This is a genomic window from Escherichia sp. E2586 (genome assembly GCF_005781105.1).
Lineage (GTDB): Bacteria > Pseudomonadota > Gammaproteobacteria > Enterobacterales > Enterobacteriaceae > Escherichia.
In genome coordinates, this window is record NZ_VATN01000016.1 from 1 (window position 1) to 56900 (window position 56900).

The window sequence follows — 56900 nt, forward strand, 5'->3', positions numbered from 1 at the left end:
TCATTTATCGTCTTGCGACGTTAAGAATCCGTATCTTCGAGTGCCCACACAGATTGTCTGATAAATTGTTAAAGAGCAGTTGCGACGCGGCTTTCAGCTCGCTGTCGCGAGGTGGCGTATATTACGCTTTCCTCTTTCAGAGTCAAGCGTTTATTTTCGCTTTTCTCTGCCGGAATTCTCAGGAGAATCCCGCTGACCCGGCGGCTTGTTCGCCGTTGTTCCGTGTCAGTGGTGGCGCATTATAGGGAGTTATTCTGAAGAGACAAGCGGAAAATATAAAAAATTTATCGTTCGTTCAATTCTTAAGCAAAACACCTTAAAAACGACCATTTCCGGTTGGAAATTAGACAAAAAGCGAGCCCCGAAGGACTCGCTTGTCTTATTTACTGGACGGCGACGATCCGGTCTTCATTAACTTCCAGGCGAATAACTTTACCCGGAACCAATTCACCAGACAGTATTTGCTGTGCCAGCGGGTTTTCGATCTGCTGCTGGATAGCTCGTTTCAGAGGACGTGCACCATAGACCGGATCGTAACCGTTCTCGCTCAGCAGTTTCAGCGCCTCGTCAGAAATGTGGATTTCATAACCACGTTCTTCCAGACGTTTGTACAGACGTTTCAACTGAATCTGCGCAATCGACGCAATGTGCTGTTCACCCAGCGGATGGAAGACCACCACTTCATCGATACGGTTAATGAATTCCGGACGGAAGTTATGGCTTACCACACCGAGCACCAGCTCTTTCATGTGCGCATAATCCAGTTCACCGAAGCGTTCCTGAATCAAATCGGAACCGAGGTTAGAGGTCATAATGACAACCGTATTACGGAAGTCGACCGTTCTCCCCTGCCCGTCAGTCAGACGCCCATCATCCAGTACCTGCAACAGAATGTTGAAGACATCCGGATGCGCTTTTTCCACTTCATCCAGCAGGATGACGGAATACGGACGACGACGCACCGCTTCGGTCAGGTAGCCACCTTCTTCATAACCGACATATCCCGGAGGCGCACCAACCAGACGAGACACCGAGTGTTTCTCCATAAACTCGGACATATCGATACGGACCATCGCCTCGTCGCTATCAAACATAAAGTTCGCCAGCGCCTTACAAAGTTCAGTTTTCCCCACACCAGTTGGGCCGAGGAACAGGAATGAACCAATCGGGCGATTTGGATCCGCCAGCCCCGCACGGCTACGACGAATAGCGTTAGATACCGCATCAACCGCTTCGTTCTGACCAATAACGCGCTGGTGCAGTTCTTGCTCCATACGCAGCAGTTTTTCGCGCTCGCTTTCCATCATGCGAGAAACCGGAATCCCCGTCCAACGCGCCAGCACTTCAGCAATTTCGGCGTCGGTCACTTTATTACGCAACAGACGCATAGTTTTGCCTTCGAGCTGCGTTGCGGCTTCCAGTTGCTTTTCCAGTTCCGGGATTTTGCCGTATTGCAGTTCAGACATCCGCGCCAGGTCACCCACACGGCGAGCCTGTTCAATGGCGATTTTCGCCTGCTCCAGTTCCGCTTTAATGGTCTGTGTACCAGAGAGCGACGCTTTCTCTGCTTTCCACTCTTCTTCTAACTCGGAGTACTGACGTTCTTTGTCGCTCAGTTCTTCGTTGAGCATATCCAGGCGTTTTTTACTGGCTTCATCAGACTCTTTCATTAACGCCTGTTGTTCCAGTTTGAGCTGGATGATACGACGATCGAGTCGGTCGAGTTCTTCCGGTTTTGAGTCAATCTGCATACGAATGCTGGATGCTGCTTCATCGATCAGGTCGATGGCTTTATCCGGCAGCTGACGGTCAGCAATGTAGCGATGAGACAATGTCGCCGCTGCAACAATTGCCGGGTCAGTAATTTGCACATGGTGGTGCAGCTCGTAACGTTCTTTCAGGCCACGCAGAATAGCAATGGTGTCTTCAACAGAAGGCTCGGCAACAAACACTTTCTGGAAGCGACGTTCCAACGCAGCATCTTTTTCGATGTACTGGCGATATTCGTCCAGCGTCGTAGCACCCACACAGTGCAGTTCACCACGCGCCAGTGCCGGTTTCAGCATATTCCCGGCGTCCATTGCGCCATCGGCTTTACCTGCGCCAACCATAGTATGTAATTCGTCGATAAACAGGATGACGTTGCCTTCCTGTTTGGAGAGATCGTTAAGCACGCCTTTTAAACGTTCTTCAAACTCACCGCGATATTTCGCCCCAGCCACCAGCGCGCCCATATCCAGCGCCAGTACGCGGCGGCCTTTCAGCCCTTCCGGCACTTCGCCATTGATAATACGCTGCGCCAGACCTTCAACGATGGCAGTTTTACCAACACCAGGTTCACCAATCAGCACCGGGTTATTTTTAGTACGACGTTGCAGTACCTGAATGGTACGGCGAATTTCTTCATCACGACCAATCACCGGATCGAGTTTGCCTTGTTCGGCTCGTTCGGTAAGGTCGATGGTGTATTTTTTCAAAGCCTGACGTTGGTCTTCAGCTCCTTGATCGTTCACGCTTTCACCTCCGCGCATTTGTTCAATCGCTTGAGTAATGTTGGCGGTGGTCGCCCCTGCTGCTTTCAGGATATCGGCCAGCGTGCCGCGAGACTCAAGTGCCGCCAGAACGAACAGTTCTGACGAGATAAAGTTATCACCACGTTTTTGCGCCAGCTTGTCGCAAAGATTAAGAACGCGCACCAGATCCTGTGATGGCTGGACATCGCCACCTGTACCTTCAACCTGTGGTAAACGGTTTAATGCCTGAGTGATATCTGTGCGCAACTGGCCAGCATTGATGCCAGCAGATGTTAATAAAGGACTAACCGAACCCCCTTCCTGATTCAGCAGGGCGCTCATTAAATGAAGTGGTTCGATGAATTGGTTGTCGTGCCCGAGTGCAAGTGATTGGGCATCGGCAAGAGCAAGCTGGAATTTATTAGTAAGACGATCCAGACGCATAACTCCTCCCATAACGGATCAAAGTTGCTACTGGAGATTAAATGAGGTCATCCCTCAATTATTCAAGGTTATTGACCAGATTAATGTGAAAAGAAAATCACGCGTACCGGATCGTCTTGATTCTTTAGGTTATATCAGCCAAATGAAACTTGCCATACGACCGGTGATCTTGTCGCGACGATAAGAGAAGAAAGTCTCATTTTCCGTATATGTACAACGGTCGCCGCCGAAAATTTGCTCAACACCAACGCTCGCCAGACGCTGTCGGGCAAGCTGATAAATATCCGCCAGATACTTATCACCATGCTGAATGAAAGCTGTACTCGCGTTGGCGTCTACTTCCATAAACGCCTCGCGAACCTCCGGCCCCACTTCAAACGCGCGTGGACCGATTGCCGGCCCCAACCAGGCAAGAATGTTTTCGGGCTTATCGGCAAAGCAGGAAACCGTCTCTTCCAGCACGCCTGCGCACAGTCCACGCCAGCCAGCATGGGCAGCCGCGACTTCCGTTCCTGCCCGATTGCAAAACAGCACAGGCAGGCAATCGGCTGTCATTACGGCACAAACCGTGCCGGGTGTGTTGCTATACGAGGCATCCGCCCGTTTTGAGGTATAAGGTTCGCCAGTAAGCTTAAGCACATCTTTACCGTGTACCTGCTCAAGCCAGACCGGTTTTGAAGGCAAATTACCCGCAGCAAAAAGCCGCTTGCGATTTTCCTCGACGTGCTCCGGGTTATCACCACAATGAGCACCGAGGTTGAGCGAGTCGTAGGGCGGCAAGCTCACGCCGCCGACACGGGTAGAGCTACAGGCCGCAACACCTTTTGGCAGCGGCCACTGCGGGACAATCAGCTTACTCATAACCAGTCCACTTCATCCTTATGCTCTTCGAAATCGGCGCGCATCACCTCAATCAGCTCCACCATATCTTGTGGAATAGGTGCATGCCATTCCATTTCAATGCCGGAGATCGGGTGATAAAGACGCAGCATGGTTGCATGAAGCGCCTGACGATCAAACTTACGCAGCGTGGAGATAAACGCTTCCGAAGCACCTTTTGGCGGACGCGGACGGCCACCATAAACCGGATCGCCCACCAGCGGATGGGTTATATGGGCCATATGCACGCGGATCTGGTGCGTACGTCCAGTTTCCAGACGCAGCCGCAGACGCGTGTGCACACGGAAGTGTTCCATAATGCGATAGTGAGTGACCGCCGGTTTGCCCATCGGATGCACCGCCATATGAGTTCGTTTGGTCGGATGGCGACTGATTGGCTCGTCCACCGTGCCACCAGCAGTCATATGACCAATTGCTACCGCTTCATACTCACGAGTAATTTCACGTCGTTGCAGAGATTCCACCAGGCGCGTCTGGGCTGGAACGGTTTTTGCCACAACCATGAGGCCAGTGGTGTCTTTATCCAGACGATGGACAATACCCGCACGCGGTACATCGGCAATGGGCGGATAGTAATGAAGCAACGCATTCAATACCGTGCCATCCGGGTTACCCGCGCCAGGATGTACCACCAGGTCGCGCGGTTTATTAATGACGATAATGTCTTCATCTTCATAGACGATATCCAGCGGGATATCCTGCGGTTCAAAACGCGCTTCTTCTTCAATCTCGGCGTTGATGGCCACCAGCTCGCCACCCAATACTTTTTCTTTCGGCTTATCACAAACTTTGCCGTTAACCAGCACGCGCTGGTCGAGGATCCATTCTTTTATTCGCGAACGTGAATAATCCGGGAACATTTCGGCTAAAGCCTGATCTAAGCGTTGACCGAGTTGGTTTTCGGACACTGTTGCAGTGAGTTCTACTCGTTGTGCCATATATACTGCTTCTTCGTTTATCGTTGGGGTTTTACGGCTTTGCCGTTTAATATAGTGTGCTATTGTAGCTGGTCTTAACCGGGAGCAGGAACAGAGAATCTCCCGTATTACATTTTGAGGAAAGTCAAAACGTCATGACGCGCATGAAATATCTGGTGGCAGCCGCCACACTAAGCCTGTTTTTGGCGGGTTGCTCGGGGTCAAAGGAAGAAGTACCTGATAATCCGCCAAATGAAATTTACGCGACTGCACAACAAAAGCTGCAGGACGGTAACTGGAGACAGGCAATAACGCAACTGGAAGCGTTAGATAATCGCTATCCGTTTGGTCCGTATTCGCAGCAGGTGCAGCTGGATCTCATCTACGCCTACTATAAAAACGCCGATCTGCCGTTAGCACAGGCTGCCATCGATCGTTTTATTCGCCTCAACCCGACCCATCCGAATATCGATTATGTCATGTACATGCGTGGCCTGACCAATATGGCGCTGGATGACAGTGCGCTGCAAGGGTTCTTTGGCGTTGACCGTAGCGATCGCGATCCTCAACATGCTCGAGCTGCATTTAGTGACTTTTCCAAACTGGTGCGCGGCTATCCAAACAGCCAGTACACCACTGATGCAACCAAACGTCTGGTGTTCCTGAAAGATCGTCTGGCGAAATATGAATACTCCGTTGCAGAGTACTACACCGAACGTGGCGCATGGGTTGCCGTCGTCAACCGCGTCGAAGGCATGCTGCGTGACTACCCGGATACCCAGGCTACGCGTGATGCGCTGCCGCTGATGGAAAATGCTTACCGCCAGATGCAGATGAACGCTCAGGCTGAAAAAGTCGCGAAAATTATTGCCGCTAACAGCAGCAACACTTAACTGGTGTGATATACGCAAAACGGCAGCCCTGGAGCTGCCGTTTTTTTATTCGATTTGAACGCTAACTAAAGCGATTCAGTCGCGACTGATCCTATCAAATATGGCTCGCTTTGAGACATTCCTCAAGTAAAAAAACACCTCTTCCTGCGATTTCTCACAAAAAAACTTCGTTGACAAAAAGTGACAAAATTATGAGATTTTCATCACACATTTTGACATCAGGAGCGGTATGCTGAATTCACCAAGACGGGAAGACAAGAGGTAAAATTTATGACAATGAACATTACCAGCAAACAAATGGAAATTACTCCGGCAATCCGCCAACATGTCGAAGACCGTCTCGCCAAACTGGAAAAATGGCAAACGCACCTGATTAATCCGCATATCATTCTGTCCAAGGAACCACAGGGGTTCGTTGCTGACGCCACTATCAATACACCTAACGGCGTTCTGGTTGCCAGTGGTAAACATGAAGATATGTACACCGCTATTAACGAATTGATCAACAAGCTGGAACGGCAGCTCAATAAACTGCAGCACAAAGGCGAAGCACGTCGTGCCGCAACGTCGGTGAAAGACGCCAACTTCGTCGAAGAAGTTGAAGAAGAGTAGTCCTTTATATTGAGTGTATCGCCAACGCGCCTTCGGGCGCGTTTTTTGTTGACAGCATGAAAACAGTACGGGTACTGTACTGAAGTCGCTTAAGGAAACAAACATGAAACAAACGCCGTTTTTCTTCGCATTCTTTTTTACCTTCCCCTGAATGGGAGGCGTTTCGTCGTGTGAAACAGAATGCGAAGACGAACAATAAGGCCTCCCAAATCGGGAGGCCTTTTTTATTGATAACAAAAAAGGCAACACTATGACATCGGAAAACCCGTTACTGGCGCTGCGCGAGAAAATTAGCACGCTGGACGAAAAATTGCTGGCGTTACTGGCTGAGCGGCGCGAGCTAGCCGTTGAGGTGGGAAAAGCCAAACTGCTTTCACATCGCCCGGTGCGTGATATCGATCGTGAGCGCGATTTGCTGGAAAGATTAATTACGCTTGGTAAAACACACCATCTGGATGCCCACTACATTACTCGCCTGTTCCAGCTCATCATTGAAGATTCCGTATTAACTCAGCAGGCTTTACTCCAGCAGCATCTCAATAAAATTAATCCGCACTCAGCCCGCATTGCTTTTCTCGGGCCCAAAGGCTCTTATTCACATCTTGCGGCGCGCCAGTACGCTGCCCGTCACTTTGAGCAATTCATTGAAAGCGGCTGCGCCAAATTTGCCGATATTTTTAATCAGGTGGAAACCGGCCAGGCCGACTATGCTGTCGTACCGATTGAAAATACCAGCTCCGGTGCCATAAACGACGTTTACGATCTGCTGCAACATACCAGCTTGTCGATTGTTGGCGAGATGACGTTAACTATCGACCATTGTTTGCTGGTTTCCGGCACCACCGATTTATCGACTATCAACACGGTCTACAGCCACCCGCAGCCGTTCCAGCAATGCAGCAAATTCCTTAACCGTTACCCGCACTGGAAGATTGAATATACCGAGAGTACGTCTGCGGCAATGGAAAAAGTTGCACAGGCAAAATCACCACATGTCGCTGCGCTGGGGAGCGAAGCTGGCGGTTCCTTGTACGGTTTACAGGTACTGGAGCGCATTGAGGCGAATCAACGACAAAACTTCACCCGATTTGTGGTGCTGGCACGTAAAGCCATTAACGTGTCTGACCAGGTTCCGGCAAAAACCACACTGTTAATGGCTACCGGACAACAAGCTGGTGCTCTGGTTGAAGCGTTGCTGGTATTGCGCAACCACAATCTGATTATGACCCGTCTGGAATCACGTCCGATTCACGGTAATCCGTGGGAAGAGATGTTTTATCTGGATATTCAGGCCAATCTTGAATCCGTGGAAATGCAAAAGGCGTTAAAAGAGTTAGGAGAAATCACCCGTTCAATGAAGGTATTGGGTTGTTACCCAAGTGAAAACGTAGTGCCTGTTGATCCAACCTGATGAAAAAAGCCGGATGATGTGAATCATCCGGCACAGAGTTATTACTGGCGGCTATCGTTCGCCTGACGCAATAATACGCGGCTTTCATTCTGGAAGCGTTGTGCGTAATCGCCGAACCAGTGCTCCACCTTGCGGAAGCTGTCAATAAACGCCTGCTTATCGCCCTGCTCCAGCAACTCAATCGCCTCACCAAAACGCTTATAGTAACGTTTGATCAACGCCAGATTACGTTCTGAAGACATAATAATATCGGCATAAAGCTGCGGATCCTGGGCAAACAGTCGCCCGACCATCGCCAACTCAAGACGATATATGGGCGAAGAGAGTGCCAGAAGCTGCTCAAGCTGAACATTTTCTTCTGCCAGATGCAGGCCATAAGCAAAAGTGGCAAAGTGGCGCAACGCCTGGATAAACGCCATATTCTGATCATGTTCAACGGCGCTAATGCGATGCAGTCGCGCGCCCCAGACCTGAATTTGTTCAAGAAACCATTGGTACGCTTCTGGCTGACGTCCATCACACCAGACCACGACCTGCTTCGCCAGGCTGCCGCTATCCGGACCAAACATCGGGTGAAGCCCCAGCACTGGACCATCATGCGCCGCCAGCATGGCCTGTAATGGTCCATTCTTCACTGATGCCAGATCGACCAGAATACAGTCTTGCGGTAAACGTGGTAATTTGCCAATGACTTGTTCAGTAACATGAATCGGTACACTGACAATCACCATACCGGCATCGGCAACAATCTCAGCCGCGCGATCCCAGTCATGTTGCTCCAGAATCCGCACCTGATAACCCGAGAGTGTCAGCATCTTCTCGAACATGCGCCCCATCTGACCACCGCCACCAACAATGACTACCGGACGTAGTGAAGGACAAAGCGTTTTAAATCCTTTGTCGTTTTCGCTGGAGTAGGACTCACGCATTACCCGACGCAGAACATCTTCAATCAGATCTGGCGGAACGCCGAGAGCTTCCGCCTCTGCGCGCCGCGAGGCCAGCATGGATGCCTCGCGCTCCGGTACATAAATGGGTAACCCAAAGCGGCTTTTCACTTCACCGACTTCAGCAACCAGTTCCAGACGCTTTGCTAATAAATTCAGCAGCTCTTTATCGACTTCATCAATTTGATCGCGTAATGCGGTCAACTCAGCAACCATAATAAACCTCTTAAGCCACGCGTGCCGTCAGCTGCCCATTCAGATCCTGATGAATTTCACGCAGCAAGGCATCGGTCATTTCCCAGCTTATGCAGGCATCTGTTACGGATACACCGTATTTCATTTCACTGCGTGGTTGCTCGGAAGACTGATTGCCTTCGTGGATGTTACTTTCGATCATCAGACCAATAATTGAGCGATTGCCATCTTTGATTTGGGCAACCACGGATTCTGCCACCGCAGGCTGACGGCGATAATCTTTATTGGAATTACCGTGGCTGCAATCTACCATCAGTGAGGGGCGCAGTCCCGCCTGTTCCATCTCTTTTTCACATTGCGCGATATCCGCCGGGCTATAGTTCGGTGCTTTTCCGCCACGCAGAATCACATGTCCGTCCGGATTACCCTGAGTTTGCAGCAGCGCCACCTGCCCTGCCTGATTAATACCAACAAAGCGATGCGGTTGTGCAGCGGCACGCATAGCATTAATTGCTGTCGCCAGACTGCCATCAGTGCCGTTTTTAAAACCAACCGGCATGGAAAGCCCGGATGCCATTTCACGGTGCGTTTGCGATTCCGTGGTACGAGCACCAATTGCCGACCAGCTAAACAGATCACCCAAATATTGCGGGCTGTTTGGATCTAACGCTTCCGTCGCCAACGGTAATCCCATATCTACCAGTTCCAACAGCAACTTACGTGCAATCTTTAATCCTGTTTCAACATCAAAGGAGCCATCCATATGTGGATCGTTAATCAACCCTTTCCAACCAACAGTGGTACGGGGCTTTTCAAAATAGACGCGCATCACCAAGTAGAGACTATCGCTGACCTCTGCGGCAAGGGCTTTAAATCGACGAGCATATTCCAGTGCGGTTTCAGGATCATGAATGGAGCAAGGACCACACACCACCAGCAGCCGGGGATCGCGCCCAGCGATGATATCTGAAATAGTTTTACGCGAATCAGCAATCTGGGCCTCTTGTTGTCGGCTTAATGGAAAAGCTGCCTTCAACTGTTCCGGGGTCATCAGAACCTGTTCGTCGGTAATATGTACGTTGTTCAGCGCGTCTTTTTGCATGATGGCGATCCTGTTTATGCTCGTTTGCGATAGTTGATCCTCAGCGAGGATGACGCAACGATATCACAACAAGTAAAGATTTCAATCCATATTTCGTAAATAATAGTTTACACCAGCAACTCATATACGTTTTAACCACCAATAAATGTACAAATAAATTTACACACACAATAAAAACAATCCGCTATGCTTTGAAAAAGGAGAAAAAACAATGAAACACTTTATCGCCCCTTTGTTAGCTTTGGTTGTTAGCGGCTGTCAGATTGATCCCTATACTCACGCACCAACCTTGACCAGCACTGACTGGTATGATGTTGGTATGGAAGATGCGATATCAGGCGTTGCTATAAAAAATGACGATGCTTTTAACGATTCACAGGCTGATCGGGGGATATATCTTAAAGGATATGCCGAAGGGCAAAAGAAAACCTGCCAGGTCGATTTTACTTATGCCCGAGGGCTTTCCGGTAAAAGTTTCCCTGCCAGCTGCAACAATGTAGAAAATGCCAGCCAATTGCATGAAGTATGGCAAAAAGGAGCTGATGAAAATGCCCGCACGATGAAACTTAATTAATTTAAATCCCACCACAAAATTAATCATAAGATTTAACTTATTCGATTTTTAATTCTCTTCTGGATGACGACTACACAAAAGAATGATATTTTAATGAACATTCTGAAAAATTTTCGATGCGTTTCGAGCGAAGATGGTGAGGATCCCTGAATGCGCTTTTCTCACCTACTGTTCTTACTGCTGCTATTCCTTCTGGCAGGCGCGCCATTACTCGCTCAGGAAACCACTGACGTTACGAAAAATGTGCGTTTAATGGTTTCCGGTATCGTAAGCTACACTCGCTGGCCGACGGTATCTGGTCCACCAAGACTATGTATTTTTTCATCTTCACGATTTAGCACCGCCCTGCAAGAGAAAGGTGCGACGCCTTTGCCTTACCAGCCTGTCATCGTTAACAACAAACAAGAGGCGATGATTTCAGGCTGCAATGGTTTTTATTTTGGCAGCGAGTCACCGACATTCCAGACAGAATTAATCGAACAATATCCGTCTAAGGCGTTATTATTAATTGCCGAACAAAATACCGAGTGCATTATTGGCAGCGCATTTTGTCTGGTCATCAACAATAATAACGTCAGGTTTGCCGTAAACCTGGATGCCTTATCGCGTAGTGGTGTTAAGGTCAACCCGGATGTCTTAATGCTCGCACGGAAGAAAAACGATGGATAACGATAATTCTCTTCATAAGCGCCCCACGTTTAAAAGAGCATTACGCAACATCAGCATGACCAGCATATTTATCACTATGACGCTGATCTGGCTGCTGCTTTCCGTGACGTCAGTGCTAACCCTGAAACAATACGCGCAAAAAAACCTGGCACTAACCGCTGCAACAATGACTTACAGCCTGGAAGCTGCGGTCGTTTTTGCCGATGGTCCTGCAGCAACAGAAACTCTGGCCGCACTAGGTCAGCAAGGCCAATTTTCAACCGCAGAAGTGCGTGATAATCAGCAAAACATTATTGCTTCCTGGCACTACACTGCCAGAGAACCGGGAGATACCTTCAGTAATTTCATTAGTCACTGGCTCTTTCCGGCTCCCGTCATTCAGCCGATTCGCCACAATGGCGAAACCATTGGCGAAGTGCAGTTAACCGCACGCGACAGCTCAATTAGCCATTTTATCTGGTTTTCACTCGCTGTCCTGACTGCATGTATTCTGCTGGCATCAGGCATCGCGATTACCCTCACCCGCCATTTGCACAATGGTCTGGTTGAAGCGTTAAAAAACATCACCGATGTCGTACATGATGTGCGTTCCAACCGCAATTTTTCCCGACGAGTTTCGGAAGAACGTATCGCAGAGTTTCACCGCTTCGCTCTCGACTTCAACAGTCTGCTAGATGAAATGGAAGAGTGGCAGCTTCGTTTACAGGCCAAAAATGCGCAGCTTCTACGTACCGCGCTACATGACCCATTAACCGGGCTGGCTAACCGCGCAGCGTTTCGTAGCGGCATCAACACGTTGATGAACAGTACTGATGCCCGAAAAACGTCGGCATTACTGTTTCTTGATGGCGATAATTTCAAATATATCAATGATACCTGGGGTCATGCGACGGGAGATCAGGTCTTAATTGAAGTGGCAAAACGATTAGCTGAATTTGGTGGGCTGCGACATCAGGCATACCGCATTGGCGGCGATGAATTCGCTATGGTCCTCTATGGCGTGCAATCAGAATCTGAAGTGCAGCGGATTTGCACGGCACTGACACAAATTTTTAATCGACCATTCGATCTTAATAATGGCCATCAAACCACTATGACATTAAGCATTGGTTACGCGATGACCATTGAGCACGTCTCCGCCGAAAAATTACAAGAGCTGGCCGACCATAATATGTATCAGGCCAAACACCAGCGCGCTAAAAAGCTGGTGAAATAACAAGGAAATATCTACATGATAAAGCAACTGGTAGTTCCCCTGGTGTTCTCTTCACTGATACTGACTGGCTGCCAGTCACCACAAGGGAAGTTTACTCCAGAACAAGTCGCCGCTATGCAGTCTTATGGTTTTACTGAATCCGCTGGCGACTGGTCGCTGGGCTTATCTGATACCATTCTGTTTGCTAAAAATGACTACAAACTGCTCCCGGAAAGTCAGCAACAGATCCAGACCATGGCCGCAAAACTGACCTCCACGGGCTTAACCCATGCCCGTATGGATGGACATACCGACAATTACGGCGAAGACAGTTACAACGAAGCTTTATCGCTGAAGCGGGCAAATGTCGTCGCCGATGCGTGGGCAGAAGGTGGACAAATTCCTCGCAGCAATCTCACCACTCAGGGCTTAGGGAAAAAATACCCCATCGCCAGTAACAAGACCGCACAGGGTCGCGCCGAGAACCGCCGCGTCGCTGTGGTGATTAGTGCACCGTAAACGCAATTTCAATAAATAAAAAAAGGGCCAGCCAATTGGCCAGCCCTTCTTAACAGGATGTCGCTTAAGCGAAATCTTAGTTAAGACGCTCTTTGATACGAGCAGCCTTACCAGTACGCTCACGCAGGTAGTACAGTTTAGCTTTACGAACAGCACCACGACGTTTGACAGAAATGCTGTCAACTACCGGAGAGTGAGTCTGGAAGACACGCTCAACGCCTTCGCCGTTGGAAATTTTACGAACAGTGAATGCAGAGTGCAGACCGCGGTTACGAATAGCGATAACCACGCCCTCGAATGCCTGCAGACGTTTTTTGGAACCTTCAACAACCCATACTTTCACTTCCACGGTATCACCCGGACGGAAGGAAGGTACGTCCTGCTTCATCTGCTCTTGTTCAAGTTGCTTAATAATGTTGCTCATAATTTAATCTCTTATCCTGGGTAAACTGATATCTCGGGGGCTTACGCCATCCCATCATGTTTATGTTGCTGTTGTGCGTGTTCCGTTTTGAACTCCGCCAGCAACCTTGCTTGCTCTTCAGTCAGAGCCAGGTTTTCCAGAAGTTCAGGTCTTCTAAGCCAGGTACGGCCCAGCGACTGTTTCAAACGCCAGCGACGTATCTCGGCATGGTTGCCCGACAGTAACACTGACGGAACTTCCATCCCTTCTAACACCTCAGGCCGCGTATAGTGCGGGCAATCCAGCAATCCTTCAGCAAAGGAATCTTCCGTTGCTGAGGCTTCATGTCCCAGTACTCCCGGAATAAACCGGGAAACAGAGTCAATCAGCGTCATTGCTGGTAACTCACCACCACTGAGAACGTAATCGCCGATTGACCATTCTTCGTCAATTTCGGTTTGGATCACGCGCTCATCTATACCTTCGTAGCGACCGCACACCAGAATCAATTTTTGATTCGTTGCCAGTTCGCTGACGCCCGCTTGATCAAGCTTGCGTCCCTGTGGTGACAGATAAATCACCTTTGCGCCTTCACCCGCCGCGGCTTTTGCTGCATGAATGGCGTCCCGCAAAGGTTGCACCATCATTAACATCCCCGGTCCGCCACCGTAAGGACGATCGTCCACGGTACGGTGCCGGTCATGCGTGAAGTCGCGAGGACTCCAGCTCTGGATGCTCAGCAGGCCATTTTTAACTGCCCGGCCAGTTACCCCGTAATCGGTAATTGCGCGGAACATTTCAGGAAACAGGCTAATTATGCCAATCCACATAGCGCCGTCTTTTACCGTTTATCCGGTGGTTTAAAAACCAGGATCCCAATCTACTTCGATTGAACGAGTAGTGAGATCGACTTTCTTGATAACCTGCCCATCGAGGAACGGTACGAGACGTTCCTTGATACCAAACGCATCTTTCAGGTTTGCCTTAATGACGAGAACGTCATTGGATCCGGTTTCCATCATGTCAATGACTTTACCGAGATCGTAGCCTTCAGTGGTTACTACCTGGCAGCCCATCAGGTCTTTCCAGTAGTAGTCGCCCTCTTCAAGCTGAGGCAGTTGCGATGAATCCACGACAATTTCACAATTCGTCAGAAGGTTCGCCGCATCACGATCGTCAACGCCTTTCAGCTTGATGATCATGTCCTGATTGTGGTGCTTCCAGCTTTCCAGCTGGACTTGCTGCCACTGACCCGCCTTCTGGATAAACCAGGGCTGATAGTCAAAAATGCTTTCGGCGTCTTCGGTGGAAGAAAACACTCTGAGCCACCCACGAATACCGTAAGACGAACCCATTTTTCCCAAAACGATGGGATCAACAGGTGCTTGCGCGGTGAGTTGTTTGCTCATCATGACCACCGTGACAGATTAAGCTGCTTTGTTTACTTCTTTGATCAGCGCAGCAACGCGATCAGAAATAGTTGCGCCCTGGCCAACCCAGTGAGCGATGCGATCCAGATCCAGGCGAGTGCCTTCTTCTTTTTCGCTAGCGATTGGGTTGAAGAAACCAACGCGCTCGATGAAGCGACCGTTGCGTGCATTACGGCTGTCAGCGACAACAACCTGGTAGAACGGACGCTTTTTAGCGCCGTGACGTGCTAAACGAATAGTTACCATAACATCCTCTTGTGTGAATAAAACAACCGGACCCCATCGAGGAACGGAGTCCGGTGTCATATTAAAAGCCCGAAAATTTTACTGATTTCTGGAGAAAATGCAATCAGCAGTTAATAACTCTGTCGCATAAGGTCATTTAGCGACCAGGAAATCCCGGTGGCATCATCCCTTTCATGCTTCTCATCATCTTCGCCATTCCGCCCTTCTTCATTTTCTTCATCATGCGCTGCATGTCGTCGAACTGTTTCAGAAGACGGTTAACGTCCTGCACCTGCATACCGCAACCGGCAGCAATACGGCGTTTACGCGAACCTTTGATGATTTCTGGCTTAGCGCGCTCTTTCATCGTCATCGAGTTGATGATGGCTTCCATACGCACCAGCACTTTATCGTCCATCTGCGACTTGACGTTATCCGGGATCTGCCCCATGCCCGGCAGCTTGCCCATTAGGCTGGCCATGCCGCCCATATTTTTCATCTGGCGCAGCTGCTCAAGGAAGTCGTTGAGATCGAAGCCGTCGCCTTTTTTCAGCTTGCTGGCTAATTTCTCTGCCTGCGCACGGTCAACTTTGCTTTCGATATCTTCGATCAGCGACAGAACATCGCCCATGCCGAGAATACGGGAAGCGATACGGTCCGGGTGGAACGGCTCCAGCGCCTCGGTTTTCTCGCCAACACCGAGGAACTTGATCGGTTTGCCAGTGATGTGACGAATAGAGAGCGCCGCACCGCCGCGGGCATCGCCGTCCACTTTGGTCAACACTACACCGGTAAGCGGTAACGCTTCATTGAATGCTTTTGCCGTATTGGCCGCATCCTGACCGGTCATGGCATCGACCACAAACAGGGTTTCAACCGGATTAATCGACGCATGGACTTGTTTGATCTCGTCCATCATCGCTTCGTCAACGTGCAGACGACCGGCGGTATCCACCAGCAGAACGTCGTAGAATTTCAGTTTGGCTTCTTTCAGCGCCGCGTTAACGATATCTACCGGTTTCTGACCAACATCAGAAGGGAAGAAATCAACGCCCACCTGCTCTGCCAACGTCTCAAGCTGTTTGATTGCCGCCGGACGATAAACGTCGGCAGAAACAACCAGCACTTTCTTCTTGTGCTTCTCGCGCAGGAACTTACCGAGTTTGCCCACGCTGGTTGTTTTACCGGCACCTTGCAGGCCCGCCATCAGCACGACCGCAGGCGGTTGCGCAGCCAGATTCAGGGTCTGGTTCTCTTCGCCCATCGCCGCAACCAGCTCGTTACGGACGATTTTGACGAACTCCTGCCCCGGCGTCAGGCTCTTATTAACTTCATGACCAACCGCTTTCTCTTTTACGCGATTGATAAACTCACGCACTACCGGCAGAGCGACGTCCGCCTCCAGCAGCGCCATGCGCACTTCGCGCAGCGTATCTTTTACGTTGTCTTCAGTGAGGCGTCCACGGCCACTGATATTGCGCAGCGTGCGCGACAAACGATCGGTTAAATTATCAAACATTGTCTCTCGCCTGGGGTGGAAACGGTTGGCCGCAATCGCGACACATCATCAGTATTTTGCCGCAGTATAACATGAAGGCGTCTTTGTTGTTATGCAACGGTTGGAGCAGCGTTCACCTGACGCTATACTGCTTCTCTTTCTTATTGCTCAAACTGTCGACATTACTATGCCCGTTTTTGCTCTGCTCGCGCTTGTCGCCTACTCCGTCAGTCTTGCGCTGATTGTTCCCGGTCTGCTGCAAAAAAACGGCGGCTGGCGGCGCATGGCTATTATTTCTGCGGTCATCGCGCTGGTCTGCCACGCAATCGCTCTGGAAGCCCGCATCCTGCCCGACGGTGATAGCGGACAAAACCTCAGCCTGCTGAATGTTGGTTCATTGGTCAGTTTGATGATCTGTACGGTAATGACCATTGTGGCTTCTCGCAATCGTGGCTGGTTGCTGCTACCCATTGTCTATGCCTTTGCACTTATCAACCTGGCGCTGGCGACCTTCATGCCCAATGAATACATCACCCATCTGGAAGCCACGCCCGGGATGCTGGTGCACATTGGCTTATCGCTCTTTTCCTACGCCACGCTGATAATTGCCGCCCTGTACGCGTTGCAACTGGCATGGATTGATTACCAACTGAAGAACAAAAAGTTGGCATTCAGTCAGGAAATGCCGCCATTGATGAGTATCGAGCGTAAAATGTTCCACATTACGCAGATTGGCGTGGTGCTGTTAACGCTTACTCTTTGCACTGGCCTGTTCTACATGCACAACTTATTTAGCATGGAAAATATCGACAAGGCTGTGCTCTCTATCGTGGCGTGGTTTGTCTATATTGTGCTGCTGTGGGGACATTATCATGAAGGATGGCGTGGACGCCGCGTCGTCTGGTTTAACGTCGCGGGTGCAGTCATTCTGACACTGGCCTACTTCGGCAGCCGAATTGTTCAGCAGTTAATCAGCTAAACCCAGAAAAGGAGTTTCCCCTGGAACACATTTCTACTACTACGTTGATCATTATTCTGATCATCATGGTGGTCATTTCAGCCTATTTTTCCGGGTCCGAAACCGGAATGATGACACTCAACCGCTATCGTCTGCGGCATATGGCAAAACAGGGCAATCGCTCGGCCAAACGCGTCGAAAAATTGCTGCGTAAGCCAGACCGCCTGATTAGCCTGGTGTTAATCGGCAATAACCTGGTCAATATTCTTGCCTCAGCGCTCGGCACTATTGTTGGGATGCGTTTGTACGGCGATGCGGGCGTGGCAATTGCGACTGGAGTGCTGACTTTTGTCGTACTGGTTTTTGCTGAAGTATTGCCGAAAACCATTGCCGCGCTGTACCCGGAAAAAGTCGCCTATCCGAGTAGTTTTCTGCTGGCTCCGCTGCAAATTTTGATGATGCCGCTGGTCTGGTTGCTGAATGCTATTACCCGCATGTTAATGCGCATGATGGGCATCAAAACCGATATCGTGGTTAGCGGCTCTTTGAGCAAAGAAGAGTTGCGCACCATCGTGCACGAATCGCGCTCACAAATTTCCCGTCGCAATCAGGATATGCTGCTTTCGGTACTCGATCTGGAAAAAATGACTGTCGATGACATCATGGTGCCACGCAGTGAAATTATCGGTATTGATATCAACGATGACTGGAAATCGATTCTGCGCCAACTCTCCCACTCACCTCACGGGCGCATCGTGCTCTACCGTGATTCGCTGGACGACGCCATCAGTATGCTGCGTGTGCGTGAAGCCTGGCGGTTGATGTCGGAGAAAAAAGAGTTCACCAAAGAAACCATGCTACGCGCCGCGGACGAGATCTATTTTGTCCCGGAAGGCACGCCACTCAGCACGCAGCTGGTCAAGTTTCAGCGCAACAAAAAGAAAGTCGGCCTGGTCGTCAACGAGTATGGAGACATTCAGGGGCTGGTGACGGTTGAAGATATTCTGGAAGAGATTGTCGGCGATTTCACTACGTCGATGTCGCCAACACTTGCCGAAGAGGTCACGCCGCAAAACGACGGTTCGGTGATTATCGATGGCACCGCCAACGTGCGAGAAATTAACAAAGCCTTTAACTGGCATCTACCGGAAGATGATGCTCGAACTGTTAATGGCGTCATTCTTGAAGCGCTGGAAGAGATCCCTGTCGCTGGCACCCGCGTACGTATTGGCGAGTACGATATCGATATTCTCGACGTTCAGGACAATATGATTAAGCAGGTAAAAGTTTTTCCTGTAAAACCGCTGCGCGAGAGTGTGGCGGAGTAACGAAAACGGCCCGGCATTCGCATGCTGGGCCGTGATTTATTACGAAAACAAAAATTAAGCTTTTGCTTTCGCTACAGTAACCATCGCCGCACGAATCGTACGACCGTTCAGCGTATAACCCTTCTGCATAATGCCCAGTACGTTACCTGGCGCAACGTCATCAGATTCCACCATTGCGATGGCCTGATGCACATTCGGGTCCAGCGGCACGTTAGTTTCGGCGATCACTTCAACGCCAAACTTACGCACAACATCCAGCATCGACTTCAACGTCAGCTCAATGCCTTCAACCATCGCGGACATATCCGGGTTAGCTTTATCAGCCACTTCCAGCGCACGATCCAGGCTATCAATCACCGGCAGTAATTCGTTGATGAATTTCTCCAGCGCAAATTTGTGGGCTTTTTCGATATCCAGTTCAGTACGACGACGCAGGTTTTCCATTTCGGCTTTTACGCGCAAAATACCGTCACGTTCACGGGTCTGAGCTTCAGCCAGCTGAGCTTCGAGATTCGCAATTTTTTCATCGCGCGGATCCACCTGCTCAGCAGAAGCTTCTGGCTCAACTGCCTCAATCTCTTCGTGCTGATCCATGATAATTTCTTCCGGGGCTTGCCCCTCAGGCGTTTTCTGTTCTTTACTACTCATGAATTTCTCCGCGTTTTTTTCGCATTCATCTCGCTAACTTCGCTTATTATGGGGATCAGTTTCAGGGTTTCAAGGGAAGCACTCACATTGTCATCAATCTTCGCAACAAGGACCTCGGAAAAATGAATAATCATTTCAAGTGTATTGGCATTGTGGGACACCCACGGCACCCTACTGCACTGACAACACATGAAATGCTCTACCGCTGGCTGTGCACAAAAGGTTACGAGGTCATCGTTGAGCAACAAATCGCTCACGAACTGCAACTGAAGAATGTGAAAACTGGCACGCTCGCGGAGATTGGGCAACTGGCTGATCTCGCGGTAGTTGTTGGAGGCGACGGTAATATGCTGGGCGCGGCGCGCACGCTCGCCCGTTACGATATTAAAGTTATTGGAATCAACCGTGGCAACCTGGGTTTCCTGACTGACCTTGACCCCGATAACGCCCAGCAACAATTAGCCGATGTGCTGGAAGGCCACTACATCAGCGAGAAACGTTTTTTGCTGGAAGCACAAGTCTGCCAGCAAGATTGCCAGAAACGCATCAGCACAGCGATTAACGAAGTGGTACTTCACCCGGGCAAAGTTGCGCATATGATTGAGTTCGAAGTATATATCGACGAGATCTTTGCGTTTTCTCAGCGATCCGATGGTTTGATTATTTCGACACCTACAGGCTCTACTGCCTATTCCCTCTCGGCAGGGGGACCAATACTGACGCCTTCTCTGGATGCAATAACCCTGGTGCCAATGTTCCCGCATACGTTGTCAGCGCGGCCGCTGGTGATAAACAGCAGCAGCACTATCCGTCTGCGTTTTTCGCATCGCCGTAACGACCTGGAAATCAGCTGCGACAGCCAGATAGCGCTGCCGATTCAGGAAGGTGAAGATGTCCTGATTCGTCGCTGTGATTATCATCTGAATCTGATTCATCCGAAAGATTACAGCTATTTCAATACATTAAGCACCAAGCTCGGCTGGTCAAAAAAATTATTCTAATTTTACGCCAGCCTCTTTACTGTATATAAAACCAGTTTATACTGTACACAATAACAGTAATGGTTTTTCATACAGGAAAACGACTATGTTGGCACAACTGACCATCAGCAACTTTGCTATCGTTCGTGAGCTTGAGATTGATTTTCACAGCGGCATGACCGTAATAACCGGTGAAACCGGCGCGGGTAAATCTATTGCGATAGATGCCCTCGGCCTTTGTCTCGGTGGTCGCGCTGAAGCCGACATGGTGCGTACCGGCGCTGCTCGCGCTGATCTGTGCGCCCGTTTTTCACTGAAAGATACACCAGCGGCTCTGCGTTGGCTGGAAGAAAATCAACTGGAAGATGGCCGTGAATGCCTGCTTCGTCGCGTAATCAGTAGCGATGGTCGCTCCCGTGGTTTCATCAACGGTACAGCTGTTCCTCTGTCACAACTGCGCGAACTGGGTCAGTTGCTGATTCAGATCCATGGTCAGCACGCTCATCAATTACTCACCAAATCCGAGCACCAAAAATTCCTGCTTGATGGCTATGCCAATGAAACCTCTCTGCTCCAGGAAATGACCGTACGTTATCAGTTGTGGCATCAAAGCTGCCGCGACCTCGCGCACCATCAACAACTAAGTCAGGAACGCGCCGCCCGTGCGGAACTGCTGCAATACCAATTAAAAGAACTTAACGAATTTAATCCGCAGCCCGGAGAGTTTGAGCAAATTGACGAAGAGTACAAACGTCTGGCGAACAGCGGTCAATTACTGACTACCAGCCAAAATGCATTGGCATTAATGGCCGACGGTGAAGACGCAAACCTGCAAAGTCAGCTTTACACGGCTAAACAGCTGGTGAGCGAATTGATTGGCATGGACAGCAAACTGTCCGGCGTACTTGATATGCTGGAAGAAGCTTCCATCCAGATTGCTGAAGCCAGCGACGAACTGCGCCACTACTGCGATCGTCTGGATCTCGACCCCAACCGACTGTTTGAACTTGAACAGCGCATCTCAAAACAGATTTCACTGGCACGTAAACATCACGTCAGCCCTGAGGCATTGCCACAGTATTACCAGTCGCTACTGGAAGAACAGCAGCAACTGGACGATCAGGCCGACTCACAAGAAACGCTCGCGCTGGCGGTAACGAAACATCATCAGCAAGCACTGGAAACGGCACGCGCGTTACACCAGCAACGCCAGCATTATGCAAATGAGTTGGCACAGCTGATCACCGATAGTATGCATGCACTCTCTATGCCGCATGGGCAGTTTACGATTGATGTTAAATTTGATGAGCATCACCTAGGCATTGACGGTGCCGATCGTATTGAGTTTCGGGTAACCACCAACCCAGGTCAGCCAATGCAGCCTATTGCAAAAGTCGCATCCGGTGGTGAATTGTCCCGCATCGCATTGGCAATCCAGGTCATTACCGCGCGTAAAATGGAAACCCCGGCACTGATTTTTGATGAAGTGGATGTAGGGATTAGCGGCCCGACAGCGGCAGTCGTCGGCAAACTGCTACGTCAGCTTGGCGAATCAACCCAAGTGATGTGCGTTACCCATTTGCCGCAAGTCGCAGGATGCGGTCATCAACACTATTTTGTCAGCAAAGAAACCGATGGCGCGATGACCGAAACTCATATGGAGTCGCTGGACAAAAAAGCGCGGTTACAGGAGCTGGCGCGCCTGCTTGGTGGCAGTGAGGTCACACGTAACACACTGGCGAATGCGAAAGAACTGCTTGCGGCGTAAACTTTTTTCCTGCTTCACGGTCAGAGTAAACAGCAAAACGCCGTAAGACCGGAAAGCAAAAGGTTTTAAAGTGATGAAAGGTCTATTATCATCGGCATATTACAGATGAGCCACGTACTGCTCGGGCCCGAAAAGGAATCAAATCACTATGCGCTGTAAAACGCTGACTGCTGCAGCAGCAGTACTATTGATGTTGACCGCAGGCTGTTCCACTCTGGAGCGAGTGGTTTACCGTCCTGACATCAACCAAGGGAACTATCTGACCGCTAACGACGTATCCAAAATACGTGTTGGCATGACGCAACAACAAGTTGCGTACGCATTGGGTACACCGCTGATGTCCGATCCATTTGGTACGAATACCTGGTTCTATGTGTTCCGTCAGCAACCAGGTCATGAAGGTGTAACGCAGCAAACGCTGACGCTGACCTTTAACAGCAGCGGTGTGTTGACCAATATTGATAACAAACCTGCGCTGACTGGCAACGAATAAAATTTGCCGTTTATAGCGATTAAAAAAGGTGCTCAGTGAGCACCTTTTTTCTGGCTGTTATTTATTCGCCGATTTTTCTGCTCGTTGCCTGCGAAGCTCTTTCGGATCGGCAATGAGAGGACGATAAATCTCCACCCGATCGCCATCGTGCACGGTATCGCTCAGTTTCGTCGGACGACTGTAAATACCGACTTTATTTTTAGTTAAATCGATATCAGTTCGCAGTTCCAGCAAACCACTTGCACGAATCGCCTCTTCAACCGTCGCGCCCTCCTGCAATCTTACCCGTTGCAGGTATTGTTTCTCGGGTAATGCGTAAGCCACCTCAACGGCAATTTTACCTGGCACTGTAGACCTCTTTTGCACGAACAGTAAAAGCCTGCACCATATTAGCTGCCAGCTCTTTAAACACGCGACCAAAGGCGAGTTCAATCAACTTATTGGTAAACTCAAAGTCGAGATGAAACTCAATACGGCACGCGTCCTGGCTCAACGGCGTAAACTTCCAGCCGCCGATCAATTTCTTAAACGGTCCATCAACCAGACTCATGAGGATACTTTGGTTACTGGTCAACTGGTTGCGGGTTGTAAACGTTTTGCTGATCCCAGCCTTAGACACATCTACCGCAGCGGTCATCTGCCCAGGAGTGGACTCCAGAATCCGGCTTCCAGTACACCCTGGTAAAAACTGAGGATAAGACTGAACGTCATTCACTAACTGATACATTTGCTCCGCGCTGTAGGGTACCAGTGCGGTCCGGCTAATCTGAGGCATAACAATTTCCATCAACAAAAATCCAACAAATAATATCATTTATCCTGCAGTAAAAAAAACGCTATCCCGGCGCTGGGTAACATCCGGTTCATGCTAAGATAGAGCCTTGTCCCCCGCAGGATTGATATGGGGTATTTTCGATTTCAGATTACCGATGATTCACGACGCTTATGACGAAGAAAAAAGCACATAAACCTGGTTCAGCGACCATCGCGCTTAACAAGCGCGCCCGTCACGAATACTTTATTGAAGAAGAGTTCGAAGCGGGACTTGCCCTGCAGGGCTGGGAAGTTAAATCCCTGCGCGCAGGAAAAGCCAATATTAGCGACAGCTATGTCCTTCTGCGCGACGGAGAAGCGTTCCTGTTTGGAGCAAACATCACGCCGATGGCAGTGGCTTCCACGCACGTGGTGTGCGACCCTACTCGCACCCGCAAACTGCTTCTCAACCAGCGCGAACTTGACTCTCTCTATGGCCGAGTGAACCGTGAAGGTTATACCGTAGTGGCGCTCTCCCTGTACTGGAAAAATGCCTGGTGCAAAGTAAAAATCGGCGTCGCGAAAGGTAAGAAACAACACGATAAACGTTCTGATATCAAAGAACGCGAATGGCAGGTTGATAAAGCACGTATCATGAAAAACGCGCACCGTTAAACCTATCTAAGCGATACTAATCAAATCTTCACCGCGCCTCCCTATTCGGTGGCGCGAATGAACATCTTGTCGACTGTCAAATCTGACACAGATGCAGCCATCCCATTGCTTAATCGAAGAAAAATCATACTATGCAGGCGCTAATTCCAGGATGATAACGCCTTTGGGGCTATTCATGGCGCTCAAAAATCTGGTATACTTAACGTTACACATTGGGGCTGATTCTGGATTCGACGGGATTTGCGAAACCCAAGGTGCATGCCGAGGGGCGGTTGGCCTCGTAAAAAGCCGCAAAAAATAGTCGCAAACGACGAAAACTACGCTTTAGCAGCTTAATAACCTGCTTAGAGCCCTCTCTCCCTAGCCTCCGCTCTTAGGACGGGGATCAAGAGAGGTCAAACCCAAAAGAGATCGCGTGGAAGCCCTGCCTGGGGTTGAAGCGTTAAAACTTAATCAGGCTAGTTTGTTAGTGGCGTGTCCGTCCGCAGCTGGCAAGCGAATGTAAAGACTGACTAAGCATGTAGTACCGAGGACGTAGGAATTTCGGACGCGGGTTCAACTCCCGCCAGCTCCACCACTTGCTCTTCCGGATACGTCCGGGGAAATCCTGAAAGCCCGCATAGCACAAGCCCTGCGGGCTTTTTTGTGTCTGTCGTTATCCGAGCACATCCAGCTAAATCCAGAGAAAATTGGTACACGTTTAGGTACACGCTATACTGTAGTCCATTAAACGTGTACCAATTATGGAAGGGATCCAGACATGGCGCGCATTACACGCCCCCTCACTAATAACGAAATCCTCAAAGCGAAACCCCGTGAAAAAGACTTCACCCTGCATGATGGTGATGGCCTGTTCTTACTCGTCAAAACTTCCGGTAAAAAACTCTGGCGCTTCCGTTATCAACGACCGGGAAGCAGCAGCCGCACAAATTTAAGTCTCGGCTCATACCCTGCCCTTACACTTGCAGCAGCTCGTCAGATACGCGACCAGCACTTAACCACGCTCGCGCAAGGCATGGATCCACAACAGCAACAGGAACAAGCGTCAGAACAACGCCTGATTGAGTTAGACAGCATTTTTTCAACAGTGGCTGCTAATTGATTCCAGATAAAAAGCAGAAGTGTCACAGAGGATTATGCAAAGGATATTTGGCGTTCTTTGGATAAAGACGTGTTCCCGGCACTCGGTGCGATACCCGTACAGGAGATAAAGGCCAGAACGATTGTTGAAGCATTAGAACCAATCAAAGCACGCGGAGCTCTGGAGACAGTTAGACGCTTAGTACAGCGTATTAACGAAATAATGATTTACGCGGTTAATACCGGTCTGATTGATGCAAATCCGGCGTCAGGTGTTGGAATGGCATTTGAGAAACCCAAAAAGCAGAATATGCCCACGCTACGACCAGAAGAGTTACCAAAACTCATGCGTTCTTTGGTGATGTCAAATCTCTCTGTTTCAACTCGCTGTCTCATTGAATGGCAACTCCTGACGCTTGTGCGCCCTTCTGAGGCCTCCGGTGCTCGTTGGGCAGAGATCGATCTTGATGCCAAACTCTGGACGATTCCAGCCGAACGAATGAAGGCCAAGCGTGAGCACATTGTTCCTTTGTCTCCTCAGGCATTAGATATTCTCGATGTGATGAAGCCTATTAGTGCTCATCGAGAACATATTTTTCCGAGCAGAAATGATCCGAAAATGCCGATGAACAGCCAAACAGCGAATGCTGCATTAAAGAGAATTGGATATGCTAGTAAATTTGTTGCTCATGGATTAAGGTCTATAGCTAGCACTGCCATGAATGAAGCTGAATTCAATTCTGATGTAATTGAGGCAGCACTAGCTCATAGTGACAAAAACGAAGTCAGAAGAGCATACAATCGCTCGACGTATTTGTCACAAAGGGAAGAATTAATGCAATGGTGGGGAGCCTTTGTAACTACTTCCTACTGCAAAAAAGATATTTCTTAAGGAATATTAACATGAAATTAAATGCAGACAGAAACAAATTATTCGCTAACCAAGAAGCTGGAAGATTGTACACAATTCTTAATGAGTTAGATCAAGAACAAAAATTGCATCTTCAAGAGTCCGAATTATACTACGATTTTCCTTTATACAAAGATGATGACGACAACCTGGTTATTTCTCCATTAATGTTAGTCTCTCGACTGTATGGAATTATTATTTTTTATCTTTCAGATTGTCATGAAAGAGATGCTGAAACGACACTACCAAATAATGACACGTCGTTAGAAAACATATATAGCCAGATTTATTCTCGCCTTTTAAAACAAAAAGCCTTACGAAAAAACAAGAGAGAACTAAACATAACTGTTGAATCTGCTATTTTTGCTCCATATGTAGATCCACAAAAAGATTATGATACTGATAGTGAAGTCATTGTCTCTAAAACATCAATAGAAAGATTCATAGAACAATTTGAAAACCCTGTAAGTGAGGATATTTATAGTGAAGCAGCTTCGACCATTGAAGGCGGAAAAGGATTAATTAGAGTAAAACAACGTGATACTGATGGTTTTTCTGAAGAATCAAAAGTACAAATCGTTAGCAAGCTAGAATCATCAATTGCACGATTTGATAGCAATCAGCTAGGAAGTTGCGTCAATGAAGTAGAAGGGATTGAACGAATTCGTGGCTTAGCTGGCTCAGGCAAAACAGTGGTTCTCGCAATGAAAGTGGCAATCACTCATTTGCGCAACCCTGATAAAAAAATACTTTATACTTTTAGTACCAAAGCGTTATATCAACACGTTAAAAGGCTAATAACAAGATTCTATAGACAATTCAACGACTTGGATCCGGACTTTGAGGGGACAATAGATATTCTTCATGCTTGGGGAGGAGGCAATGCGCCAGGAGTATATTATAACACCTGTCAGAATAACTCTGCTCGATTCATTAATTTTGGCGAGGCACAGCGTGTTGCTCCTAAAGAACCATTTTCATATGCATGTAGAAATTTAATAGAAAATTATGCAATCAAAAAGCAATATGACTATGTTTTTGTCGACGAGGCTCAAGATTTTGATAGCTCTTTCCTACAACTTTGTCTGAAACTGGCTCATAATGACAAAATGGTATTTGGATTGGACGTATTCCAAAACATTTTTCAGACAACAGCGCCAACCATTGAAGAAATATTAGGTGAAGGTAAAAATTTAAGTTTAGACAAGTTTCTTAATAGTTGTTACCGAACCCCATGCGCGACACTTATATGTGCCCATGCTGTCGGTTTAGGTGTTTATGGCAATCCAGTGCAAGCTATAAAGACACCTGAGGACTGGAAAAATCTTGGTTATCAAGTGGAAGGTAATCATGGTGAACGCTTTGTGTCTGGTGAGAAAATATCTGTATTTAGAACGATTGAAACATCCCCAACATTATATGATACGGATAAAGATAAACTAATAATAACTCAGCACCATGAAAATTTATCATCAGAATGCCAATGGGTGGCGCAAAAAATACAATTTGATATCGTGAGCGAAGGTCTAAATGCTTCCGATATATTGATAGTTTGCGCTGATGACAAACATTATAAAAATTATTACAACCAAATCTCATATTTTTTATCTGAGTATGACATAGACGTAAACAATGTTAATGCTGATAAATATAATATTAGTGATTTTTCTGTGGATAACAAAGTTACTTATTCCACAATCCATAAAGCAAAAGGAAACGAAGGATATAGTGTTTACATAATTGGTAGTGAATGTTTATATCACAACCCAAATGTAAAAAATAGAAACTTACTTTTCACCGCGATGACTCGCACCAAAGGCTGGCTTACAATGACTGGGATTGGATATCCTGCCATTGAACTTTTCGATGAAATTCAACAAGCAAAAAACAACATTCCTTATCTTAAATTCAATTATCCATCAGGACAGACCCTTGATAAAATCGAGATCGACCTACAAAGATTTGCTCATGATGAAAGTCCGGAAGATTTTCAAAAATTACTTGAGGCTCACGGTGTCGACGGGTTAAAAGCTTTATTACGCGAGTATGAAGCAAAAAGGATGAAAAAATCATGATCAACTTAGCCACATTTAATACAACCGCTAAAGCGTCCATTAATCTTGTGCGACATGTTGATTTACTAGGTAATTATAACAATGACGTTTATTACCCTGACAATATGCCTGGAGAGCTACGCCCTTTAACTTACGAAAAGGCATGGGAAAAATGCACATTAAATCAATGGTTTAACATACAGCTTGACGATGGTTCATTATTCATTTTCAAGTATAATAGTTATACCTACTTAATGACACCTGTTAAAACCCTGGACTACAGAGAGTATTTGGATACCTATTATCCAGAAGATGAGTGGCAAGATGTAGAGGAGTACAGAGTAATGATAAGTCAAGAATATGATAATTACATCGATACTCACACAAAGAACTTCCCGCCTATGCCTGTAAGATATGATATAGATGATGAACATTATTGTGAACATTCTCATCCGTACTGCCACTTTCATTTCGGTTCAGAAAATGAAGGTAGAATAGCAACGAAGAAAATGCTGACTCCGTTATCATTTACCGCGTTCATTCTACGCTCATTCTATCCGAAAGCATGGAAGATATATGCTGAATCACAGTTAATTGAAGAGCATCTGGATTCATTTAGTACTGGGTTACAAGTTGCGCCCCAAGAATATTGGGCTAACAGAGAAAATAAATTTCTGTCCATTGGCTAATTACTCTGGCGCGCAATGCTCTCCCCGCCACGCCTGCCCGCTTAAGGGACCGCTTTTAATGCAGGTGCAAAGGTGAACTCAGGCCGCGCCGCGACAGGCGCTGGTCGGGAGTGCAGGAACGAGAAAACGCATGCAAAACCATGCACCTTATGGATGCATGGCTTGATTCGGGAAAAATGATGGGATTTACAGGGATTTTTTGACAGGCTACTGCGCGGCCAGTCCGGCGCGTCGACGGGTGTAAATCATGTTCTGTGCTGGGGTGAATTTTTCACGATTATCATCCCGCGAAGGCGCGTCAGGCCTGTATCCGATGGCCGTTAAAATATCTTTATCCTGTGCAGAATAATTAATTTCATTTCCAGCGGTCAGCCAGACGGAAAGAGCTTCTCTCAGGTAAGAGACTGAACGGTCAAGCGCGCGGTTTTTTATCATCGCGGGCTGGTTTTTAATCCCCATCAGCTCCGGTGCCAGTGCGGCGGCCATCTCTGCGCCGTTCTGCTGCATAAAATCATGCAGCCGGTTACGGATACTGATACGCTGCACTTCCTCGTGCGAGAAGATGTAGCGACCAGCGGCCTGATTGACCTCCCATTTTTTTACGTCAATCAGGTCACGCAGCGTCTGTAATCTGCGGGAGCCTGATGCGTTGTCATCCAGCAATAATTCCTGATATTCCTGCACTGCGGCGGTCAGTTCGGCTTTACGGTTCAGCCACGCGGTTTTGTTCGTCTGACAGGCGTCATAGGCCTGCTGTAAGGTCAGGGTGGTCACGGATTGTCTCTCCTGATTAATGGCGGAACGGCGAACTGAAGCAGCCTTTTACCCGACAGGGTGCCACGGGGGCTGTCGGCACCGGCGCGGGTTTCTCATCGACGACCGGCGAACGTATCACTTCAAAGATGGACTCATGCGTTTTGAATGTCGCCGAGCAGTGCACATTCTGGCACTGCAGGTAACTCTCTTTGACACTCTCAGACATATAGCGGCTGGTGCGAACGTGAGCCGCCGTGCGGCAGAAAGGGCAGCGCATCATGACAGTAGCCCCCGTGCTTTCAGGTCAGCTTCACGTTCCCGCATTTTTTCCTGCCAGACTTTCCGCTGAACAGGAGTGGCCGCAACATCATGCTCCATATGCGGCAGCGTGGAGGCCGACAGCCCTGTTTTAAACAGCACCGGTTCATCGGTCAGACGGATATCGCAGCCTTTCACCGCCTGCTCAAGTCGGTCTTTCACCTGCTGCATAACGGCCTGTTCTGGCTGGATATAGCCCTGATGCCCGGTGGTATTAGCAAGCGGGTTATTCAGAACCAGTATGTTGAGCTTCATTGCCCTGACCAGCGCGTTACAGGTATCACGCAGGGCAACATCGAGCTCATGCTCTGCGTACTGGCTGAGAACGCTGTGATGTGCCTGACGGTATGCTCTGGCCGTCCGGTCACACGCTCCTTTAAGGCTGTCCAGCTCGAAAGACAGAACTTCAGCCATATTGTCACATTCCTGCGCCAGTTCCCGCCGTGCCACGCGCGCCAGATGGCGTTGTTTCAGCTCGTCGGTAATGACAGCACCACCGGCACGAAAGGCGGCGCGCCATGCGCCGGAGTCATTGCCGTTTTCCTGCTCCAGTTCCTTTTTTTGCGATTCCACCTGGCTGATGGCCGCCGTGGTTTCATCCATGCGTCGGGCACTGGTGAGATGCGCTTCTCTGGCCTTCTCAAGACGCTCCATTGCGGGTTTAAGGTAGTCGGGAATAACAGCAGTCTGAGTCATGTCGGGTCTCCTCTTCGTTTCAATCTGAGGAGATTCTGCCGCGCCAGACACAACAACACGATTCATTGCCGTTGTGGCAAAAATGGCACAAACAGACCTTAAAACCCGGCTGGCCAGAGAAAGGTCGCTGGAAAACCTTACTCATTGTTTGTTTTTTTACTTATAACTATTCACTACTGTTCACCTCAAATAAAAAGATAAGTAATACAGTAAGTTAAATGATGAACAGTTGAAGGTCTGACTGTTCACCGTCTGTTCACCACTGTTCATCCTCCTGTTTTGCTCTGGTCATACCATTTAGACTTTATTTCGATTAAAAATGAAAAATATATAACTAAAATCAATAGAAATTGCTGCATTGTAATGCAGTGATTTGCATATGTTTGCCAGCGTTTGCCTTTGTTTGCCAGAGCGAAAAGTCAATGTTTGTTTCCCCGAAAATCTCACATGACCTGAGGAAAAATATAGACATAATAAGGAGCTACCCGAAGCCGGACGGACACGACCGGCACTGTATGGACTTTATGAGGTAGCCCGATGCACATCGCTTTTTCTTCCCCGTCTTCTGCCCTTGCCGCGCCACTGATGCCGGTTTCTGATACCGTTCACGAACGCTTTATCCGTCTGCCCGAAGTGATGCATCTGTGCGGCCTGTCCCGCTCGACCATTTACGACCTCATCAGCCGGGAAGCCTTCCCGAAACAAATCTCCCTCGGCGGAAAAAATGTGGCGTGGGCGCAGTCTGAAATCACTGCATGGATGGCGGATCGCATTGCCGAACGTAACCGGGGCTATGACGCATGATGATGACCGTTCAACAAACAGTCCCTTTTTCTGGCTTGCTTCTTTTCGTCGTTTCCAGGTATAGTTTTCCTGCTGTCGCAAAATCGACAGCCGGGCGTGAGAACCCGAGTTTAACTGTGGCGACACCGGACGCGCCATGCGTCTTTTTTTGTGTCTATGCTTTTGCACACCCATTTATCGGGCAACGGTTCTTTGTCTGTTGCGCCGTCAAAATAATGGTGGCTCAGGCGGGGCAGCTTTCGGGCTGGCCGGTTTCCATAGTTGCCGGTTTCTCACCCCCGTCTGGGCTACCACCATTGCGTGAGAACTTCGGTGGTAGCTGTAATCAGCTAACTATGGAGGTTGCCGCTATGGCTACGACCCTCACCCCGTCACACCCGCAGTTTGTCTTTGTGTTTGCCGCCGTTCGTCGCGCAGACCGTAAACCCCGTATCTGTATGCTTCGCACCGTTGCCGGTGATGAGCACACCGCACGTCTTTCCCTCGTTCGTGATTACGTCCTCTCGTTCGCTGGCCGTCTGCCGGTTGCGGAGGTGCGCGCATGAGACACACCACCATTACCGCCCGTGACCTCGAATGCCTGGAGCATATGCGCAACGTCGGCCTGCTCGTCGGCGATCTGATGCAGGTGCAGGACTGCACCACCGTTCGCCATGACCCGGTGCAGCAGTTACAGCTCACCTCCGTGATTTATCTCATGACCGCCCAGCTCGACGGCGTGGTCGAGCGCTGCAATCAGCACTGGCTGACCGGGGAGGGCAACGTATGAAAAAGCCATTACCGCCCGTATTACGCGCTGCGCTGTATCGTCGCGCCGTGGCCTGTGCCTGGCTGACCCTGTGCGAACGTCAGCACCGCTACCCGCAGCTCACCCTCGACACACTGGAAAGCGCCATTTCCGCCGAGCTGGAGGGCTTCTATCTGCGCCAGCACGGCGAGGAGAAAGGCCGTCAGATTGCCTGTGCGTTACTGGAAGATTTAATGGAAGCCGGGCCACTCAAGGCCGCGCCCTCACTGTCATTTCTCGGGCTCGCGGTGATGGATGAACTTTGCGCCCGTCATATCACATCGCCTGTACTGCACTGAGGGAGAAAATAACGATGAAAATGAACGTAACGGAAACGGTAAAACAGGCCTGTGGCCACTGGCCGAACATTCTCCCTGCGCTGGGTGTGAAGGTGATTAAAAACCGCCATCAGTCCTGCCCGGTGTGTGGCGGCTCTGACCGTTTCCGCTTTGACGATAAAGAGGGGCGCGGGACGTGGTTCTGCAATCAGTGCGGCGCGGGTGACGGGCTTAAGCTGGTAGAGAAAGTGTTTGGCGTGACACCGTCAGAGGCCGCCGGGAAGGTGAACGCTGTGACCGGCAACCTGCCGCCGGTTGCCCCGGAAGTGATTGCGGCCGCAGAGGCTGAAACCGATGCCGACCGCAAAGCGGCGGCCGCGCTGGCCGTCAGGCTCATGGAGAAAACCCGACCGGCCACCGGCAACACCTACCTTACCCGAAAGGGCTTCCCCGCTCTGCAATGTCTGACGCTCACCGCCCTGCATAAAACCGGCGGCGTGACGTTCCGCGCCGGTGATGTGGTTGTCCCGCTGTATGACGATGCCGGGGCGCTGGTTAACGTTCAGCTTATCAATGCTGACGGTCTCAAACGCACCCTGAAAGGCGGAGCGGTAAAAGGTACATGTCATATCATCGGGGGGCAGAAACAGGCCGGAAAACGTCTGTGGATAGCGGAGGGCTATGCTACCGCGCTCACCGTGCATCACCTGACCGGGGAAACCGTCATGGTGGCACTGTCCTCCGTGAACCTCCTTTCTCTGGCGAGCCTTGCCCGTCAGAAACACCCGGCCTGTCAGATTGTGCTCGCCGCCGACCGTGACCTTAACGGCGAAGGCCAGAGCAAAGCCGCTGCGGCCGCAGACGCCTGTGAGGGTGTTGTTGCCCTACCGCCGGTGTTCGGTGACTGGAATGATGCGTTCGTTCAGAAAGGCGAAGAGGCGACACGGAAAGCGATTTATGACGCCATCCGGCCACCGGCTGACAGTCCTTTCACTACCATGAGTGAGGCGGAATTTACCGCCATGAGCACCAGTGAAAAGGCAATGCGGGTGCATGAACATTACGGCGAAGCGCTGGCGGTGGATGCGAACGGCCAGCTCCTGTCCCGCTATGAAAATGGCATCTGGAAAAATATCCCTGCCGCCACTTTTTCACGGAATGTGGCTGATTTATTCCAGCAACTGCGCGCCCCGTTCTCGTCGGGGAAAATTGCCTCAGTGGTGGAGACCCTGAAACTGATTATTCCCCAGCAGGATACACCGGCGCGCCGTCTGATTGGCTTTCGCAACGGGGTACTCGATACCCAAAGCGGCGTATTCAGCCCGCACCACAAATCGCACTGGCTGCGCACGCTGTGCGACGTGGATTTTACCCCGCCGGTGGAAGGGGAAACGCTGGAGACGCACGCGCCGAACTTCTGGCGCTGGCTCGACCGTGCGGCCGGTAAAAGTCCACAAAAACGCGACGTGATTCTGGCTGCGCTGTTTATGGTGCTGGCGAACCGTTACGACTGGCAGCTCTTTCTCGAAGTCACCGGTCCCGGCGGGAGTGGCAAAAGTATTCTGGCTGAAATCGCGACCCTGCTTGCCGGGGAAGATAATGCCACGTCAGCCGATATCGACACACTGGAAGACCCGCGCAAACGTGCATCCCTGATTGGCTTCTCGCTAATCCGTCTGCCAGACCAGGAAAAATGGAGCGGCGACGGCGCAGGGCTTAAGGCCATCACCGGCGGCGATGCGGTCTCAGTTGACCCGAAATACCAGAACCCGTACTCAACACATATTCCGGCAGTGATTCTGGCCGTGAACAACAACCCGATGCGCTTCACCGACCGCAGCGGCGGTGTGTCACGTCGCCGGGTGATTATTCACTTCCCGGAACAGATTGCCCCGGAGGAACGCGACCCGCAGCTCAGGGATAAAATTGCGCGCGAGCTGGCCGTGATTGTGCGCCAGCTTATGCAGAAATTCAGCGACCCGATGACTGCACGCGCACTGCTCCAGTCTCAGCAGAATTCCGATGAGGCGCTCAACATTAAGCGCGATGCAGACCCGACATTTGATTTTTGCGGCTATCTGGAAATGCTTCCGCAGACCAACGGAATGTTTATGGGGAATGCCAGCATCATCCCGCGTAATTATCGTAAATATCTCTATCACGCGTATCTAGCCTATATGGAGGCCAACGGATACAGGAACGTGCTCAGCCTGAAAATGTTCGGGCTGGGGCTGCCCATGATGCTGAAAGAGTACGGCCTGAATTATGAGAAGCGGCACACAAAGCAGGGGATACAAACCAATCTGTCGCTGAAAGAGGAAAGCTACGGCGACTGGCTGCCGAAGTGCGACGACCCCGCGGCGACATAACCCACCTCGGACCGGCAACAGCCGGTCTTTTTCTTTCTGCTCATTGCCACAAGGTGAACAATCCACTGTTCACCCTTCACCGTATATTCACCCTGTATCACCATGAAATTATTAATAAAAAACCAGAGGTGAACAGTGTGAACAGTAAAACCTAAAAAAACTTTTTATCCCCCCACCACATCGCCTGACCGGGCAGATCCAGAACGAGCAAAAATCACAAAGGGGAAGAGTCAACTTTTCACTCCTCACCAACTCACTACCGCTTAACCACATGATATAAAATAGAAAATCATCGAAGTTAACAGTATAAACAGTTAGATTAAAAAAATACTTACGCATCTTATGGCGATAGGTAACACTATCGCCATAAGAAAAAGCACATTACATGAAGAACAAAGAAGGAATGCATATAAATGGATAAAACTGATTACATTCTACGTTCACTTACGAAAACCTCAAAAAAACGATGGGAACATTATGCAGTAACTCGCATTTATCATCTTTTAAATGATCCAGATATTGAATTTGTCTGCCAGCAATGTGTCAGAAAAGAAAATGGAAAAATCTATTTGGCAGATTTATTTTTCCCACAACTGGATCTTTATCTTGAAATTGATGAAGGGCATCACAACAGTGAGCAATCACAAATAGATGATGCGAAACGTCGTATGGATATTACTGAAGTTACAGGATTTTTAGAGAAAAGAATTCCCGCCAGCGAAATAAGTCTTGAAATTTTCGATCGTTATATCAATGAATTTATTGAGTTGATACGCAATCGTAAAAATAGAATGATTAAAGATAAAAAATTCAAAGAATGGGATTATGATAATAAATATACAGCTCGTCCTCATCTTAAGGCAGGAAGGATATCTGTAGGTCCAGATGCCGTCTTCAGATACCACCGGGATGCTTTGAACTGTTTCGGCTACAACAAAGGACATCATCAGTCTGGCGGTTGGAGCATTCCTTCTCACATAAGTGAAGCAATGGGTCTATCAGGAAAATGCATGGTTTGGTTTCCAAAACTATATGGAAATTCAGATTGGGGAAATGAATTGACTGATGATGGTAACAAAATCATAGAGCGGAATATAAAAGATGATGAGGGATACACAGAACGCTGGGATAAACGAATTGTTATGGCTCATTCTCGTGATGAGCTGAACAGGACACTGTACCGATTTCTTGGGGTGTTTGAAGCTATCCCTGGTCACCATACTGGCAACATACTAGAGTTTCATCGTGTAAGTACATCGGTCAATGTATACCCTCCTAATGATGCTGCCCCATGATTAACAGCATATTTAGTTCCCTGTTTATACGAGATACAACGCTGCTACTGTGAGAAAATTGGTACACGTTTAGGTACACAACTAAAAGTTGAATACGAAAAAACCTCTTACTTTTAATAGGTTGGGGAATTTATTCAGACTCCGCCAGCCCAATCATGATTGGATGGTGTTATCACAACACCAACAAAAACAGGAAATTAGAAGTCTCATCAGTACACCGCCCAGACGGTGAGGAGACAAAAAAGGATACGCAACGGAGTCGCGACTCCCTGTGACATTAAAGCCCGCTGATGCGGGCTTTTTTATTGGTCCAGATTCCATCGTGTGTAAACCCCATTCAATTACAGTCCAGACATATACAGCATCCCTCAGATCAGTATCAGATTCTCGAAAAATGGTAACTGTCATTAACCCGTTGCCAGAAAGAGAAAAATTAGCCTCCATAGCCAGTCTTCCCGGAATCTGTTTGTTCATTAAGATTGTTATCGATGCCATCAAGTAACATCGGTTGGATGCGATTGATCTTACTCACATTAGTCAACACGGAACTCAGTAAGTTGAAGTAACTCCGAACTCTGAAAAAGCAGTTTAAATAGCATTTAAACAAATGCCACCAGTTCGAAAATGAGTATAAGTACACTTAATATATTGTTTTAATTATTCATTCCCTTTCATCCCAATTCTTACCCCTTACATTTTTGTTATTGATTTGTTGTTTTTGATCACAATAAGAAAACAATATGGCGCTTTTGTGCGCATTTTTCAGAAATGTAGATATTTTTAGATTATGGCTACGAAATGAGCATCGCCATGTCACCCTACATCTCATAAGAGGATCGCTTCTGATGAATGCACTGACCGCCGTACAAAATAACACTGTCGATTCAGGCCAGGACTATAGCGGATTCACCCTCACCCCGTCGGCGCAATCCCCGCGTCTGCTGGAACTCACCTTTACCGAACAGACGACCAAACAGTTCCTCGAGCAGGTAGCCGAGTGGCCCGTGCAGGCGCTGGAGTACAAATCGTTTCTGCGTTTTCGGGTAGGTAAAATTCTTGACGATCTCTGTGCGAACCAGCTGCAACCGTTGCTGTTGAAGACGTTGCTAAACCGCGCTGAAGGTGCGCTGTTGATCAATGCGGTAGGTGTCGATGATGTTGCGCAGGCAGATGAGATGGTGAAGCTGGCAACGGCGGTGGCGCATCTGATTGGTCGTTCCAATTTCGATGCCATGAGCGGTCAGTATTACGCGCGTTTTGTAGTGAAAAATGTCGATAACTCAGACAGCTACCTGCGTCAGCCGCACCGTGTGATGGAATTGCATAACGACGGTACCTACGTTGAAGAGATCACCGACTACGTGCTGATGATGAAAATCGACGAGCAGAACATGCAGGGCGGAAACTCGCTGCTGCTGCATCTCGATGACTGGGAACATCTGGACCATTATTTCCGCCATCCGCTGGCACGTCGCCCGATGCGCTTTGCCGCGCCGCCGAGTAAAAACGTCAGTAAAGATGTATTCCATCCTGTGTTCGACGTCGATCAGCAGAGTCGCCCAGTGATGCGCTATATCGACCAGTTCGTCCAGCCAAAAGACTTCGAAGAAGGCGTGTGGTTGAGCGAGCTTTCGGACGCCATTGAAACCAGCAAAGGCATTCTTTCTGTGCCCGTTCCCGTTGGCAAATTCCTGTTGATTAACAACCTGTTCTGGCTGCACGGTCGCGACCGCTTTACCGCGCATCCGGATCTGCGTCGCGAACTGATGCGCCAGCGTGGCTATTTCGCTTACGCCACTCACCACTACCAGACGCATCAGTAAGCGCAAAGGAATTGAGCGGATGTATGATTTTGTGATTATTGGCGGCGGCATCATCGGCATGTCGACCGCCATGCAACTGATTGATGTCTATCCGGACGCCCGCATTGCGTTGCTGGAAAAAGAGTCCGGCCCGGCCTGTCACCAGACGGGCCACAACAGCGGCGTGATCCATGCCGGGGTCTATTACACGCCCGGCAGCCTGAAGGCGCAGTTTTGCCTGGCGGGAAACCGCGCCACCAAAGCCTTTTGCGATCAAAACGGCATTCGCTACGACAACTGCGGCAAGATGCTGGTTGCCACGTCCGATCTCGAAATGGAACGGATGCGCGCCTTATGGGAACGCACAGCGGCGAACGGTATCGAGCGCGAATGGCTAAACTCCGACGAACTGCGCGAGCGCGAACCGAATATCACCGGGCTCGGCGGCATTTTTGTGCCGTCCAGCGGTATTGTCAGCTACCGCGAAGTGACGGCGGCGATGGCAAAAATCTTCCAGGCCAGAGGCGGTGAGATTATCTATAACGCCGAAGTCAGCGGCCTTAATGAGCATAAAAACGGCATGGTGATACATACCCGCCAGGGCGGCGAATATGAAGCATCGACGCTGATTAGCTGTTCCGGGCTGATGGCTGACCGGCTGGTGAAAATGCTCGGCCTCGAACCGGGCTTTATCATCTGCCCGTTCCGTGGCGAGTATTTTCGCCTTGCGCCGGAGCATAACCAGATTGTTAACCACCTGATTTACCCCATTCCCGATCCGGCAATGCCGTTTTTGGGCGTGCATCTCACCCGCATGATCGACGGCAGCGTCACCGTCGGGCCAAACGCGGTGCTGGCGTTCAAACGCGAAGGCTATCGCAAGCGCGACTTCTCATTTAGCGACACGCTGGAGATTTTGGGCTCGTCGGGGATTCGCCGGGTGCTGCAAAACCATCTACGCTCAGGACTGGGCGAGATGAAAAACTCGCTGTGCAAAAGCGGCTATCTGCGGCTGGTGCAAAAGTATTGTCCCCGGCTTTCGTTAAGCGATCTCCAGCCCTGGCCCGCCGGTGTGCGGGCGCAGGCAGTATCGCCGGACGGCAAGCTGATTGACGATTTTCTGTTTGTCACCACCCCGCGCACGCTCCACACCTGCAATGCGCCCTCCCCGGCAGCGACATCAGCAATTCCTATTGGTGCGCATATTGTCAGCAAGGTACAAACGCTGTTGGCAAGCCAGAGTAACCCCGGACGCACGCTGCGAGCGGCACGTAGTGCGGATGCCTTACACGCCGCATTTAATCAATAACCTTTGAAAACAGGACGTAACAATGAAACTTAATGACAGTAACTTATTCCGCCAGCAGGCGTTGATTAACGGGGAATGGCTGGACGCCAACAATGGCGAGGTCATCGACGTCACCAATCCGGCGAACGGCGACAAGCTGGGTAGCGTACCCAAAATGGGCGCGGATGAAACCCGCGCGGCTATCGACGCCGCCAACCGCGCCCTGCCCGCCTGGCGTGCGCTCACCGCCAAAGAACGCGCCAACATTCTGCGCAACTGGTTCAATTTGATGATGGAGCATCAGGACGATTTAGCGCGCCTGATGACCCTCGAACAGGGCAAACCGCTGGCTGAAGCGAAAGGCGAAATCAGCTACGCCGCCTCCTTTATTGAGTGGTTTGCCGAAGAAGGCAAACGCATTTATGGCGACACCATTCCCGGTCATCAGGCCGATAAGCGCCTGATTGTGATCAAGCAGCCGATTGGCGTTACCGCTGCCATCACGCCGTGGAACTTCCCGGCGGCGATGATTACCCGCAAAGCCGGTCCGGCGCTGGCGGCAGGCTGCACCATGGTGCTGAAGCCCGCCAGTCAGACGCCGTTCTCTGCGCTCGCGCTGGCAGAACTGGCGATCCGCGCGGGCATTCCGGCTGGCGTATTTAACGTGGTCACAGGTTCGGCGGGCGCGGTTGGTAACGAACTGACCAGCAACCCGCTGGTGCGCAAGCTGTCGTTTACCGGCTCGACCGAAATTGGCCGCCAGTTAATGGAACAGTGCGCGAAAGACATCAAAAAAGTGTCGCTGGAGCTGGGCGGCAACGCGCCGTTTATCGTCTTTGACGATGCCGATCTCGACAAAGCCGTGGAAGGCGCGCTGGCCTCGAAATTCCGCAACGCCGGGCAAACTTGCGTTTGCGCCAACCGTTTATACGTGCAGGACGGCGTGTATGACCGCTTTGCCGAAAAATTGCAGCAGGCGGTGAGCAAACTGCACATCGGCGACGGGCTGGATAAAGGCGTCACCATCGGGCCGCTGATCGATGAAAAAGCGGTAGCAAAAGTGGAAGAGCATATCGCCGATGCGCTGGAGAAAGGCGCGCGCGTGGTTTGCGGCGGTAAATCACACGAACGCGGCGGCAACTTCTTCCAGCCGACCATTCTGGTGGACGTTCCGGCCAACGCCAAAGTGTCGAAAGAAGAGACGTTTGGCCCCCTCGCCCCGCTGTTTCGCTTTAAAGATGAAGCTGATGTGATTGCGCAAGCCAATGACACCGAATTTGGCCTTGCCGCCTATTTCTACGCCCGTGATTTAAGCCGCGTCTTCCGCGTGGGTGAGGCGCTGGAGTACGGCATCGTCGGCATCAATACCGGCATTATTTCCAATGAAGTCGCCCCGTTCGGCGGCATTAAAGCCTCGGGTCTGGGTCGTGAAGGTTCGAAGTATGGCATCGAAGATTACTTAGAAATCAAATATATGTGCATCGGTCTTTAACTGGAGAACGCGAATGAGCAGCAATAAAGAGTTAATGCAGCGCCGCAGTCAGGCGATTCCCCGTGGCGTTGGGCAAATTCACCCGATTTTCGCTGACCGCGCGGAAAACTGCCGGGTGTGGGACGTTGAAGGCCGTGAGTATCTTGATTTCGCGGGCGGGATTGCGGTGCTCAATACCGGGCACCTGCATCCGAAGGTGGTTGCCGCGGTGGAAGCGCAGTTGAAAAAACTGTCGCACACCTGCTTCCAGGTACTGGCCTACGAGCCGTATCTGGAGCTGTGCGAGATTATGAATCAGAAGGTGCCGGGCGATTTTGCCAAAAAAACGCTGCTGGTCACCACGGGTTCGGAAGCGGTCGAGAACGCGGTGAAAATCGCCCGCGCCGCCACCAAACGTAGCGGCACCATTGCCTTTAGCGGCGCGTATCACGGGCGCACGCACTACACGCTGGCGCTGACCGGCAAGGTGAATCCTTACTCTGCGGGGATGGGCCTGATGCCGGGGCATGTTTATCGCGCGCTTTATCCTTGCCCGCTGCATGGCATCAGTGAAGATGACGCTATCGCCAGTATCCACCGGATCTTCAAAAATGACGCGGCGCCGGAAGATATCGCCGCCATCGTGATTGAGCCGGTTCAGGGCGAAGGCGGTTTCTACGCCGCGACGCCAGCCTTTATGCAACGTTTACGCGCGCTGTGTGACGAACACGGGATCATGCTGATTGCCGATGAAGTGCAGAGCGGCGCGGGGCGTACCGGCACGCTGTTTGCGATGGAGCAAATGGGAGTGGCGCCGGATCTCACCACCTTCGCGAAATCGATCGCAGGCGGCTTCCCGCTGGCGGGCGTCACCGGGCGTGCCGAAGTGATGGACGCTGTCGCACCGGGCGGCCTTGGCGGCACCTATGCGGGTAACCCGATTGCCTGCGTGGCGGCGCTGGAAGTGTTGAAGGTGTTCGAGCAGGAAAATCTGCTGCAAAAAGCCAACGATCTGGGGCAAAAGCTGAAAGAAGGGTTATTGGCGATCGCCGAAAAACACCCGGAGATCGGCGACGTACGTGGGCTGGGGGCGATGATCGCCATCGAGCTGTTTGAAGATGGCGATCACAGCAAACCGGACGCCAAACTCACCGCCGAGATCGTGGCGCGCGCCCGCGATAAAGGCCTGATTCTTCTCTCCTGCGGCCCGTATTACAACGTGCTGCGCATCCTGGTACCGCTCACCATTGAAGACGCTCAGATCCGGCAGGGTCTGGATATCATCAGCCAGTGTTTTGCTGAGGCGAAACAGTAAGTCCGTACCCATGCCGGAAGCGACGCTTTGCGTCTTGTCCGGCCTACGGGAATCCAGGTCGGATAAGGCGTTTACGCCGCATCCGACAATCTGTACGTGAACAGGAATAAATCTATGTCGGCCGGATAAGGCGGAGCCGCTCTCCGGCAAAAAGAATCAATAACAATTATACGCGTGACCCGACGCGGGAAATGTCGGGGCGCTCTCCCAAGTGACACACTTTCGAGAGGATTCAGGATGGGGCAATCATCGCAATCACATGAGTTAGGCGGCGGGCTGAAATCACGCCACGTCACCATGTTGTCTATTGCCGGTGTTATCGGCGCAAGTCTGTTTGTCGGTTCCAGCGTCGCCATCGCCGAAGCGGGCCCGGCGGTATTGCTGGCCTATCTGTTCGCCGGGCTACTGGTGGTTATGATTATGCGGATGCTGGCGGAAATGTCAGTAGCCACGCCCGACACCGGCTCCTTTTCCACCTATGCCGATAAAGCTATTGGCCGCTGGGCGGGCTATACCATCGGCTGGCTGTACTGGTGGTTTTGGGTACTGGTTATACCTCTGGAAGCCAACATCGCCGCCATGATCCTGCACTCGTGGGTTCCCGGTATTCCCATCTGGTTATTTTCCCTCGTTATCACCCTCGCCTTAACCGGCAGTAATTTATTAAGCGTTAAAAACTACGGAGAATTTGAGTTCTGGTTGGCGATATGCAAAGTGATTGCCATCCTGGCATTTATTTTCCTCGGCGCAGTGGCGATTAGCGGTTTTTACCCATATGCAGAAGTGAGCGGTATTTCAAGATTATGGGATAGTGGCGGCTTTATGCCCAACGGCTTCGGGGCGGTATTAAGCGCGATGCTGATCACCATGTTCTCGTTTATGGGCGCGGAAATTGTCACCATCGCCGCCGCAGAATCCGACACGCCGGATAAACATATTGTTCGCGCCACCAACTCGGTTATCTGGCGTATCTCTATTTTCTATTTGTGTTCTATTTTTGTCGTCGTGGCCTTAATTCCGTGGAATATGCCCGGACTGAAAACCGTGGGCTCCTACCGTTCCGTGCTGGAACTGCTGAATATTCCGCACGCCAAATTCATTATGGATTGCGTTATTTTGCTGTCGGTAACCAGTTGCCTGAACTCGGCGCTGTATACCGCGTCAAGAATGCTCTACTCCTTAAGCCGTCGCGGTGATGCGCCCGCGGTAATGGGTAAAATTAACCGCAGTAAAACCCCGTACGTGGCAGTATTACTCTCGACCGGTGCGGCATTTTTAACGGTGGTAGTGAACTATTACGCACCTGCTAAAGTGTTTAAATTCCTGATCGACAGCTCCGGCGCTATCGCCCTGCTGGTTTATTTAGTCATCGCCGTTTCGCAATTACGAATGCGTAAAATCCTGCTGGCAGAAGGCGGTGAAATTCGCCTGCGAATGTGGCTTTATCCGTGGCTCACCTGGCTGGTGATTGGCTTTATTACTTTTGTGTTGGTGGTAATGCTATTCCGTCCAGCGCAACAGTTAGAAGTGATCTCCACCGGCTTATTAGCGATAGGGATTATCTGTACCGTGCCAATTATGGCTCGCTGGAAAAAGCTGATAATGTGGCAAAAAACACCCATTCATAATACGCGCTGATAATGATCAGGAGTCACACCATGACCATTACGTCTCTGGATGGCTATCGCTGGCTGAAGAACGATATTATTCGCGGCAATTTTCAGCCGGATGAAAAATTACGGATGAGTTTGCTGACATCGCGTTATGCACTTGGCGTCGGGCCGTTGCGGGAAGCGCTTTCGCAACTGGTGGCAGAACGACTGGTCACGGTGGTGAATCAAAAAGGGTATCGGGTAGCCTCGATGTCAGAGCAGGAGTTGCTCGATATTTTCGATGCCCGCGCCAACATGGAAGCAATGCTAGTGAGTCTGGCGATTGCCCGCGGTGGCGATGAGTGGGAGGCAGACGTTCTCGCAAAAGCGCATCTGCTCAGTAAGCTGGAGGCCTGTGACGCCAGTGAGAAAATGCTTGATGAGTGGGATTTGCGTCATCAGGCGTTTCATACTGCAATTGTGACAGGCTGTGGTTCTCACTATTTGCTGCAAATGCGTGAACGGTTGTTTGATCTGGCGGCGCGCTATCGCTTCATCTGGCTGCGGCGAACGGTACTTTCCGTGGAAATGCTGGAAGATAAACACAACCAACATCAAATTTTAACCGAAGCCGTCCTGGCGCGAGATACCGCGCGCGCCAGTGAGTTAATGCGCCAGCATTTGCTGACGCCGATTCCCATTATCCAGCAGGCGATGGCGGACTAACCGCCATTACTCTGGAATACGCAACACTTGTCCCGGATAAATTTTATCCGGGCTTTTCAGCATCGGTTTATTCGCTTCGAAGATTTTATTGTACAGATTGGCGTTGCCGTAGACCTGTTTGGAAATGGCGCTAAGAGTGTCGCCAGACTTGACGGTATAAAACTGGCTGGCAGTGGCTGGTGTCGCAGTTTTTACCTGATCGTCGACGCTGGCGATACCAGAAATATTCCCCACCGCAACAAGGATTTTTTCCTTCGCTTCCTGGCTCAAACCATCACCAGTCACCGTCGCTTTGCCATCGGTAATTTGGATATTTACTTTATCGGCATCTGGAATGCCGGTTTTGTTCAGATGCTCCTGCACCTTCTTCGCCTGATCGTCTTTATCATGCTGACCAGTAACTGTATCCCAGAGCTTTTCTCCGGCATCTTTCACAAAATTGAACAGACCCATAGTTACCTCGTTCGTTAACGGAAACACTCAGAAAGTGTAGCAGAGGAACGCGGCGCACTAACGCCGCGGAGTAAGCACAGAGTTAATCGCGGGTTTGCACCCAGAAAGCGTGAATTAAACCAGGGATATACCCAAGCAGCGTCAACAAGATATTAATGATGAACGCCCAGCCAAATCCTTTGCCAAGCAGCACGCCGAGCGGCGGCAAAATGATGGTGATGACAATTCTCCAGAAACCCATATTTACTCCCTATAAGAAAATTAACCATTGTTTAAAAAGAGATTTTATCTCTTAAGCGTAATAATTTTAGCGGAACCAGCCAGTTTCAGCCTACGCGTTTACCCTCATTTACGCTGCTGACGCTGGTATACGTTGCATTTTTAGTTTAGAATTCACTTAATTTAGAAAATACTTAAATAACTATGACTGAACTCGCCCAACTACAGGCCAGCGCCGAACAGGCTGCGGCCTTACTGAAAGCAATGAGTCACCCCAAACGGTTGTTGATTCTGTGTATGCTTTGCGGGTCACCAGGGACCAGCGCCGGAGAACTGGCTCGCATTACCGGACTTAGCGCCTCCGCCACGTCACAGCATCTGGCTCGCATGCGTGACGAGGGACTTATTGACAGCCAGCGGGACGCCCAACGCATTCTTTATTCCATTAAAAATGAGGCGGTAAATGCCATTATCGCCACCCTGAAAAATATCTATTGTCCGTAAGGAGTGACGATGGCTTTGATAACAATTTCACCGCATGACGCGCAAGAATTAATCGCACGTGGTGCAAAGTTAATCGATATTCGTGATGCCGACGAATATCTTCGTGAACATATTCCAGCAGCCTGTCTGGCACCATTATCCGTGATAGAACAGTCTGGTCTTCCGGATAAATTGCGTAGCGAACAAATTATATTCCACTGCCAGGCAGGTAAACGCACCAGCAATAACGCCGATAAATTAGCAGCGATTGCCGCCCCCGCAGAGGTCTTTTTACTGGAAGATGGGATCGATGGCTGGAAAAAAGCGGGATTGCCGGTAGCAGAAAATAAATCTCAACCGTTGCCATTAATGCGTCAGGTACAGATCGCCGCTGGCGGCTTAATATTAATCGGCGTCGTACTGGGTTATGCCATTAATAGCAGCTTCTTCTTATTAAGTGGATTTGTCGGCGCAGGATTAATGTTTGCAGGAATCAGTGGTTTTTGCGGGATGGCAAGGCTATTAGATAAGATGCCGTGGAATCAGCGAACTTGAGAAGCAACGCCGGATGCGCCATAGAGGCGGCATCCGGCGCCAGGGATTAGATCAGGAAATCGTCGAGAGATTTACCTTCTGCCAGCGCCTGAGCAATTGGCTTCGGCGTACGGCCCTGACCGGTCCAGGTTTTGGTTTCACCATTGAAGTCGGTGAATTTATATTTTGCTGGACGCGGTTCACGCTTTTTACCTGCACGCGGTGCAGCTGTGCCGTTAGCTAATAACTCTTCCGGGTTAATACCGTCAGCTTTCATCAGCTCCAGCCAGGTGCTAATTTTTTCCTGGCGTTCTGCCAGTTCACGCTGCTGCTGTTCTTCTTCTTCACGTCTTTCTTTAGTGACAACCCTGAATTTTTCGAGCATTTCTTCAAGAACGTCAATGGAGAATTCGCGAGCCATTGCACGAAGGGTGCGGATGTTATTTAAGCTTTGTAACATTACAGACATAATAAAGAAAACCTTTTAACGCCAAAACAAAAAGTATTTCGCCGCGTAGTGTAAGCGATCACTTATTATATTTCCACAAAATTTAATATATTTACAATCGCGAAGGGATATTATTTCGTGCGTTATTTGCTGACACATTAATGCTTATATGCAAATTATATAGCAGCCATTTAACTTACTTATTACAGCGACTGGCGAGTGTTCCGGCGTACGATACAACCTCCCGGCCGATAATGGAACACGCAACCAGCATAAATATGCATATAAAAAGAATACATATTAGTTATTCAAACCTGAAACTTTGTGCTGCCATTACAGGCTTTACAACATAAAAGATGCTGAATGAGGCCAGGCGCGCTCCTAAGCCGAATTCTCTACGCTTTGCTGCGTAAACACACCTTGATCACTCTGCAAAAAAACATCTGAACTACGTCATAACATAATGATTTAAAATAACATTATATTTTAAGACATAAAAAAACCCAGGATGTACAAAAAATGCGCCACTACGGAATATTTTATCTACAAAAACCAAGGAAATAAAAATTTTTCACTAATTGATAAGTCATAGCCAGCGATATACGCTATGCGAAAGTGCAAACGGTAATTTAAACCACTGCATTCACATTCATCCGATTTCGCGTTTATTAAGGAGCATGGGCATGTTCTCACCGCAGTCACGCTTGCGTCATGCAGTAGCAGATACGTTCGCGATGGTTGTTTACTGTTCTGTCGTGAACATGTTTATCGAAGTATTTCTCTCCGGAATGAGCTTCGAACAGTCCCTTTATTCCAGACTGGTAGCGATTCCGGTGAACATCTTAATTGCATGGCCATACGGTATGTACCGCGATCTATTTATGCGAATGGCACGCAAAGTTGGCTCGTCGGGCTGGGTAAAAAATCTTGCGGATATTCTGGCTTATGTGACGTTCCAGTCACCGGTATATATGGCAATCTTACTCGTCGTGGGCGCGGGTTGGCACCAGATTATGGCAGCGGTCAGTTCAAACATCGTCGTTTCGATGTTGATGGGTGCGGTCTATGGCTACTTCCTTGATTACTGCCGCCGCCTGTTCAAAGTCAGCAATTACCAGCAGGTAAAAGCCTGATCCTTCTTTGTCGCGACTGGCAATGCCAGTCGCGTCTTTAATTGGCTTCGCCAAACAATCCATGTAAATAACGTTCAAGCGCAACACGCGAGCTGAAACCGTGTGGAATGCCGTAATGCTCGTGACGCTCACCCGCTAAATAGAGCGGGAACCGCTGGTAATGATCGCAAGTTTTAATATCGGAAGCCGGTTCTGCCAGTGTCGAACTACGTTCTTTTAACGTGGGATGAATTACCAGTGCGGTACGTCCCATTCGCGCTTCGCGATTAACATAGACATAATTTTCCCCGCGGCGATAACCATAAGCTTTCTGGGTTACCACATCGACGATAAAACCGACTTTCTCAAGTACGCGCGCCACCTCGTCTGGTCGTAAATACATATTCTATCCTCGTTATTATCTACCGCGGCCCTACCTTACCTGATTGAGCATTCACAACGCTTTCAGAAAAGTCCATAAAGCCACGATGAATCTCTGTTAAGAAAATTATGGTCTACACTGAAAATTACATTGAATCCTGATGGGAGATCATATGTTTAACAGACCGAACCGTAACGACGTCGATGATGGCGTGCAGGATATTCAGAATGATGTCAATCAATTAGCTGACAGCCTGGAATCTGTATTGAAGTCCTGGGGCAGCGACGCCAAAGGGGAAGCCGAAGCCGCACGCAGTAAAGCTCAGGCTTTACTGAAAGAAACCAGGGCGCGGATGCATGGTCGAACTCGCGTCCAGCAAGCCGCGCGCGATGCTGTTGGCTGCGCAGACTCTTTTGTTCGTGAAAGACCCTGGTGTAGTGTGGGAACAGCTGCTGCGGTAGGTATTTTTATCGGCGCGTTGTTAAGCATGCGTAAATCGTAGTGAAACAATGATAATAAATACACGTCCCTGGCCCCGAAGCCTGACTTCGGGGTTTTTAACTTAAGGCACTGCGTAATTGTTGTGCCACCTGCTGCGCCATACTTTCGCTAACGATATTGGTAAACGAGAGCAGCAATCCTCCTTCCCCATTTGAGCGGATACGCCAGTCGCTAAGTGCCTGCACCGCAAGGCCAGCAGCATTGGCTTTACGAGCATGGACAATATCGTCGCCCACCATGCTGATAACCATCTGGATACCACCTTTTTGCAGCACAGCCTGAAATCCCTGCTGCGTCAACGCCTGCTCAATCCACTGCCGACGTTGAGCATAGTGCTGACGCATTTTCTTCAGATGCCGCCAGAAATGCCCCTCACGAATGAAATCTGCCAGTGTGTTCTGCCACAGTACGGGTACCGCACATGGCTCCAGTGACGCCTGTTGCCGGAATTGCGTAATCTGCTCCACCGGCACCACCAGCCACGCACAGCGCAATGCAGGAAATAGCGCTTTGCTGAATGTTCCGGCATAAATCACCCGCTGCGGTGCGTCGAGACTTTTTAGTGCCGGTAACGGCTTACCGTGATAGCGAAACTCACTGTCGTAATCATCTTCAATAATCCATGCCTGACTACGTTCTGCCCATTCCAGCATCTGGTGCCTGCGCGCTAAAGAGAGCGCCACGCCCAGCGGGCTCTGGTGTGCCGGAGTAATCAGAGCAAAACGCGCATCAGGATAATTTTGTATTCCGCTTGTGACATCCAGTCCGTTGTCATCAACCGGCACCGGTAAAATTTCCACACCGTGGCGAGTGACAATCGGGCGAATCAGTGGAAAGCCGGGATCTTCCATCCACATCCCGTTTCCCGGTTTCGCCAGCGCGTGCAGAATTAAAGCCATTGAGGCCGCATAACCATGAGTGATAAAGACCTGCTCTGGCTGACAATCAATCCCGCGTGAAACGCGTAAGTAATCAACTATTGCCTCGCGCAACGCCGCCTCACCGCAGACATCGCCTAATGCCAAATCAAAACGCGTCTGGGTACGAAGGCGACGCCCCATCACCCGCGCCCACTGCTCTCGCGGAAAGAGATCGAGTGCGGGTAATCCCAATTGAAATGGCAGTGGCTGCTGACTTTCACCAGCAAAAGCCACGACATCCACAGCAGATTGTTGCGGATGTATCTGCTCACTGACAAATGTACCAGCCTGTCCCCGCCTGACCAGCCATCCTTGCGCCACCAACTCAGCATACGCATTTTCGACAGTGGATCGAGACACACCCAGTTCCTGCGACCAGGTACGACTCGAAGGTAGCCTTGCACCAGGTTTCAGTTCCCCTTGCTCAATAGCCGTTTTTAACTGACGGGCGATATCCTGATAACGTGGCATATGGTCTGCTTTTTTACGTAATTTATGGCTCTCTTTAGCAGTCCATTATAGTGCTACATTGCGGGCGTTAATAAGAGGAGAAACTGTATGACTACATTACGTCAGCCTTACTACGAACTTAGCCCGGCAGTGTATAACGCACTGGTGCAGGCCAAAACGGCACTGGAAAATAGCGCGCTGGATACCACGCTGATGGAGTTAATTTATTTGCGCGTCTCGCAAATCAATGGCTGCGCATTTTGTCTGGAGATGCACAGCAAAGCATTACGCAAATCCGGTGTGCCGCAGCACAAACTGGACGCCCTGGCAGGCTGGCGCGTAAGCCATCATTTTGACGATCGCGAGCGGGCGGCGCTGGCATGGGCGGAATCGGTGACCGATATTGCCAGAACCCATGCGGAAGACGAGGTTTATCAGCCTTTGCTTGAATATTTCAGTGCAGCAGAGATCAGCGACTTAACGTTTGCCATCGGGCTAATGAATTGTTTTAACCGTCTGGCCGTTTCCATGCGCATGTAACTTCTTGATGCCGGGTATTCGCCCGGCCAAAAAACACAAAATCCCCTACCCCGTTGAGCCATTCAGCGGTGGCGTAATCAATCTAAAATTCCCATATCTTGTATGGTTGAATCTTTTTTCAACTACATCTAGTATCTCTGTATCAACAGAGAGACAACCCGACGCGTATCATCGCGCCGTATCTTCATTTTAAACGGAAATACGAATCATGCGCATTACTATTTACACTCGTAACGATTGCGTTCAGTGCCACGCCACCAAACGGGCGATGGAAAACCGGGGCTTTGACTTTGAAATGATTAATGTCGATCACGTCCCTGAAGCAGCAGAAACGTTGCGTGCTCAGGGCTTTCGCCAGTTACCGGTGGTAATTGCTGGCGATCTTAGCTGGTCTGGCTTCCGCCCGGACATGATCAACCGTCTGCATCCTGCGCCACACGCGGCCAGTGCATGAGCCAGCTCGTCTACTTTTCCAGCAGCTCCGAAAATACGCAGCGTTTTATCGAACGTTTAGGGCTGCCCGCGGTGCGCATCCCGCTCAATGAGCGGGAACGGATTCAGGTAGACGAGCCTTATATCCTGATCGTGCCCTCTTACGGCGGCGGCGGTACGGCTGGCGCGGTACCACGACAGGTAATTCGCTTTTTAAACGACGAGCACAACCGGGCGTTGCTTCGCGGCGTGATTGCTTCGGGTAATCGCAACTTTGGTGAGGCGTATGGCCGCGCCGGAGATGTGATTGCTCAAAAATGCGGCGTGCCGTGGCTATACCGCTTTGAACTCATGGGTACGCAAAGCGATATCGAAAACGTTCGTAAAGGAGTAACCGAATTTTGGCAACGACAACCGCAGAACGCCTGACGCAGGAAACGATGGATTACCACGCGCTGAATGCGATGCTTAACCTTTACGATAGCGCAGGTCGCATTCAGTTCGATAAAGATCGCCAGGCCGTTGACGCCTTTATGGCGACGCATGTGCGCCCGAACAGTGTGACCTTCAGTAGCCAGCAGCAGCGCCTGAACTGGCTGGTCAACGAAGGTTACTATGATGAAAGCGTTCTTAATCGCTACTCTCGCGATTTTGTCATTACACTGTTTGCCCACGCGCACGCCAGCGGTTTTCGTTTTCAGACATTCCTCGGAGCATGGAAGTTTTACACCAGCTATACGTTGAAGACATTCGACGGTAAGCGTTATCTGGAAGATTTTGCCGATCGAGTCACGATGGTGGCGCTGACGCTGGCACAAGGCGATGAAACACTGGCGACGCAACTGACTGATGAGATGCTGTCAGGACGCTTTCAGCCTGCCACGCCAACATTCCTCAACTGCGGTAAACAGCAGCGCGGCGAGCTGGTTTCCTGTTTTCTGCTGCGTATTGAAGACAATATGGAGTCGATTGGCCGGGCGGTAAATTCCGCACTGCAACTGTCGAAACGCGGCGGCGGCGTGGCATTTTTGCTGTCGAATCTGCGGGAAGCGGGCGCGCCAATTAAACGTATTGAAAATCAATCTTCTGGCGTAATTCCGGTGATGAAAATGCTGGAAGACGCATTTTCCTATGCCAACCAGCTCGGCGCGCGTCAGGGGGCTGGGGCAGTCTATTTACATGCTCATCATCCCGATATTCTGCGTTTTCTCGATACAAAACGGGAAAATGCCGACGAAAAAATCCGCATTAAAACGCTGTCCCTGGGCGTGGTGATCCCGGATATCACTTTCCATCTGGCAAAAGAGAATGCGCAGATGGCACTGTTTTCGCCTTATGACGTTGAGCGAGTTTATGGCAAGCCGTTTGCCGATATCGCCATCAGCGAACACTATGACGAACTGGTTGCCGATGAACGCATCCGCAAAAAATACATCAACGCCCGTGATTTCTTCCAGCGACTGGCAGAGATCCAGTTTGAGTCCGGCTATCCCTACATCATGTATGAAGACACGGTTAACCGTGCTAACCCTATCGCCGGGCGCATAAATATGAGTAATCTCTGCTCAGAGATTTTGCAGGTTAACAGCGCCTCAGAGTATGACGAGAATCTCGACTATGCCCGCACAGGCCATGATATTTCCTGCAATTTAGGTTCGTTGAATATTGCCCACACCATGGATTCCCCCGACTTTGCCCGCACGGTAGAGACTGCCGTACGCGGTTTAACAGCGGTGTCAGATATGAGTCATATCCGCAGCGTGCCGTCCATCGAAGCCGGAAATGCCGCCTCACACGCCATCGGACTGGGGCAGATGAATTTACACGGTTATCTGGCGCGCGAAGGCATCGCTTATGGTTCACCGGAAGCACTGGATTTCACCAATCTCTATTTCTACACCATCACCTGGCACGCACTGCGTACCTCGATGTTGCTGGCGCGCGAACGCGGTGAAACCTTCGCCGGGTTCAAACAGTCACGCTATGCCAGTGGTGAATATTTTAGCCAATATCTGCAAGGTAACTGGCAGCCGAAAACGGCGAAAGTTGGCGAACTGTTTGCCCGTAGCGGTATTACGTTACCTACCCGTGAGATGTGGGCGCAGCTGCGCGACGACGTGATGCGCTATGGCATATACAACCAGAATCTCCAGGCGGTGCCGCCAACCGGTTCCATCTCTTACATCAACCATGCCACGTCGAGTATTCATCCGATTGTGGCGAAAGTAGAGATACGCAAAGAGGGCAAAACAGGACGCGTTTACTACCCTGCCCCGTTTATGACTAACGAAAATCTGGCGCTGTATCAGGATGCTTACGAAATTGGCGCAGAAAAGATCATCGACACCTACGCCGAAGCGACCCGCCATGTCGATCAGGGGCTGTCGCTGACGCTGTTTTTCCCCGATACCGCTACCACTCGCGATATCAACAAAGCGCAGATTTACGCCTGGCGCAAAGGCATCAAAACGCTCTATTACATTCGCCTGCGTCAGATGGCGCTGGAAGGCACTGAAATTGAAGGCTGCGTCTCCTGCTCGCTCTAAGAGACTGAAAAATAATTGCAATATATTGAATTTGCATGATTTTGTAGGTCGGATAAGGCGTTCACGCCGCATCCGGCAGGAACAAAGCGCACATTGCCAAAAATCGGAACCTGATGAGTCCGGCTTTAAGGAATATCTATGAAACTCTCACGTATCAGCGCCATCAACTGGAACAAGATAGCAGACGATAAAGATCTGGAGGTGTGGAATCGCCTGACCAGCAATTTCTGGCTACCAGAAAAGGTGCCACTATCGAACGATATTCCTGCGTGGCAGACATTAAGTGCCGTAGAACAACAACTGACGATGCGCGTTTTTACTGGCCTGACGCTGCTCGACACGCTGCAAAATGTTATCGGCGCGCCTTCGCTGATGCCCGATGCGCTCACGCCTCATGAAGAGGCGATATTATCGAATATCAGCTTTATGGAAGCGGTTCATGCCCGCTCTTACAGTTCGATTTTCTCGACGTTGTGCCAGACCAAAGATGTCGATGCCGCCTACGCCTGGAGTGAAGAAAACGCGCCGTTGCAGCGAAAAGCGCAGATTATTCAGCAACATTATCGCGGCGATAATCCGCTGAAAAAGAAAATCGCCAGTGTCTTTCTTGAATCATTTTTGTTCTATTCTGGCTTCTGGCTGCCGATGTATTTTTCCAGTCGCGGAAAGCTGACCAATACCGCAGACCTGATCCGTCTGATTATCCGCGATGAAGCAGTCCACGGTTACTACATCGGCTATAAATATCAGAAAAAAATGGAAAAGATTTCCCAGGCACAACGTGAAGAGTTAAAGAGTTTCGCCTTCGATTTGTTGCTGGAACTTTATGACAACGAGTTGCAATACACCGATGAGCTGTACGCCGAAACCCCGTGGGCTGACGATGTGAAAGCGTTTCTCTGTTACAACGCCAATAAGGCGTTGATGAATCTGGGCTACGAACCGTTATTTCCCGCAGAAATGGCAGAAGTGAATCCGGCAATCCTCGCCGCGCTTTCGCCGAATGCCGATGAAAATCACGATTTCTTTTCCGGTTCAGGCTCCTCTTATGTGATGGGGAAAGCGGTTGAAACAGAAGATGAAGACTGGAATTTCTGACAGGGTTATTTTTCAAAAATATCACTACCCGCAGCAGGGAAATAATTCCCGCCAAATATACTCGTCATACTTCAAGTTGCATGTGCTGCGTCTGCGTTCGTTCACCCCAGTCACTTAATTATGTAAGCTCATGGGGATTCACTCGCTTGTCGCCTTCCTGCAACTCGAATTATTTAGAGTATAGCTTTATATCACGCAAATAATTTGTGGTGATCTACACTGACTCTCTGTTGCATTATTCGCCTGAAACTACAATATTCAGGCGTTTTTTCACTATCTATAACAAAAAATATCAACTTTTCTCGATTTGCTCTCAGCCCTTATATCACGGGAAATTCCGGCAATTTGCTCGTATCAATATTCATGCCACATTTGTCATCAGGGGTTGCCTCAGATTCTCAGTATGTTAGGGTAGAAAAAAGTGACTATTTCCATTGGGTAATATATCGACATAAACAAATAACAGGAATCTTTCTATTGCATGGCAATTAAATTAGAAATTAAAAATCTTTATAAAATATTTGGCGAGCATCCACAGCGAGCTTTCAAATATATCGAACAAGGACTTTCAAAAGAACAAATTCTGGAAAAAACTGGGCTATCGCTTGGCGTAAAAGACGCCAGTCTGGCCATTGAAGAAGGCGAGATATTTGTCATCATGGGATTATCCGGCTCGGGTAAATCCACAATGGTACGCCTTCTCAATCGCCTGATTGAACCCACCCGCGGGCAAGTGCTGATTGATGGTGTGGATATTGCCAAAATATCCGACACCGAACTCCGTGAGGTGCGCAGAAAAAAGATTGCGATGGTCTTCCAGTCCTTTGCCTTAATGCCGCATATGACCGTGCTGGACAATACTGCGTTCGGTATGGAATTGGCCGGAATTAATGCCGAAGAACGCCGGGAAAAAGCCATTGATGCACTGCGTCAGGTCGGGCTGGAAAATTATGCCCACAGCTACCCGGACGAACTCTCTGGCGGGATGCGTCAACGTGTGGGATTAGCCCGCGCGTTAGCGATTAATCCGGATATATTATTAATGGACGAAGCCTTCTCGGCGCTCGATCCATTAATTCGCACCGAGATGCAGGATGAGCTGGTAAAATTACAGGCGAAACATCAGCGTACCATTGTCTTTATTTCCCACGATCTCGATGAAGCCATGCGTATTGGCGACCGAATTGCCATTATGCAAAATGGTGAAGTGGTACAGGTCGGCACACCGGATGAAATTCTCAATAATCCAGCGAATGATTATGTCCGCACCTTCTTCCGTGGCGTCGATATTAGTCAAGTATTCAGTGCGAAAGATATTGCCCGCCGCAGCCCTAATGGCTTAATTCGTAAAACCCCTGGCTTCGGCCCGCGTTCGGCACTGAAATTATTGCAGGATGAAGATCGCGAATATGGCTACGTTATCGAACGCGGTAATAAGTTTGTCGGCGCAGTGTCTATCGATTCGCTTAAGGCCGCATTAACGCAGCAGCAAGGTCTTGATGCAGCACTGATTGATGCGCCGTTAGCGGTCGATGCGCAAACGCCTCTTAGCGAGTTGCTCTCTCATGTCGGACAGGCGCCCTGTGCGGTGCCCGTGGTCGACGAGGACCAACAGTATGTCGGCATCATTTCGAAAGGAATGCTGCTGCGCGCTTTAGATCGTGAGGGGGTAAATAATGGCTGATCAAAATAATCCGTGGGATACCACACCAGCGGCGGACAGTGCCGCACAATCCGCAGATGCCTGGGGTACACCGGCTGCTACACCGACTGACGGTGGTGGCGCCGACTGGCTGACCAGCACGCCTGCGCCAAACGCCGAGCATTTTAATATTCTCGATCCGTTCCATAAGACGCTGATCCCGCTCGACAGTTGGGTCACTGAAGGGATCGACTGGGTCGTTACCCATTTCCGTCCCGTCTTCCAGGGCGTGCGCGTTCCGGTCGATTACATCCTCAACGGTTTCCAGCAATTGCTGCTGGGGATGCCCGCGCCGGTGGCGATTATCGTATTCGCTCTCATCGCCTGGCAAATTTCCGGTGTCGGAATGGGCGTCGCGACGCTGGTTTCGCTGATTGCCATCGGCGCAATCGGTGCCTGGTCGCAGGCCATGGTTACCCTGGCGCTGGTGTTAACCGCCCTGCTGTTCTGTATCGTCATCGGTTTGCCGTTGGGGATCTGGCTGGCGAGAAGTCCGCGAGCGGCGAAAATTATTCGTCCACTGCTTGATGCCATGCAGACCACGCCAGCGTTTGTTTATCTGGTGCCAATCGTCATGCTATTTGGTATCGGTAACGTGCCGGGCGTGGTGGTGACGATCATCTTTGCTCTGCCGCCGATTATCCGTCTGACTATTCTGGGGATTAACCAGGTTCCGGCGGATCTGATTGAAGCCTCGCGCTCATTCGGTGCCAGCCCGCGCCAGATGCTGTTCAAAGTTCAGTTACCGCTGGCGATGCCGACCATTATGGCGGGCGTTAACCAGACGCTGATGCTGGCCC

60 protein-coding genes, 1 other RNA gene, 1 pseudogene and 1 other annotated feature (1 of these 63 running past the window's edge) are annotated in these 56900 nt (G+C 49.9%); of the genes and pseudogenes, 41 read left to right on the forward strand and 21 right to left on the reverse strand.

Annotation, left to right across the window (positions count from 1 at the left end; genetic code table 11):
* Positions 1–383 precede the first annotated feature (383 nt).
* The 3 genes from clpB to rluD form a co-directional block, all read right to left on the reverse strand.
* Positions 384–2957 (reverse strand): ATP-dependent chaperone ClpB, encoded by a 2574-nt coding sequence (gene clpB / locus FEK50_RS16115; protein ID WP_130259644.1) that lies wholly within the window; start codon positions 2955–2957, stop codon positions 384–386.
* Between the two features lie 129 nt (positions 2958–3086).
* Positions 3087–3818, reverse strand: a complete 732-nt coding sequence (gene yfiH / locus FEK50_RS16120) for a purine nucleoside phosphorylase YfiH (protein WP_130208157.1) — start codon at positions 3816–3818, stop codon at positions 3087–3089.
* Positions 3815–4795: a 23S rRNA pseudouridine(1911/1915/1917) synthase RluD gene (gene rluD / locus FEK50_RS16125; protein WP_115438707.1), complete on the reverse strand. Its 981-nt coding sequence runs from the start codon at positions 4793–4795 to the stop codon at positions 3815–3817. Before rluD ends, yfiH begins: the two co-directional genes overlap by 4 nt.
* A 134-nt stretch (positions 4796–4929) precedes the next feature.
* Between rluD and bamD the strand changes: the two genes are divergently transcribed.
* The 4 genes from bamD to pheA all read left to right on the forward strand — a co-directional run bounded on the left by bamD (position 4930) and on the right by pheA (position 7690).
* A complete protein-coding gene (gene bamD, locus FEK50_RS16130; RefSeq protein WP_000197686.1) occupies positions 4930–5667 on the forward strand; it encodes an outer membrane protein assembly factor BamD in 738 nt (245 codons plus the stop codon).
* A 270-nt stretch (positions 5668–5937) separates the two neighbouring features.
* Complete coding sequence (gene raiA, locus FEK50_RS16135; RefSeq protein ID WP_000178461.1) at positions 5938–6279, forward strand: ribosome-associated translation inhibitor RaiA; 342 nt, start codon at positions 5938–5940, stop codon at positions 6277–6279.
* A 102-nt stretch (positions 6280–6381) separates the two neighbouring features.
* Positions 6382–6507 (forward strand) — a sequence feature (Phe leader region).
* Positions 6383–6430: a pheA operon leader peptide PheL gene (gene pheL, locus FEK50_RS16140; RefSeq protein ID WP_100229775.1), complete on the forward strand. Its 48-nt coding sequence runs from the start codon at positions 6383–6385 to the stop codon at positions 6428–6430. (Overlaps the previous feature by 48 nt.)
* 22 nt (positions 6508–6529) lie before the next feature.
* Positions 6530–7690 carry a bifunctional chorismate mutase/prephenate dehydratase gene (pheA, locus tag FEK50_RS16145; RefSeq protein ID WP_130208153.1) on the forward strand — a complete coding sequence of 387 codons (1161 nt, stop codon included), beginning with the start codon at positions 6530–6532 and terminating at the stop codon, positions 7688–7690.
* A gap of 41 nt (positions 7691–7731) precedes the next feature.
* On the opposite strand, the gene tyrA is transcribed toward pheA, so the two are convergent.
* Positions 7732–8853 (reverse strand): bifunctional chorismate mutase/prephenate dehydrogenase, encoded by a 1122-nt coding sequence (gene tyrA / locus FEK50_RS16150; RefSeq protein ID WP_131162448.1) that lies wholly within the window; start codon positions 8851–8853, stop codon positions 7732–7734.
* Between the two features lie 10 nt (positions 8854–8863).
* On the reverse strand, positions 8864–9934 hold the full coding sequence (gene aroF, locus FEK50_RS16155) for a 3-deoxy-7-phosphoheptulonate synthase AroF (protein ID WP_130208149.1): 1071 nt from the start codon (positions 9932–9934) through the stop codon (positions 8864–8866).
* A gap of 211 nt (positions 9935–10145) precedes the next feature.
* Here aroF and FEK50_RS16160 point away from each other — a divergent pair, with 211 nt between their 5' ends.
* From FEK50_RS16160 to FEK50_RS16175, 4 genes are all read left to right on the forward strand, one after another.
* A complete protein-coding gene (locus tag FEK50_RS16160; RefSeq protein ID WP_131162447.1) occupies positions 10146–10508 on the forward strand; it encodes a DUF2799 domain-containing protein in 363 nt (120 codons plus the stop codon).
* A 150-nt stretch (positions 10509–10658) separates the two neighbouring features.
* Positions 10659–11177 (forward strand): YfiR family protein, encoded by a 519-nt coding sequence (locus FEK50_RS16165; RefSeq protein WP_131162446.1) that lies wholly within the window; start codon positions 10659–10661, stop codon positions 11175–11177.
* Positions 11170–12393: a diguanylate cyclase DgcN gene (dgcN, locus tag FEK50_RS16170; RefSeq protein WP_130208143.1), complete on the forward strand. Its 1224-nt coding sequence runs from the start codon at positions 11170–11172 to the stop codon at positions 12391–12393. Before FEK50_RS16165 ends, dgcN begins: the two co-directional genes overlap by 8 nt.
* Positions 12394–12408: 15 nt before the next feature.
* Positions 12409–12891: an OmpA family protein gene (locus FEK50_RS16175; protein ID WP_064529888.1), complete on the forward strand. Its 483-nt coding sequence runs from the start codon at positions 12409–12411 to the stop codon at positions 12889–12891.
* A gap of 76 nt (positions 12892–12967) precedes the next feature.
* On the opposite strand, the gene rplS is transcribed toward FEK50_RS16175, so the two are convergent.
* From rplS to ffh, 5 genes are all read right to left on the reverse strand, one after another.
* Positions 12968–13315: a 50S ribosomal protein L19 gene (rplS, locus tag FEK50_RS16180; RefSeq protein WP_000065253.1), complete on the reverse strand. Its 348-nt coding sequence runs from the start codon at positions 13313–13315 to the stop codon at positions 12968–12970.
* Between the two features lie 41 nt (positions 13316–13356).
* Positions 13357–14124, reverse strand: a complete 768-nt coding sequence (gene trmD, locus FEK50_RS16185; protein WP_000264781.1) for a tRNA (guanosine(37)-N1)-methyltransferase TrmD — start codon at positions 14122–14124, stop codon at positions 13357–13359.
* Positions 14125–14154: 30 nt separating this feature from the next.
* Positions 14155–14703, reverse strand: a complete 549-nt coding sequence (rimM, locus tag FEK50_RS16190) for a ribosome maturation factor RimM (protein ID WP_000043330.1) — start codon at positions 14701–14703, stop codon at positions 14155–14157.
* Between the two features lie 18 nt (positions 14704–14721).
* Positions 14722–14970: a 30S ribosomal protein S16 gene (rpsP, locus tag FEK50_RS16195; RefSeq protein ID WP_000256450.1), complete on the reverse strand. Its 249-nt coding sequence runs from the start codon at positions 14968–14970 to the stop codon at positions 14722–14724.
* A 136-nt stretch (positions 14971–15106) separates the two neighbouring features.
* Positions 15107–16468, reverse strand: coding sequence for a signal recognition particle protein (ffh, locus tag FEK50_RS16200; protein ID WP_000460035.1), 1362 nt, complete (start codon positions 16466–16468; stop codon positions 15107–15109).
* Positions 16469–16634: 166 nt separating this feature from the next.
* Between ffh and FEK50_RS16205 the strand changes: the two genes are divergently transcribed.
* Together FEK50_RS16205 and FEK50_RS16210 are read left to right on the forward strand one after the other, a co-directional pair.
* The gene (locus FEK50_RS16205; protein ID WP_024165303.1) at positions 16635–17426 is read left to right on the forward strand and encodes an inner membrane protein YpjD; all 792 of its coding nucleotides are present in this window, start codon (positions 16635–16637) and stop codon (positions 17424–17426) included.
* 20 nt (positions 17427–17446) lie between these two features.
* Positions 17447–18733 (forward strand): HlyC/CorC family transporter, encoded by a 1287-nt coding sequence (locus FEK50_RS16210; RefSeq protein WP_010723175.1) that lies wholly within the window; start codon positions 17447–17449, stop codon positions 18731–18733.
* A 54-nt stretch (positions 18734–18787) separates the two neighbouring features.
* Here FEK50_RS16210 and grpE read toward each other — a convergent pair whose 3' ends face one another.
* Entirely contained in the window at positions 18788–19381 is a 594-nt protein-coding gene (grpE, locus tag FEK50_RS16215; RefSeq protein ID WP_001296310.1) for a nucleotide exchange factor GrpE, read from the reverse strand.
* Positions 19382–19503: 122 nt separating this feature from the next.
* Between grpE and nadK the strand changes: the two genes are divergently transcribed.
* From nadK to bamE, 3 genes are all read left to right on the forward strand, one after another.
* On the forward strand, positions 19504–20382 hold the full coding sequence (gene nadK, locus FEK50_RS16220; RefSeq protein WP_001059169.1) for an NAD(+) kinase: 879 nt from the start codon (positions 19504–19506) through the stop codon (positions 20380–20382).
* Positions 20383–20467: 85 nt separating this feature from the next.
* On the forward strand, positions 20468–22129 hold the full coding sequence (gene recN / locus FEK50_RS16225) for a DNA repair protein RecN (protein WP_130208141.1): 1662 nt from the start codon (positions 20468–20470) through the stop codon (positions 22127–22129).
* Between the two features lie 148 nt (positions 22130–22277).
* Positions 22278–22622: an outer membrane protein assembly factor BamE gene (bamE, locus tag FEK50_RS16230; protein WP_064529892.1), complete on the forward strand. Its 345-nt coding sequence runs from the start codon at positions 22278–22280 to the stop codon at positions 22620–22622.
* Positions 22623–22679: 57 nt separating this feature from the next.
* Here the strand turns inward: bamE and FEK50_RS16235 are convergent, their stop codons facing one another.
* Together FEK50_RS16235 and ratA are read right to left on the reverse strand one after the other, a co-directional pair.
* Positions 22680–22970, reverse strand: coding sequence for an RnfH family protein (locus FEK50_RS16235; RefSeq protein ID WP_130208139.1), 291 nt, complete (start codon positions 22968–22970; stop codon positions 22680–22682).
* Positions 22960–23397, reverse strand: coding sequence for a type II toxin-antitoxin system toxin RatA (gene ratA / locus FEK50_RS16240; protein WP_001339419.1), 438 nt, complete (start codon positions 23395–23397; stop codon positions 22960–22962). Before ratA ends, FEK50_RS16235 begins: the two co-directional genes overlap by 11 nt.
* A gap of 170 nt (positions 23398–23567) precedes the next feature.
* Here ratA and smpB point away from each other — a divergent pair, with 170 nt between their 5' ends.
* From smpB to FEK50_RS16265, 5 genes and pseudogenes are all read left to right on the forward strand, one after another.
* Positions 23568–24050, forward strand: a complete 483-nt coding sequence (gene smpB / locus FEK50_RS16245) for an SsrA-binding protein SmpB (protein WP_000162574.1) — start codon at positions 23568–23570, stop codon at positions 24048–24050.
* 214 nt (positions 24051–24264) lie between these two features.
* Positions 24265–24627, forward strand: a transfer-messenger RNA (tmRNA) gene (ssrA, locus tag FEK50_RS16250).
* Positions 24628–24810: 183 nt separating this feature from the next.
* Positions 24811–26022 (forward strand): annotated as a pseudogene (locus tag FEK50_RS16255) (integrase domain-containing protein).
* A gap of 11 nt (positions 26023–26033) precedes the next feature.
* Complete coding sequence (locus FEK50_RS16260) at positions 26034–28115, forward strand: ATP-binding domain-containing protein (RefSeq protein WP_165489015.1); 2082 nt, start codon at positions 26034–26036, stop codon at positions 28113–28115.
* On the forward strand, positions 28112–28783 hold the full coding sequence (locus FEK50_RS16265; protein WP_131162444.1) for a DUF2290 domain-containing protein: 672 nt from the start codon (positions 28112–28114) through the stop codon (positions 28781–28783). The genes FEK50_RS16260 and FEK50_RS16265 overlap by 4 nt, the downstream gene beginning before the upstream one ends.
* Before the next feature lie 207 nt (positions 28784–28990).
* Here FEK50_RS16265 and FEK50_RS16270 read toward each other — a convergent pair whose 3' ends face one another.
* From FEK50_RS16270 to FEK50_RS16280, 3 genes are read right to left on the reverse strand one after another with little or no spacing between them, the layout of a single operon-like run.
* Positions 28991–29557, reverse strand: a complete 567-nt coding sequence (locus FEK50_RS16270) for a phage polarity suppression protein (protein ID WP_131162443.1) — start codon at positions 29555–29557, stop codon at positions 28991–28993.
* A 16-nt stretch (positions 29558–29573) separates the two neighbouring features.
* Positions 29574–29819: an ogr/Delta-like zinc finger family protein gene (locus FEK50_RS16275; RefSeq protein ID WP_131162442.1), complete on the reverse strand. Its 246-nt coding sequence runs from the start codon at positions 29817–29819 to the stop codon at positions 29574–29576.
* Positions 29816–30553, reverse strand: coding sequence for a glycoprotein 3 (locus FEK50_RS16280; protein WP_131162441.1), 738 nt, complete (start codon positions 30551–30553; stop codon positions 29816–29818). The genes FEK50_RS16275 and FEK50_RS16280 overlap by 4 nt, the downstream gene beginning before the upstream one ends.
* Before the next feature lie 537 nt (positions 30554–31090).
* On the opposite strand from FEK50_RS16280, the gene FEK50_RS16285 reads away from it, so the two are divergent.
* The 12 genes from FEK50_RS16285 to csiR all read left to right on the forward strand — a co-directional run bounded on the left by FEK50_RS16285 (position 31091) and on the right by csiR (position 44280).
* Positions 31091–31357, forward strand: a complete 267-nt coding sequence (locus FEK50_RS16285; protein WP_131162440.1) for an AlpA family transcriptional regulator — start codon at positions 31091–31093, stop codon at positions 31355–31357.
* The gene (locus FEK50_RS16290) at positions 31354–31902 is read left to right on the forward strand and encodes a host cell division inhibitor Icd-like protein (protein ID WP_131162439.1); all 549 of its coding nucleotides are present in this window, start codon (positions 31354–31356) and stop codon (positions 31900–31902) included. Before FEK50_RS16285 ends, FEK50_RS16290 begins: the two co-directional genes overlap by 4 nt.
* Entirely contained in the window at positions 31899–32126 is a 228-nt protein-coding gene (locus FEK50_RS16295; RefSeq protein ID WP_131162438.1) for a hypothetical protein, read from the forward strand. The genes FEK50_RS16290 and FEK50_RS16295 overlap by 4 nt, the downstream gene beginning before the upstream one ends.
* A complete protein-coding gene (locus FEK50_RS16300) occupies positions 32123–32443 on the forward strand; it encodes a DUF5375 domain-containing protein (RefSeq protein ID WP_131162437.1) in 321 nt (106 codons plus the stop codon). Before FEK50_RS16295 ends, FEK50_RS16300 begins: the two co-directional genes overlap by 4 nt.
* Before the next feature lie 14 nt (positions 32444–32457).
* Positions 32458–34791 carry a primase-helicase zinc-binding domain-containing protein gene (locus FEK50_RS16305; protein WP_131162436.1) on the forward strand — a complete coding sequence of 778 codons (2334 nt, stop codon included), beginning with the start codon at positions 32458–32460 and terminating at the stop codon, positions 34789–34791.
* Positions 34792–35204: 413 nt separating this feature from the next.
* Positions 35205–36086, forward strand: coding sequence for an AbaSI family restriction endonuclease (locus tag FEK50_RS16310; protein WP_131162434.1), 882 nt, complete (start codon positions 35205–35207; stop codon positions 36084–36086).
* A gap of 845 nt (positions 36087–36931) precedes the next feature.
* Positions 36932–37909, forward strand: coding sequence for a glutarate dioxygenase GlaH (glaH, locus tag FEK50_RS16320; protein WP_131162432.1), 978 nt, complete (start codon positions 36932–36934; stop codon positions 37907–37909).
* 19 nt (positions 37910–37928) lie between these two features.
* Entirely contained in the window at positions 37929–39197 is a 1269-nt protein-coding gene (gene lhgO / locus FEK50_RS16325) for an L-2-hydroxyglutarate oxidase (RefSeq protein ID WP_131162449.1), read from the forward strand.
* A gap of 22 nt (positions 39198–39219) precedes the next feature.
* Complete coding sequence (gabD, locus tag FEK50_RS16330) at positions 39220–40668, forward strand: NADP-dependent succinate-semialdehyde dehydrogenase (RefSeq protein ID WP_131162431.1); 1449 nt, start codon at positions 39220–39222, stop codon at positions 40666–40668.
* Positions 40669–40681: 13 nt separating this feature from the next.
* Entirely contained in the window at positions 40682–41962 is a 1281-nt protein-coding gene (gabT, locus tag FEK50_RS16335) for a 4-aminobutyrate--2-oxoglutarate transaminase (RefSeq protein ID WP_131162430.1), read from the forward strand.
* Positions 41963–42199: 237 nt separating this feature from the next.
* Complete coding sequence (gabP, locus tag FEK50_RS16340; protein WP_131162429.1) at positions 42200–43600, forward strand: GABA permease; 1401 nt, start codon at positions 42200–42202, stop codon at positions 43598–43600.
* Positions 43601–43620: 20 nt separating this feature from the next.
* Positions 43621–44280 carry a DNA-binding transcriptional regulator CsiR gene (gene csiR, locus FEK50_RS16345; protein WP_130260075.1) on the forward strand — a complete coding sequence of 220 codons (660 nt, stop codon included), beginning with the start codon at positions 43621–43623 and terminating at the stop codon, positions 44278–44280.
* Positions 44281–44286: 6 nt separating this feature from the next.
* Here the strand turns inward: csiR and kbp are convergent, their stop codons facing one another.
* Entirely contained in the window at positions 44287–44733 is a 447-nt protein-coding gene (gene kbp / locus FEK50_RS16350) for a potassium binding protein Kbp (protein WP_064529911.1), read from the reverse strand.
* 82 nt (positions 44734–44815) lie between these two features.
* A complete protein-coding gene (locus FEK50_RS16355) occupies positions 44816–44974 on the reverse strand; it encodes a YqaE/Pmp3 family membrane protein (RefSeq protein WP_000508177.1) in 159 nt (52 codons plus the stop codon).
* Positions 44975–45156: 182 nt separating this feature from the next.
* On the opposite strand from FEK50_RS16355, the gene FEK50_RS16360 reads away from it, so the two are divergent.
* Positions 45157–45456, forward strand: coding sequence for a metalloregulator ArsR/SmtB family transcription factor (locus tag FEK50_RS16360; protein ID WP_130208087.1), 300 nt, complete (start codon positions 45157–45159; stop codon positions 45454–45456).
* A gap of 9 nt (positions 45457–45465) precedes the next feature.
* Positions 45466–45990, forward strand: a complete 525-nt coding sequence (locus tag FEK50_RS16365; RefSeq protein ID WP_130260073.1) for a rhodanese family protein — start codon at positions 45466–45468, stop codon at positions 45988–45990.
* A 46-nt stretch (positions 45991–46036) separates the two neighbouring features.
* Here FEK50_RS16365 and stpA read toward each other — a convergent pair whose 3' ends face one another.
* Positions 46037–46438: a DNA-binding protein StpA gene (gene stpA / locus FEK50_RS16370; protein WP_064529914.1), complete on the reverse strand. Its 402-nt coding sequence runs from the start codon at positions 46436–46438 to the stop codon at positions 46037–46039.
* Positions 46439–47100: 662 nt separating this feature from the next.
* On the opposite strand from stpA, the gene alaE reads away from it, so the two are divergent.
* On the forward strand, positions 47101–47550 hold the full coding sequence (gene alaE, locus FEK50_RS16375; protein ID WP_130208083.1) for an L-alanine exporter AlaE: 450 nt from the start codon (positions 47101–47103) through the stop codon (positions 47548–47550).
* A 37-nt stretch (positions 47551–47587) separates the two neighbouring features.
* Here alaE and FEK50_RS16380 read toward each other — a convergent pair whose 3' ends face one another.
* The gene (locus FEK50_RS16380) at positions 47588–47932 is read right to left on the reverse strand and encodes a DUF2002 family protein (protein ID WP_131162428.1); all 345 of its coding nucleotides are present in this window, start codon (positions 47930–47932) and stop codon (positions 47588–47590) included.
* Between the two features lie 151 nt (positions 47933–48083).
* On the opposite strand from FEK50_RS16380, the gene FEK50_RS16385 reads away from it, so the two are divergent.
* The gene (locus tag FEK50_RS16385; protein WP_001295174.1) at positions 48084–48413 is read left to right on the forward strand and encodes a DUF883 domain-containing protein; all 330 of its coding nucleotides are present in this window, start codon (positions 48084–48086) and stop codon (positions 48411–48413) included.
* A gap of 55 nt (positions 48414–48468) precedes the next feature.
* Here the strand turns inward: FEK50_RS16385 and FEK50_RS16390 are convergent, their stop codons facing one another.
* A complete protein-coding gene (locus tag FEK50_RS16390) occupies positions 48469–49803 on the reverse strand; it encodes a PLP-dependent aminotransferase family protein (RefSeq protein ID WP_131162427.1) in 1335 nt (444 codons plus the stop codon).
* 87 nt (positions 49804–49890) lie between these two features.
* Between FEK50_RS16390 and FEK50_RS16395 the strand changes: the two genes are divergently transcribed.
* The 7 genes from FEK50_RS16395 to proW form a co-directional block, all read left to right on the forward strand.
* Positions 49891–50322, forward strand: a complete 432-nt coding sequence (locus tag FEK50_RS16395; protein WP_130208077.1) for a carboxymuconolactone decarboxylase family protein — start codon at positions 49891–49893, stop codon at positions 50320–50322.
* A gap of 208 nt (positions 50323–50530) precedes the next feature.
* Positions 50531–50776 (forward strand): glutaredoxin-like protein NrdH, encoded by a 246-nt coding sequence (nrdH, locus tag FEK50_RS16405; RefSeq protein WP_130208073.1) that lies wholly within the window; start codon positions 50531–50533, stop codon positions 50774–50776.
* Positions 50773–51183, forward strand: coding sequence for a class Ib ribonucleoside-diphosphate reductase assembly flavoprotein NrdI (nrdI, locus tag FEK50_RS16410; RefSeq protein ID WP_000080944.1), 411 nt, complete (start codon positions 50773–50775; stop codon positions 51181–51183). Before nrdH ends, nrdI begins: the two co-directional genes overlap by 4 nt.
* On the forward strand, positions 51156–53300 hold the full coding sequence (nrdE, locus tag FEK50_RS16415) for a class 1b ribonucleoside-diphosphate reductase subunit alpha (protein WP_131162426.1): 2145 nt from the start codon (positions 51156–51158) through the stop codon (positions 53298–53300). Before nrdI ends, nrdE begins: the two co-directional genes overlap by 28 nt.
* Positions 53301–53438: 138 nt before the next feature.
* On the forward strand, positions 53439–54398 hold the full coding sequence (gene nrdF / locus FEK50_RS16420; protein WP_131162425.1) for a class 1b ribonucleoside-diphosphate reductase subunit beta: 960 nt from the start codon (positions 53439–53441) through the stop codon (positions 54396–54398).
* A 481-nt stretch (positions 54399–54879) separates the two neighbouring features.
* On the forward strand, positions 54880–56082 hold the full coding sequence (gene proV, locus FEK50_RS16425) for a glycine betaine/L-proline ABC transporter ATP-binding protein ProV (RefSeq protein ID WP_130260066.1): 1203 nt from the start codon (positions 54880–54882) through the stop codon (positions 56080–56082).
* Positions 56075–56900, forward strand: partial view of a glycine betaine/L-proline ABC transporter permease ProW gene (gene proW, locus FEK50_RS16430; RefSeq protein WP_130208067.1) — the 5' portion only. The gene runs 239 nt beyond the window's last position; the window shows 826 of its 1065 coding nt (coding positions 1–826); the start codon lies at positions 56075–56077; its stop codon lies off the right edge, out of view. Before proV ends, proW begins: the two co-directional genes overlap by 8 nt.

Excerpts from the sequence above, each read along its gene's own strand:
- FEK50_RS16305 (WP_131162436.1), top strand. The coding sequence starts at position 32,458 with ATGAAAATGAACGTAACGGAAACGGTAAAACAGGCCTGTGGCCACTGG.
- FEK50_RS16300 (WP_131162437.1), top strand. The coding sequence starts at position 32,123 with ATGAAAAAGCCATTACCGCCCGTATTACGCGCTGCGCTGTATCGTCGC.
- proV (WP_130260066.1), top strand. The coding sequence starts at position 54,880 with ATGGCAATTAAATTAGAAATTAAAAATCTTTATAAAATATTTGGCGAG.
- FEK50_RS16380 (WP_131162428.1), bottom strand. The coding sequence starts at position 47,932 with ATGTATTTACGACCAGACGAGGTGGCGCGCGTACTTGAGAAAGTCGGT.
- kbp (WP_064529911.1), bottom strand. The coding sequence starts at position 44,733 with ATGGGTCTGTTCAATTTTGTGAAAGATGCCGGAGAAAAGCTCTGGGAT.
- ratA (WP_001339419.1), bottom strand. The coding sequence starts at position 23,397 with ATGCCTCAGATTAGCCGGACCGCACTGGTACCCTACAGCGCGGAGCAA.
- pheA (WP_130208153.1), top strand. The coding sequence starts at position 6,530 with ATGACATCGGAAAACCCGTTACTGGCGCTGCGCGAGAAAATTAGCACG.
- FEK50_RS16280 (WP_131162441.1), bottom strand. The coding sequence starts at position 30,553 with ATGACTCAGACTGCTGTTATTCCCGACTACCTTAAACCCGCAATGGAG.
- FEK50_RS16295 (WP_131162438.1), top strand. The coding sequence starts at position 31,899 with ATGAGACACACCACCATTACCGCCCGTGACCTCGAATGCCTGGAGCAT.
- rimM (WP_000043330.1), bottom strand. The coding sequence starts at position 14,703 with ATGAGCAAACAACTCACCGCGCAAGCACCTGTTGATCCCATCGTTTTG.
- alaE (WP_130208083.1), top strand. The coding sequence starts at position 47,101 with ATGTTCTCACCGCAGTCACGCTTGCGTCATGCAGTAGCAGATACGTTC.
- nrdF (WP_131162425.1), top strand. The coding sequence starts at position 53,439 with ATGAAACTCTCACGTATCAGCGCCATCAACTGGAACAAGATAGCAGAC.
- glaH (WP_131162432.1), top strand. The coding sequence starts at position 36,932 with ATGAATGCACTGACCGCCGTACAAAATAACACTGTCGATTCAGGCCAG.
- FEK50_RS16165 (WP_131162446.1), top strand. The coding sequence starts at position 10,659 with ATGCGCTTTTCTCACCTACTGTTCTTACTGCTGCTATTCCTTCTGGCA.
- aroF (WP_130208149.1), bottom strand. The coding sequence starts at position 9,934 with ATGCAAAAAGACGCGCTGAACAACGTACATATTACCGACGAACAGGTT.
- recN (WP_130208141.1), top strand. The coding sequence starts at position 20,468 with ATGTTGGCACAACTGACCATCAGCAACTTTGCTATCGTTCGTGAGCTT.
- stpA (WP_064529914.1), bottom strand. The coding sequence starts at position 46,438 with ATGTCTGTAATGTTACAAAGCTTAAATAACATCCGCACCCTTCGTGCA.
- FEK50_RS16365 (WP_130260073.1), top strand. The coding sequence starts at position 45,466 with ATGGCTTTGATAACAATTTCACCGCATGACGCGCAAGAATTAATCGCA.
- FEK50_RS16160 (WP_131162447.1), top strand. The coding sequence starts at position 10,146 with ATGAAACACTTTATCGCCCCTTTGTTAGCTTTGGTTGTTAGCGGCTGT.
- FEK50_RS16390 (WP_131162427.1), bottom strand. The coding sequence starts at position 49,803 with ATGCCACGTTATCAGGATATCGCCCGTCAGTTAAAAACGGCTATTGAG.
- FEK50_RS16360 (WP_130208087.1), top strand. The coding sequence starts at position 45,157 with ATGACTGAACTCGCCCAACTACAGGCCAGCGCCGAACAGGCTGCGGCC.
- nrdI (WP_000080944.1), top strand. The coding sequence starts at position 50,773 with ATGAGCCAGCTCGTCTACTTTTCCAGCAGCTCCGAAAATACGCAGCGT.
- FEK50_RS16260 (WP_165489015.1), top strand. The coding sequence starts at position 26,034 with ATGAAATTAAATGCAGACAGAAACAAATTATTCGCTAACCAAGAAGCT.
- FEK50_RS16265 (WP_131162444.1), top strand. The coding sequence starts at position 28,112 with ATGATCAACTTAGCCACATTTAATACAACCGCTAAAGCGTCCATTAAT.
- gabP (WP_131162429.1), top strand. The coding sequence starts at position 42,200 with ATGGGGCAATCATCGCAATCACATGAGTTAGGCGGCGGGCTGAAATCA.
- bamD (WP_000197686.1), top strand. The coding sequence starts at position 4,930 with ATGACGCGCATGAAATATCTGGTGGCAGCCGCCACACTAAGCCTGTTT.
- csiR (WP_130260075.1), top strand. The coding sequence starts at position 43,621 with ATGACCATTACGTCTCTGGATGGCTATCGCTGGCTGAAGAACGATATT.
- ffh (WP_000460035.1), bottom strand. The coding sequence starts at position 16,468 with ATGTTTGATAATTTAACCGATCGTTTGTCGCGCACGCTGCGCAATATC.
- tyrA (WP_131162448.1), bottom strand. The coding sequence starts at position 8,853 with ATGGTTGCTGAGTTGACCGCATTACGCGATCAAATTGATGAAGTCGAT.
- rluD (WP_115438707.1), bottom strand. The coding sequence starts at position 4,795 with ATGGCACAACGAGTAGAACTCACTGCAACAGTGTCCGAAAACCAACTC.
- nrdH (WP_130208073.1), top strand. The coding sequence starts at position 50,531 with ATGCGCATTACTATTTACACTCGTAACGATTGCGTTCAGTGCCACGCC.
- FEK50_RS16290 (WP_131162439.1), top strand. The coding sequence starts at position 31,354 with ATGATGATGACCGTTCAACAAACAGTCCCTTTTTCTGGCTTGCTTCTT.
- yfiH (WP_130208157.1), bottom strand. The coding sequence starts at position 3,818 with ATGAGTAAGCTGATTGTCCCGCAGTGGCCGCTGCCAAAAGGTGTTGCG.
- bamE (WP_064529892.1), top strand. The coding sequence starts at position 22,278 with ATGCGCTGTAAAACGCTGACTGCTGCAGCAGCAGTACTATTGATGTTG.
- grpE (WP_001296310.1), bottom strand. The coding sequence starts at position 19,381 with ATGAGTAGTAAAGAACAGAAAACGCCTGAGGGGCAAGCCCCGGAAGAA.
- nadK (WP_001059169.1), top strand. The coding sequence starts at position 19,504 with ATGAATAATCATTTCAAGTGTATTGGCATTGTGGGACACCCACGGCAC.
- rplS (WP_000065253.1), bottom strand. The coding sequence starts at position 13,315 with ATGAGCAACATTATTAAGCAACTTGAACAAGAGCAGATGAAGCAGGAC.
- gabD (WP_131162431.1), top strand. The coding sequence starts at position 39,220 with ATGAAACTTAATGACAGTAACTTATTCCGCCAGCAGGCGTTGATTAAC.
- raiA (WP_000178461.1), top strand. The coding sequence starts at position 5,938 with ATGACAATGAACATTACCAGCAAACAAATGGAAATTACTCCGGCAATC.
- FEK50_RS16395 (WP_130208077.1), top strand. The coding sequence starts at position 49,891 with ATGACTACATTACGTCAGCCTTACTACGAACTTAGCCCGGCAGTGTAT.
- lhgO (WP_131162449.1), top strand. The coding sequence starts at position 37,929 with ATGTATGATTTTGTGATTATTGGCGGCGGCATCATCGGCATGTCGACC.
- FEK50_RS16310 (WP_131162434.1), top strand. The coding sequence starts at position 35,205 with ATGGATAAAACTGATTACATTCTACGTTCACTTACGAAAACCTCAAAA.
- FEK50_RS16175 (WP_064529888.1), top strand. The coding sequence starts at position 12,409 with ATGATAAAGCAACTGGTAGTTCCCCTGGTGTTCTCTTCACTGATACTG.
- FEK50_RS16285 (WP_131162440.1), top strand. The coding sequence starts at position 31,091 with ATGCACATCGCTTTTTCTTCCCCGTCTTCTGCCCTTGCCGCGCCACTG.
- trmD (WP_000264781.1), bottom strand. The coding sequence starts at position 14,124 with ATGTGGATTGGCATAATTAGCCTGTTTCCTGAAATGTTCCGCGCAATT.
- FEK50_RS16355 (WP_000508177.1), bottom strand. The coding sequence starts at position 44,974 with ATGGGTTTCTGGAGAATTGTCATCACCATCATTTTGCCGCCGCTCGGC.
- FEK50_RS16275 (WP_131162442.1), bottom strand. The coding sequence starts at position 29,819 with ATGATGCGCTGCCCTTTCTGCCGCACGGCGGCTCACGTTCGCACCAGC.
- dgcN (WP_130208143.1), top strand. The coding sequence starts at position 11,170 with ATGGATAACGATAATTCTCTTCATAAGCGCCCCACGTTTAAAAGAGCA.
- clpB (WP_130259644.1), bottom strand. The coding sequence starts at position 2,957 with ATGCGTCTGGATCGTCTTACTAATAAATTCCAGCTTGCTCTTGCCGAT.
- FEK50_RS16205 (WP_024165303.1), top strand. The coding sequence starts at position 16,635 with ATGCCCGTTTTTGCTCTGCTCGCGCTTGTCGCCTACTCCGTCAGTCTT.
- rpsP (WP_000256450.1), bottom strand. The coding sequence starts at position 14,970 with ATGGTAACTATTCGTTTAGCACGTCACGGCGCTAAAAAGCGTCCGTTC.
- FEK50_RS16385 (WP_001295174.1), top strand. The coding sequence starts at position 48,084 with ATGTTTAACAGACCGAACCGTAACGACGTCGATGATGGCGTGCAGGAT.
- smpB (WP_000162574.1), top strand. The coding sequence starts at position 23,568 with ATGACGAAGAAAAAAGCACATAAACCTGGTTCAGCGACCATCGCGCTT.
- gabT (WP_131162430.1), top strand. The coding sequence starts at position 40,682 with ATGAGCAGCAATAAAGAGTTAATGCAGCGCCGCAGTCAGGCGATTCCC.